Source organism: Bradyrhizobium sp. CCGUVB4N (assembly GCF_024199945.1).
Taxonomy (GTDB): domain Bacteria; phylum Pseudomonadota; class Alphaproteobacteria; order Rhizobiales; family Xanthobacteraceae; genus Bradyrhizobium.
On record NZ_JANADP010000001.1, the window covers coordinates 3251354 to 3309024 of the forward strand.

52 protein-coding genes (1 of these 52 cut by a window edge) are annotated in these 57671 nt (G+C 64.6%); 33 read left to right on the forward strand and 19 right to left on the reverse strand.

All coding sequences use genetic code 11. The annotated features are described in order from the left end of the window. Positions 1-35: 35 nt before the first annotated feature. From NLM31_RS14680 to ppc, 3 genes are all read left to right on the forward strand, one after another. Positions 36-1121, forward strand: a complete 1086-nt coding sequence (locus tag NLM31_RS14680) for a rhomboid family intramembrane serine protease (protein ID WP_254130047.1) — start codon at positions 36-38, stop codon at positions 1119-1121. Between the two features lie 63 nt (positions 1122-1184). Then, positions 1185-1589, forward strand: coding sequence for a YccF domain-containing protein (locus tag NLM31_RS14685; protein ID WP_254130048.1), 405 nt, complete (start codon positions 1185-1187; stop codon positions 1587-1589). Positions 1590-1700: 111 nt separating this feature from the next. Continuing rightward, positions 1701-4490: a phosphoenolpyruvate carboxylase gene (gene ppc / locus NLM31_RS14690; RefSeq protein WP_254130049.1), complete on the forward strand. Its 2790-nt coding sequence runs from the start codon at positions 1701-1703 to the stop codon at positions 4488-4490. 59 nt (positions 4491-4549) lie between these two features. On the opposite strand, the gene NLM31_RS14695 is transcribed toward ppc, so the two are convergent. The 4 genes from NLM31_RS14695 to NLM31_RS14710 all read right to left on the reverse strand — a co-directional run bounded on the left by NLM31_RS14695 (position 4550) and on the right by NLM31_RS14710 (position 8261). After that, positions 4550-5668, reverse strand: a complete 1119-nt coding sequence (locus tag NLM31_RS14695) for an SMP-30/gluconolactonase/LRE family protein (protein WP_254130050.1) — start codon at positions 5666-5668, stop codon at positions 4550-4552. A 116-nt stretch (positions 5669-5784) separates the two neighbouring features. Next, positions 5785-6699, reverse strand: coding sequence for an SDR family oxidoreductase (locus NLM31_RS14700; protein ID WP_063691128.1), 915 nt, complete (start codon positions 6697-6699; stop codon positions 5785-5787). Beyond that, the gene (locus tag NLM31_RS14705) at positions 6696-7844 is read right to left on the reverse strand and encodes a thiolase (protein ID WP_254192687.1); all 1149 of its coding nucleotides are present in this window, start codon (positions 7842-7844) and stop codon (positions 6696-6698) included. Before NLM31_RS14705 ends, NLM31_RS14700 begins: the two co-directional genes overlap by 4 nt. 3 nt (positions 7845-7847) lie before the next feature. Further along, positions 7848-8261, reverse strand: coding sequence for a Zn-ribbon domain-containing OB-fold protein (locus NLM31_RS14710; protein ID WP_254130052.1), 414 nt, complete (start codon positions 8259-8261; stop codon positions 7848-7850). Positions 8262-8452: 191 nt separating this feature from the next. Here NLM31_RS14710 and NLM31_RS14715 point away from each other — a divergent pair, with 191 nt between their 5' ends. Further along, a complete protein-coding gene (locus NLM31_RS14715) occupies positions 8453-9802 on the forward strand; it encodes an amidase (protein WP_254192688.1) in 1350 nt (449 codons plus the stop codon). Continuing rightward, the gene (locus NLM31_RS14720) at positions 9795-10481 is read left to right on the forward strand and encodes a DUF2848 domain-containing protein (protein WP_254130054.1); all 687 of its coding nucleotides are present in this window, start codon (positions 9795-9797) and stop codon (positions 10479-10481) included. Before NLM31_RS14715 ends, NLM31_RS14720 begins: the two co-directional genes overlap by 8 nt. A 9-nt stretch (positions 10482-10490) precedes the next feature. Here NLM31_RS14720 and NLM31_RS14725 read toward each other — a convergent pair whose 3' ends face one another. Further along, on the reverse strand, positions 10491-11249 hold the full coding sequence (locus tag NLM31_RS14725) for a transglycosylase domain-containing protein (RefSeq protein ID WP_254130055.1): 759 nt from the start codon (positions 11247-11249) through the stop codon (positions 10491-10493). 122 nt (positions 11250-11371) lie between these two features. Between NLM31_RS14725 and NLM31_RS14730 the strand changes: the two genes are divergently transcribed. Continuing rightward, the gene (locus NLM31_RS14730) at positions 11372-12112 is read left to right on the forward strand and encodes a 2OG-Fe(II) oxygenase (RefSeq protein WP_254192689.1); all 741 of its coding nucleotides are present in this window, start codon (positions 11372-11374) and stop codon (positions 12110-12112) included. 9 nt (positions 12113-12121) lie between these two features. Further along, entirely contained in the window at positions 12122-12775 is a 654-nt protein-coding gene (gene alkB / locus NLM31_RS14735) for a DNA oxidative demethylase AlkB (RefSeq protein WP_254130057.1), read from the forward strand. Between the two features lie 3 nt (positions 12776-12778). On the opposite strand, the gene NLM31_RS14740 is transcribed toward alkB, so the two are convergent. Genes NLM31_RS14740 through hpaH form a run of 6 tightly spaced genes read right to left on the reverse strand, consistent with a single transcriptional unit; the run spans position 12779 to position 19083 of the window. Then, on the reverse strand, positions 12779-14404 hold the full coding sequence (locus NLM31_RS14740; RefSeq protein ID WP_254130058.1) for a thiamine pyrophosphate-dependent enzyme: 1626 nt from the start codon (positions 14402-14404) through the stop codon (positions 12779-12781). A gap of 25 nt (positions 14405-14429) precedes the next feature. Then, positions 14430-15299, reverse strand: coding sequence for a fumarylacetoacetate hydrolase family protein (locus NLM31_RS14745; protein WP_254130059.1), 870 nt, complete (start codon positions 15297-15299; stop codon positions 14430-14432). Positions 15300-15302: 3 nt separating this feature from the next. Continuing rightward, positions 15303-16286, reverse strand: coding sequence for a 3,4-dihydroxyphenylacetate 2,3-dioxygenase (hpaD, locus tag NLM31_RS14750; protein ID WP_254192690.1), 984 nt, complete (start codon positions 16284-16286; stop codon positions 15303-15305). A 26-nt stretch (positions 16287-16312) separates the two neighbouring features. Further along, the gene (gene hpaE, locus NLM31_RS14755) at positions 16313-17851 is read right to left on the reverse strand and encodes a 5-carboxymethyl-2-hydroxymuconate semialdehyde dehydrogenase (protein ID WP_254192691.1); all 1539 of its coding nucleotides are present in this window, start codon (positions 17849-17851) and stop codon (positions 16313-16315) included. After that, positions 17844-18242, reverse strand: coding sequence for a 5-carboxymethyl-2-hydroxymuconate Delta-isomerase (locus NLM31_RS14760; protein ID WP_254130062.1), 399 nt, complete (start codon positions 18240-18242; stop codon positions 17844-17846). Before NLM31_RS14760 ends, hpaE begins: the two co-directional genes overlap by 8 nt. A 34-nt stretch (positions 18243-18276) precedes the next feature. After that, positions 18277-19083 carry a 2-oxo-hept-4-ene-1,7-dioate hydratase gene (hpaH, locus tag NLM31_RS14765; protein WP_254130063.1) on the reverse strand — a complete coding sequence of 269 codons (807 nt, stop codon included), beginning with the start codon at positions 19081-19083 and terminating at the stop codon, positions 18277-18279. 139 nt (positions 19084-19222) lie between these two features. Between hpaH and hpaR the strand changes: the two genes are divergently transcribed. From hpaR to NLM31_RS14830, 13 genes are all read left to right on the forward strand, one after another. Next, positions 19223-19741, forward strand: a complete 519-nt coding sequence (hpaR, locus tag NLM31_RS14770; protein ID WP_254196186.1) for a homoprotocatechuate degradation operon regulator HpaR — start codon at positions 19223-19225, stop codon at positions 19739-19741. Between the two features lie 289 nt (positions 19742-20030). Then, positions 20031-21176, forward strand: a complete 1146-nt coding sequence (locus NLM31_RS14775; protein ID WP_254130064.1) for an ABC transporter substrate-binding protein — start codon at positions 20031-20033, stop codon at positions 21174-21176. A gap of 83 nt (positions 21177-21259) precedes the next feature. Then, on the forward strand, positions 21260-22132 hold the full coding sequence (locus tag NLM31_RS14780) for a branched-chain amino acid ABC transporter permease (RefSeq protein WP_254130065.1): 873 nt from the start codon (positions 21260-21262) through the stop codon (positions 22130-22132). Continuing rightward, complete coding sequence (locus tag NLM31_RS14785; protein WP_254192692.1) at positions 22129-23907, forward strand: ATP-binding cassette domain-containing protein; 1779 nt, start codon at positions 22129-22131, stop codon at positions 23905-23907. Before NLM31_RS14780 ends, NLM31_RS14785 begins: the two co-directional genes overlap by 4 nt. After that, on the forward strand, positions 23907-24635 hold the full coding sequence (locus NLM31_RS14790; protein WP_254130067.1) for an ABC transporter ATP-binding protein: 729 nt from the start codon (positions 23907-23909) through the stop codon (positions 24633-24635). Before NLM31_RS14785 ends, NLM31_RS14790 begins: the two co-directional genes overlap by 1 nt. A gap of 268 nt (positions 24636-24903) precedes the next feature. Then, positions 24904-25680 carry an HpcH/HpaI aldolase/citrate lyase family protein gene (locus NLM31_RS14795; RefSeq protein ID WP_254192693.1) on the forward strand — a complete coding sequence of 259 codons (777 nt, stop codon included), beginning with the start codon at positions 24904-24906 and terminating at the stop codon, positions 25678-25680. Positions 25681-25861: 181 nt separating this feature from the next. Beyond that, positions 25862-27385: a UxaA family hydrolase gene (locus NLM31_RS14800; protein ID WP_254130069.1), complete on the forward strand. Its 1524-nt coding sequence runs from the start codon at positions 25862-25864 to the stop codon at positions 27383-27385. A gap of 104 nt (positions 27386-27489) precedes the next feature. Beyond that, a complete protein-coding gene (locus NLM31_RS14805) occupies positions 27490-30759 on the forward strand; it encodes a DUF2126 domain-containing protein (protein WP_254192694.1) in 3270 nt (1089 codons plus the stop codon). 27 nt (positions 30760-30786) lie between these two features. After that, complete coding sequence (locus NLM31_RS14810) at positions 30787-33333, forward strand: circularly permuted type 2 ATP-grasp protein (protein WP_254192695.1); 2547 nt, start codon at positions 30787-30789, stop codon at positions 33331-33333. Beyond that, the gene (locus NLM31_RS14815; RefSeq protein WP_254192696.1) at positions 33330-34208 is read left to right on the forward strand and encodes a transglutaminase family protein; all 879 of its coding nucleotides are present in this window, start codon (positions 33330-33332) and stop codon (positions 34206-34208) included. The genes NLM31_RS14810 and NLM31_RS14815 overlap by 4 nt, the downstream gene beginning before the upstream one ends. A 160-nt stretch (positions 34209-34368) precedes the next feature. Then, a complete protein-coding gene (locus tag NLM31_RS14820) occupies positions 34369-35043 on the forward strand; it encodes a formyltransferase family protein (protein ID WP_254192697.1) in 675 nt (224 codons plus the stop codon). Continuing rightward, on the forward strand, positions 35040-36674 hold the full coding sequence (locus tag NLM31_RS14825) for a tetratricopeptide repeat protein (RefSeq protein WP_254192698.1): 1635 nt from the start codon (positions 35040-35042) through the stop codon (positions 36672-36674). Before NLM31_RS14820 ends, NLM31_RS14825 begins: the two co-directional genes overlap by 4 nt. A gap of 316 nt (positions 36675-36990) precedes the next feature. Further along, a complete protein-coding gene (locus NLM31_RS14830; RefSeq protein ID WP_254130075.1) occupies positions 36991-37818 on the forward strand; it encodes an HD domain-containing protein in 828 nt (275 codons plus the stop codon). Positions 37819-37831: 13 nt separating this feature from the next. Here NLM31_RS14830 and NLM31_RS14835 read toward each other — a convergent pair whose 3' ends face one another. The 3 genes from NLM31_RS14835 to NLM31_RS14845 form a co-directional block, all read right to left on the reverse strand. After that, positions 37832-38431 carry an RNA polymerase sigma factor gene (locus NLM31_RS14835; protein WP_254192699.1) on the reverse strand — a complete coding sequence of 200 codons (600 nt, stop codon included), beginning with the start codon at positions 38429-38431 and terminating at the stop codon, positions 37832-37834. 68 nt (positions 38432-38499) lie between these two features. Beyond that, positions 38500-39147, reverse strand: a complete 648-nt coding sequence (locus NLM31_RS14840; RefSeq protein ID WP_254192700.1) for a ChrR family anti-sigma-E factor — start codon at positions 39145-39147, stop codon at positions 38500-38502. 1 nt (position 39148) lies between these two features. Next, the gene (locus NLM31_RS14845) at positions 39149-39688 is read right to left on the reverse strand and encodes a sigma-70 family RNA polymerase sigma factor (RefSeq protein ID WP_254192701.1); all 540 of its coding nucleotides are present in this window, start codon (positions 39686-39688) and stop codon (positions 39149-39151) included. Positions 39689-40032: 344 nt separating this feature from the next. On the opposite strand from NLM31_RS14845, the gene NLM31_RS14850 reads away from it, so the two are divergent. The 8 genes from NLM31_RS14850 to NLM31_RS14885 all read left to right on the forward strand — a co-directional run bounded on the left by NLM31_RS14850 (position 40033) and on the right by NLM31_RS14885 (position 48201). After that, positions 40033-40929: an alpha/beta fold hydrolase gene (locus NLM31_RS14850; protein WP_254192702.1), complete on the forward strand. Its 897-nt coding sequence runs from the start codon at positions 40033-40035 to the stop codon at positions 40927-40929. Between the two features lie 78 nt (positions 40930-41007). Beyond that, positions 41008-42531 carry an FAD-dependent oxidoreductase gene (locus tag NLM31_RS14855; RefSeq protein ID WP_254192703.1) on the forward strand — a complete coding sequence of 508 codons (1524 nt, stop codon included), beginning with the start codon at positions 41008-41010 and terminating at the stop codon, positions 42529-42531. Between the two features lie 109 nt (positions 42532-42640). Continuing rightward, positions 42641-43216, forward strand: coding sequence for an HdeD family acid-resistance protein (locus NLM31_RS14860; protein ID WP_254130080.1), 576 nt, complete (start codon positions 42641-42643; stop codon positions 43214-43216). 117 nt (positions 43217-43333) lie between these two features. Then, the gene (locus NLM31_RS14865) at positions 43334-44545 is read left to right on the forward strand and encodes an ABC transporter substrate-binding protein (protein WP_254192704.1); all 1212 of its coding nucleotides are present in this window, start codon (positions 43334-43336) and stop codon (positions 44543-44545) included. Between the two features lie 221 nt (positions 44546-44766). Then, a complete protein-coding gene (locus NLM31_RS14870) occupies positions 44767-45981 on the forward strand; it encodes an acyl-CoA dehydrogenase family protein (protein WP_254130082.1) in 1215 nt (404 codons plus the stop codon). Positions 45982-46397: 416 nt separating this feature from the next. Beyond that, positions 46398-46889 carry a septal ring lytic transglycosylase RlpA family protein gene (locus NLM31_RS14875; RefSeq protein ID WP_254130083.1) on the forward strand — a complete coding sequence of 164 codons (492 nt, stop codon included), beginning with the start codon at positions 46398-46400 and terminating at the stop codon, positions 46887-46889. 89 nt (positions 46890-46978) lie between these two features. Further along, positions 46979-47242, forward strand: a complete 264-nt coding sequence (locus NLM31_RS14880) for a hypothetical protein (protein WP_254130084.1) — start codon at positions 46979-46981, stop codon at positions 47240-47242. A gap of 434 nt (positions 47243-47676) precedes the next feature. Further along, positions 47677-48201 carry an AAA family ATPase gene (locus NLM31_RS14885; protein ID WP_254192705.1) on the forward strand — a complete coding sequence of 175 codons (525 nt, stop codon included), beginning with the start codon at positions 47677-47679 and terminating at the stop codon, positions 48199-48201. A 170-nt stretch (positions 48202-48371) separates the two neighbouring features. Here NLM31_RS14885 and NLM31_RS14890 read toward each other — a convergent pair whose 3' ends face one another. Next, a complete protein-coding gene (locus NLM31_RS14890; protein ID WP_254192706.1) occupies positions 48372-49280 on the reverse strand; it encodes a LysR family transcriptional regulator in 909 nt (302 codons plus the stop codon). 127 nt (positions 49281-49407) lie between these two features. Between NLM31_RS14890 and NLM31_RS14895 the strand changes: the two genes are divergently transcribed. The 3 genes from NLM31_RS14895 to NLM31_RS14905 are packed head-to-tail and all read left to right on the forward strand — an operon-like array spanning position 49408 to position 52094. Beyond that, positions 49408-50637: an MFS transporter gene (locus NLM31_RS14895; RefSeq protein ID WP_254192707.1), complete on the forward strand. Its 1230-nt coding sequence runs from the start codon at positions 49408-49410 to the stop codon at positions 50635-50637. A gap of 24 nt (positions 50638-50661) precedes the next feature. Beyond that, positions 50662-51078: a cupin domain-containing protein gene (locus NLM31_RS14900; RefSeq protein WP_254192708.1), complete on the forward strand. Its 417-nt coding sequence runs from the start codon at positions 50662-50664 to the stop codon at positions 51076-51078. Then, complete coding sequence (locus NLM31_RS14905) at positions 51078-52094, forward strand: zinc-dependent alcohol dehydrogenase family protein (RefSeq protein WP_254192709.1); 1017 nt, start codon at positions 51078-51080, stop codon at positions 52092-52094. Before NLM31_RS14900 ends, NLM31_RS14905 begins: the two co-directional genes overlap by 1 nt. A gap of 30 nt (positions 52095-52124) precedes the next feature. Here NLM31_RS14905 and NLM31_RS14910 read toward each other — a convergent pair whose 3' ends face one another. The 3 genes from NLM31_RS14910 to NLM31_RS14920 form a co-directional block, all read right to left on the reverse strand. Further along, on the reverse strand, positions 52125-53642 hold the full coding sequence (locus NLM31_RS14910; RefSeq protein WP_254192710.1) for a M81 family metallopeptidase: 1518 nt from the start codon (positions 53640-53642) through the stop codon (positions 52125-52127). Positions 53643-53783: 141 nt separating this feature from the next. After that, a complete protein-coding gene (locus tag NLM31_RS14915) occupies positions 53784-54269 on the reverse strand; it encodes a low molecular weight phosphatase family protein (protein ID WP_254192711.1) in 486 nt (161 codons plus the stop codon). Between the two features lie 78 nt (positions 54270-54347). Next, positions 54348-54845, reverse strand: a complete 498-nt coding sequence (locus NLM31_RS14920; RefSeq protein WP_254192712.1) for a DUF417 family protein — start codon at positions 54843-54845, stop codon at positions 54348-54350. A gap of 210 nt (positions 54846-55055) precedes the next feature. On the opposite strand from NLM31_RS14920, the gene NLM31_RS14925 reads away from it, so the two are divergent. Further along, on the forward strand, positions 55056-55373 hold the full coding sequence (locus NLM31_RS14925) for an antibiotic biosynthesis monooxygenase (RefSeq protein ID WP_309143729.1): 318 nt from the start codon (positions 55056-55058) through the stop codon (positions 55371-55373). A 226-nt stretch (positions 55374-55599) separates the two neighbouring features. Here NLM31_RS14925 and NLM31_RS14930 read toward each other — a convergent pair whose 3' ends face one another. After that, complete coding sequence (locus tag NLM31_RS14930; RefSeq protein WP_254192714.1) at positions 55600-57330, reverse strand: methyl-accepting chemotaxis protein; 1731 nt, start codon at positions 57328-57330, stop codon at positions 55600-55602. Between the two features lie 220 nt (positions 57331-57550). On the opposite strand from NLM31_RS14930, the gene NLM31_RS14935 reads away from it, so the two are divergent. Further along, a protein-coding gene (locus NLM31_RS14935) for an ethanolamine ammonia-lyase subunit EutB (protein WP_254192715.1) crosses the window boundary here: on the forward strand, positions 57551-57671 show its beginning. 1262 nt of this gene lie beyond the right edge of the window; the window shows 121 of its 1383 coding nt (coding positions 1-121); the start codon lies at positions 57551-57553; the stop codon falls past the right edge of the window.

Sequence of the window (57671 nt, forward strand, 5' to 3'; positions counted from 1 at the left end):
GTTGGCGCTGCCACGCCAACCGCTTGCGATCGCCGATGCCTTCATACCGCGCCAGCTTCTTCGAAGTCCCCCACGCCGCCGTCTACGCGCTGATGACCGTGACGGTCCTGGCATCAGGGTTTTGCTTGATCCAGGCCGGCGGTCCGGCGGCGCCCGCCGAGTTGCTGTATCGCTACGGCGGCATGTATGCGGGCGCGATCGCGCGGCATGAGTACTGGCGCCTCATCGCCTATGGCTTCCTGCACGTCAATTTCGTCCACCTCACGATGAACATGTTGTGCCTCGTGCTGTGGGGCGGACATCTCGAGCGGCGGGTGGGGCCGGCTTATTTCCTCGTCATCTATCTCTGTGCGATGGTGTTCGGCGCCGTCATCGGCAACGGCATCCATTCCACGCCCTATCTGACGGTCGGCGCGTCCGGCGCCACGTCGGGCATTTTGGGCGCGCTGCTCTGCCTGTGGATCCTCGGCAAGCTCGACGTCAGGTTCGACTTCTTCGCCATCAACATCGGATTGAACATCGCGTTTGCACTCGGCAATTCGCGGATCGACTGGGGCGTCCATCTCGGTGGCTTTGCGGCCGGGTTGATCGCCTGCGCATTGCTGGACCTGATCGAAAAGGTGAATCCTTACGCGCTTCGCTGCAAGTTTCCCGAAGCCGTGAAGGTCAATCTCACCCTGTTGGCCTGTGTCGCGGCCGTGTGGGCCTGGAGCGGTCAGGCCCAGGCCATCGCCGCCGGAATTTCCGGATGGGGCCTTGCCGTCGTCGTCCTGGTCGCATGCTGTGCCATCGTGAAGCTGGTTGATCTCGCCCTCTCCATGAAGAAGGGCCTTGCGATCGTCGTGATCGCCCTTGCCGGGGCGAACGCCGTCACCATCCTGCTTTGCGGTTTGGCGTTGGCATCGTCTTGCAGTCCGCGCTGGCCAACCGGGTCGGTTCCGCTTGATAATCTCCTTGTCATGGTCTGTCCCAATCCTGTTCTCATCGCGGGGCTGGCTGCGATCGGCGCCGCCGCGGTGACGCTGTGGCTCTGCGCGAAGGAAATTTCGCGCGGAATCGAGGATGTTGGATTTGTCGCCACATCGCTGCGTGCCGAACGCAACCGGCGTCATGGACTATGACCGCCGAGGTCGTGCTATAAGAGGGCTCACTGACCGCCGGATGATCCCAAGGTTCTTGAATTCATGTCCCCAGTTTCCATTCTGCTCAATCTGATCTGGATTCTCATCGGCGGCGCCTGGATGGCATTCGGCTGGCTGGTGGCCTCGGTCATCATGGCCATCACCATCATCGGCCTGCCCTGGGCGCGGGCTGCGTTCAACATCGCTATTTACACGCTGCTGCCGTTCGGCTCACGCGCGGTCAATCGCGACGAGGTCACCGGCATGAGCGATATCGGCACCGGCGCCCTCGGGGTGATCGGCAACATCATCTGGCTCGTGCTGGCCGGCTGGTGGCTGGCGCTCGGTCACCTCCTGACGGCCGTGCTCTTTGCGATCACCATCATCGGCCTTCCCTTCGCATGGGCCCATCTGAAGCTCGCCGGCATCGCGCTCTGGCCGATCGGCAAGGTGATCGTGCCGGCCTAGCTCTGCCCTCTATGTGCGCCGCCCCCAAGTTCATCTTGCACTGCGGTAGAAAAATATCGCACACTCCTCCGGACCAAGGAGCCATTGGGAGCTCTAAAAGGGGAGCGAGCCATGTCCCTCCAATCAGTACCATCCGACGCCGCCGATCTTCGTCAGAACCGCCCTGAGGACGTCCAGGCGCTGGAGGCGGATGCGCGGCTGCGCGACGATATCCGCCTGCTCGGACGCATCCTGGGCGACACCGTGCGCGACCAGGAGGGCGCGGATGTGTTCGACCTGGTCGAGCGTATCCGGCAGACCTCGATCCGGTTCCACCGCGACGAGGACCGGCTTGCCCGCCGCGAGCTCGAGCAGATCCTCGACAGCATGTCGACCTCGGAGACGGTGCGGATCGTTCGCGCCTTCAGCTATTTCTCCCACCTCGCCAACATCGCCGAGGACCAGAACAACATCCGCCAGATGCGCGCCGGCAAGAACGGCGGCTCCGGCGTGCTGGCGGAGACGCTCGCCAAGGCCAAGGGCGCGGGGATCGGCACCGACACGCTGCGCAGCTTCTTCAAGAGCGCGCAGGTCAGCCCGGTGCTGACCGCGCATCCGACCGAAGTCCGCCGCAAGAGCACCATGGATCGCGAGATGGAGGTCGCGGCGCTGCTCGACCGCCGCGAGCGGGTTGCCTTGACCGAAGACGAGGCCGCCGCCAGCGACGAGCAGTTGCGCCGCGAGGTGCTGACGCTGTGGCAGACCAATCTGCTCCGCCGCACCAAGCTCACCGTGCTCGACGAGGTCGCCAACGGCCTGTCGTTCTACGATTACACGTTCCTTCGTGAAGTGCCGCGGCTGGTCAACACGCTGGAGGACCGGCTGGAGGAGGGTGGCGAGCAGGCCGCCGGCGAGCTCGCCTCGTTCCTGCGTATGGGCAGCTGGATCGGCGGTGACCGCGACGGCAATCCCTTCGTGACCGCCGACGTGATGCGCGGCACGCTGCGGCTGCAATCGAGCCGGGTGATGCAGTTCTATCTGAACGAGCTGCACGTGCTCGGCTCCGAACTGTCGATCGCAGCGCATCTCGCCGACGTCTCCGGGGAGCTGCGCACGCTGGCGGAGCGTTCGCCCGACACCTCGCCGCACCGGAGCGGCGAGCCTTATCGCCTCGCGGTCTCCGGCATCTATGCGCGCCTGACCGCCACGGCCGAAAAGCTCGAGGTCGAGATCACCCGCCGTCCCGTCGGCAAGGGCGCTCCTTACGACAGTGTCAAGGAGCTGCAGGCCGATCTCGACGTGCTGCACCGCTCGCTGATCTCCAACAACGCCCGCGTCATTGCCCGTGGCCGGCTGCGGCTGCTCCGGCGCGCGGTGGACTGCTTCGGCTTCCATCTGGCGCGGCTCGATATCCGCCAGAACTCGGCGGTGCATGAGCGTACCATCGCGGAGCTGATGGATGCCGCGAACCCCGGCATGTCCTATCTCGCGCTCGGCGAGGACGCGCGCATCTCGCTCCTCACCAATGAGTTGCGCTCGACGCGCGCGCTGGTGTCGCCGTTCGTCAAGTACAGCGACGAGACCATGGGCGAGCTCAACGTCTTCCATGCCGCGGCGGAAGCGCATGCGAAGTTCGGCTCGGATGCCATTCCCCAATGCATCATCTCGATGTGCAAGGGCATGTCCGACATGCTCGAGGTCGCGGTGCTGTTGAAGGAGGTCGGCCTGGTCCATCCCTCCGGGCGCAGCGCCATCAACATCGTGCCGCTGTTCGAGACCATCGAGGATCTGCAGGCATCATCAGGCATCATGGATCGCATGCTGTCGCTGCACGATTACCGCCGTCTCGTCGACAGCCGCGGCAGCGTCCAGGAGGTCATGCTCGGCTATTCCGACTCGAACAAGGATGGCGGCTTCGTCACCTCGGGCTGGGAGCTCTATAAGGCCGAGATCGGCCTCGTCGACGTGTTCGAGCGCCATGGCGTCCGCCTGCGCCTGTTCCACGGCCGCGGCGGCTCCGTCGGCCGCGGCGGCGGACCGAGCTACGACGCCATCGTCGCGCAGCCGGGCGGGGCCGTGAACGGCCAGATCCGCATCACCGAGCAGGGCGAGATCATCTCGTCGAAATATTCCAACGCGGAGGTCGGCCGCAACAATCTCGAGATCCTGGCGGCGGCAACGCTGGATGCCAGCCTGTTGCAGCCGAGCCAGAGCGCGCCCCGCCGCGAATATCTCACTGCGATGGATGAGCTTTCGAATCTCGCCTTCAAGGCCTATCGCGGCCTCGTCTACGAGACCGACGGCTTCGTCGAATATTTCTGGTCCTCGACCGTGATCAACGAGATCGCGACCTTGAACATCGGCAGCCGTCCGGCCTCGCGCAAGAAGACCCGCGCGATCGAGGACCTTCGCGCGATTCCCTGGGTGTTCTCCTGGGCGCAGTGCCGCCTGATGCTGCCGGGCTGGTACGGCTTTGGCAGCGCGGTCGAGCAATGGATCGCCGAGCATCCGGATAAGGGCATGCCGTTCCTGAAAGAGCTCTACAAGGAATGGCCGTTCTTCCGCATGCTGCTGTCGAACATGGACATGGTGCTGGCGAAAAGCTCGATCGCGATTGCCTCGCGCTATGCCGAGCTGGTGCCGGACGAAGCCCTGCGCGAAAAGATTTTTGGCCGCATCCGCCGCGAATGGCATTCCTGCATCGAGACCCTGCTCGACATCATGGGGCAGGACCGGCTGCTGCAAGGCAATCCGCTGCTGGAGCGCTCCGTGCGTCATCGCTTCCCCTATCTCGATCCGCTCAACCACGTTCAGGTCGAGCTCCTGAGGGAGCATCGCGCGCAGAACCCGGATGAGCAGGTGCTGCGCGGGATTCAGCTGACGATCAACGGCATCTCGGCGGGCTTGAGGAATACTGGCTAGATGCGAATGGCGAATAGCGGATGGATTCCACTCGCTATTCGCCACTCACTATTCGCTTCTCAACAGAAATGCGCCCCCTGCGTCTCCACATAGACCGAATACAGCGACTGGCTCGCGGTCATGAACAGGCGGTTGCGTTTCTTGCCGCCGAAGCAGAGATTGGCGCAGGTCTCCGGCAACATGATCTGGCCGATGCGCGCGCCGTCGGTCGACGCGAACACCTGCACGCCGTCATAACCCGGACCGACCCAACCGGCGCCGACCCAGATGTTGCCTTCGGTATCGACGCGCAGTCCGTCAGGGAAGCCGGACTTGCCGTCGAGCTTCATGTCGATCAGCCGCTTCGGGTTCGATAGTTTCTGACCGTCGAGGTCGTAGGACCACACCACGTTTTCCGCCTGCGGATAATGCGTGATCCCGGTGTCGCAGACATAGACCTTCTTGTAGTCGTGGGAGAAGGCGATGCCGTTCGGCTTGAACGGCTCGTCCGCGACCTTGGTCAACTGGCCGGACTGCGCGTCGAGGCGATAGACCGCTTCCTTCTGATAGGGTTGCAGCGAGCCGGTATTGGCGAGCTTGCCCTCGTAGATGCTGATCGCGCCGTAACCGGGATCGGTGAACCAGATCGACTTGTCGTTGGGATGCACGACCATGTCGTTCGGGCCGTTGAGCGGCTTGCCGTTGGCCTGCTCGGCCAGCGAGGTGACCGAGCCGTCGTGCTCGTAGCGGACGAGGCGTGTGCGCTCGGCGGTGATCTGGCGTCCCTCGGTGTCGAATGAATTGCCGTTGCCTTCGTTCGAGGGCTTGTGGAACTGCTCGGAGATATGGCCGTCGTCGTCGAGGTAGCGAAGCTGCCGGTTGGCGGGAATGTCGCTCCAGACGAGGTATTGTCCCTGCGCATTCCACGCAGGTCCTTCCGCCCACAGGCAGCCGGTATAGAGCCGCTTGATCGAGGTGTTGCCCACCTTGGCCTTGAAGCGCTTCGGATCGATGGCGACGATGTCGGGGTCAGGATAGCGCTGCGGCTCGGCATTGGCGCCGTAGTTGCGGGCGTCGGCCTTGGAGGCGAGCACAGTGGACGCGGCGAGCACGGCCGCGCCTCTTAAAATATCGCGGCGGCCGAGGCCGCCGGGTTCCGTTGCAGAGGTGTCGTTGGGGTTGGTCAGTATTCTTGTCATGGTTTCCTCCCAAAGTTGTGTTGGGAGGCCACCATTCGCCCGCATTCAGGCATAAAGCGGGGCGATCTCTGGACGAGACAACCAGAGATCGCGGCGCAGGAATGCCAAAAATATGGCTAGACAGGATCCCACGGGAAGATGTCGGCGGAGCGGTCGAGCTTGTAGAAGGAGCCCTTCAGCGCCGGCATGCCATGTTCCGCAATCGACTGCGGCGTCCAGCCTTCGCTGCGATGCACGGAGCGCAGCGGACGGTTCTGGCTGAACAGGAACAGCTCGTTCATGCGCGCACCAAAAATCTGACCGCTGACGTCCTTGGCTGCGTCGGAGAGCAGATACGCGCAGATCGGGGCGATCTTCTCCGGGCCCATCTGCTTGATCTTCTCGACGCGCGCCTTCTCGGCTTCGGTCTCGGTCGGGATGGTGCCGATCATGCGGGTCCAGGCGAACGGCGAGACGCAGTTCGAGCGGACGTTGAAGCGGCCCATGTCGAGTGCGATCGACTTGGACAGGCCGATGATGCCGAGCTTGGCGGCGGCGTAGTTGGCCTGGCCGAAATTGCCGATCAGGCCCGAGGTCGAGGTGAAGTGCACGAAGGAGCCGGACTCCTGCTCGCGGAAGATGCGCGCGGCGGCGTGGCTGACATAGAACGAGCCCATCAAATGCACCTTGATGACGGCCTCGAACGCTTCCACGCTCATCTTGTGGAAGATCATGTCGCGCAAGATGCCGGCATTGTTGACGACGCCGTCGAGCCGGCCGAAATGATCGGTCGCGGTCTTCACGATCTTGCTCGCCGGAACGGCTTCCGCCACCGATTCGAAGTTGGGGACGGCGATGCCGCCGCGCTTCTTGATCTCCTCGACCACCTCCTCGGCGGGCGTCGCGCTCGAACCGGCGCCGTCGGCGGCTCCGCCGGGATCGTTGACGACGACCTTGGCGCCCTCGGCCGCGCAGAGCAGCGCGATCTCGCGCCCGATGCCGCGGCCCGCGCCGGTGACGATGATGACCTTGTCCTGCAGTGATTTGCTCATGTGGATGACCTCTCGTTCGTAAACACGATCGTGCCGCTGGCGGCGAACATGCCGCCGACGCCGTGGCACACTGAAATCTTCGCATTCGGCACCTGGGCCGGCGCGATGCCGCGCATCTGGCGCACGCTCTCCTGGAGCGCGTACATGCCGTACATGCCCGAATGCATGTAGCTCAAGCCGCCGCCATTGGTGTTGAGCGGAAGCTTGCCGCCGGGGCGCGTGTTGCCGTCGGCGATGAATTTGCCCGTTTCCTCATGCGGCATGAAGCCGAGATCGCCGAGGCCGAACAGCGGCAGATGCGCGAAGGCGTCGTAAATCATGAGATGATCGACGTCCTTGTGGGCGATACCGGCCTCCTTGAACGCTAGCGGTCCCGCCGTCTTGAATGCCCGCGACGAGTTGAATGTCTCCATCTGGCTGACCATCAGCGTCTCGACGCTCTCGCCGGTGCCCATGATGTAAACCGGCTTGCGCGGAAAGTCCTTGGCGTGGTCGGCCGAGGTCAGGATCAGCGCGCCGCCGCCGTCGGTGACGAGGCAGCACTGCAAGAGCCGGAACGGATAGGCGATCATGCGCGAGTTGAGGACGTCGGCGACCGTGATCGGATCCTTCATCATCGCCCGCGGATTCTTCGCCGCCCATTCGCGCTGCACCACCGCGACCGAGGCGAGCTGCTCATGCGTGATGCCGTAAGTCTTCATGAAACGCAGCACGGGGATCGGGAACATGCTGGGCGGGCCGTAGACGCCGTAGGGCGCTTCGAACTGGCCCTGCAAACTGTCGGCCGGGATCGAGCGCGGCGCCTTGCCGATCATCGACTTGCCGCTCTCGGCATGCGTGATGAGCACGGTCTTGCACAGCCCGGCCTCGATCGCCGCCGCTGCGTGGCGGACATGCAGCATGAACGAGCAGCCGCCGACGGAGGTGCCGTCGACCCAGGTCGGCTTGATGCCGAGATAGTGACAGACCTGCTGCGGTGTCTCGACCGCGGTGGCAAAGCCGTCGATATCCGAGAGTTTCAACCCGGCATCCGCAATGGCATTGAGCGCCGCGTCCGCGTGAAGCTGGAGCTGCGACATGTTGGGGACGACCCCGAGCTCGGTGGTCTCGGCCGCGCCGACGACGGCAACCTGGTTCTTGCGCATGGTTTACCCCTTCGCCGGACGGAACACGGGGAGGGTGATCTTGTCGTCGAGCACCTCGAACGCGACCTCGAGCTTCATGTCGAGTTCGAGCGCCTCCGGTGTCTGCGGGCAGTCGATGATGTTGCTCATCATCCGCGGTCCCTCGGCAAGTTCGACCACCGCAATCGCATAAGGCGGCGTGAAACCGGGCGCGGCGGGGCGGTGGTTGATCACGTAACTGTAGAGAAAGCCCTTGCCGCTCGCCTTGAACACGGAGACCTTGCGCGAGGCGCAGGACGGGCAGAATGGGCGCGGCGGGAAGTAGACATGCGCGCAGGCATCGCAACGTTGCAGGCGCAGTTCGCCTGCTTTCGCGCCGTCCCAGAAATGCTGGGTTTCCGGCGTCGGTTTCGGTCGCGCGCGCTGCGGTTCGGCCATCTCGGAACGCCCTCCCAAAGGCAAATCTTGAATAGGCAGGCTTGACGCCCGCCTGTTTCGATCTTGATGCGACAATCGGCTATCGTGCGTCAACGGTCCAGCAGGCAGCATGCATGCCATCATGCGCACAATGCTTGTGTCGAACTGAGCCGGCGCTATAGATTGCGCGCGCAATATTCCGTGAGACAGACATGCCCGATTTTCCGACACTGGCGAAGCTCGCCGACGACCTCGAAAGCGGCTGCACCACCTCCCGAAAACTGGTCGAGGCGTGCATCGCCAGGATCGCCGATCCCTCAGGCGAGGGGCAGCGCACCTTCATCCATGTCGACAAGGACGCCGCGCTTGCGGCGGCGGATGCGATGGACGGCTTGCGCAAGGCCAAGGCGGAGCCGTCGCGCTATGCCGGTATCCCCATCTCGATCAAGGATCTGTTCGACATCAAGGGCCAGGTGACGCGCGCCGGCTCCCGTGCGCTCGACGATTCCCCGCCGGCCGAGCATGATGCGGCGACGGTGGCGCGGCTGCGCAAGGCCGGCTTCGTCGTGATCGGGCGGACCAACATGACCGAGTTCGCCTATTCCGGCATCGGCATCAATCCGCACTATGGCACGCCCAAGGGCGCCTGGAACCGTGCCGAGGGCCACGTGCCGGGCGGTTCGTCCTCGGGTGCCGCGGTCTCGGTGCTCGACGGCATGGCGCATGGCGCGCTCGGCACCGACACCGGTGGCTCCTGCCGCATTCCGGCGGCCTATAACGGCATCGTCGGCTACAAGCCGACGCAGCGCCGGGTGCCGCTGGATGGCGCGGTGCCGCTGTCGTTCTCGCTCGACAGCATCGGTCCCTTGGCGCGATCGGTCAGCTGCTGTGCCATTCTCGACGCCGTGCTCGCGAACGAGCCGATCGTTCCGCTGAAGCCGCGGTCCGTGAAGGGCATGCGGCTCGCAGTGCCGACCACGATCGCGCTGGACGATCTCGACGCAGCCGTGTCCGAAACGTTCGAGCGCGCGCTGAAATCGCTGGCCGATCACGGCACCATCATCGAGCGGATCGAGATGGCCGAGTTCCACGACATCGGCCCGATGAACGCCAAGGGCGGCTTTGCCGCGTCGGAAAGCTACGCCTGGCATCGCTATCTCATCACGTCCAAGGGCGACGTTTACGATCCCCGCGTGTCCGTCCGCATCATGCGCGGCGAGGCGCAGAGCGCGGCCGACTACATCGATCTCCTCAACGAGCGCCGCTCGCTGATCGCCCGCGTCAATGCGCGCATCGCGCCCTATGACGCGCTGGTGCTGCCGACCACCGCCAATACGCCGCCGAAGATCGCGGATCTCGCCGACGACAAGGCGTTCACCGCGCAAAACCTGCGCGCGCTGCGCAATTGCACCCTGATCAACATGATCGACGGCTGCGCCATCTCGCTGCCGGCGCATCGCGAAGGCGATGTCCCGATCGGCCTGATGCTTGCAGGGGCGGGCGGATCCGATCGTCGTATCTTCGAACTTGCTGCCGGCATGGAGGCCGTCATTCGTGTTTGACCTGACTTTCACCGTTGATGCCCAGGACGCCACCACACCGCTGACCTTGGCGATCGACCAGATGGTCATCGCCGGCTGGACCGGCCGTGATCCCGTCGCGCGCGACAAGCACATCAAAGAGCTGCAGGAGATGGGCATCGCCCCGCCGGCGTCGACGCCGATTTACTATCGCGGCGCGGCACGGCGGCTGACCCAGGAAGACAGCATCGAATGCTGCGGTGGCGATTCCTCCGGCGAGGTCGAGTTCGTGCTGATCGGCTGGCAGGGCCGCATCTTCGTCGGCTGCGGTTCCGACCACACCGACCGCAAGGTCGAGGCCTACAACGTCACCGTCTCCAAGCAGATGTGCGACAAGCCGATCGCCTCGACGCTGTGGGAGCTCGAAGAAGTCATCGGCCATTGGGACAGGATGATCCTGCGCTCCTGGGCCACCATCAAGGGCGAGCGCGTGCTCTACCAGGAGGGCACGCTGGACGCGATGCTGCCGGTCGCCGATTTGATCGCGCGCGGCTTCGAAGGCGCAAAATTCCCCGACGGCTGCGCCATGTTCGGCGGCACCTTCGCCGCCAAGGGCGGCATTCGCCCCGCCGACCGCTTCGATTTCGAGCTCGAGGACCCCGTGCTGAAGCGGACGATCAAGCATGGATATGATGTGGTGACGCTGCCGGTGCGGGGCTGACCGGCGTGGTCATTGATTGATCGGCTGGGCCTGAGCGCCCGGAATGTCCATGCGAGGTAGCGGCCGGTTCTTGGCCGCTGTCGCCTGCGCCTCGCTGATCAAGCTGGCTGTCTGCATCCGATCAATGACGTAATCTCGATTGCGGGCCTCGAAAGATCGGCTTGGGTAAGGTTGTCGCGCTCGCATCATGAGGAACGCGATTTCGTCGATCTGAAGATCCGGCAGCCGCTTCCCAAAATAGATCTCCGCTGCGGTCACCACGCCATATGCGCCGCGACCCAGATAGTTCTCGTTAAGATAGATCTCGAAGATCCTGTCCCGGGACAGACTGCGGATGACGCGCTGCATGAAGATGATCGAGGCAATAGGATCGATCTGCCGGCGAGTCTCCGGGGACAGCAACAGCAGGCAGCGTGACACAGATTGCGTCACGCCGGCTGGCCCGGGACTGCTGCCCGTGCTCATCGCAACTGCAATCTCAACGAGAGGATTCAACGACCAGGCTTCGTAGAAGTCTGGTTGCTCAAGAGCGATTGCGGTGTCTCGTAGCAGAGGCGGAACATCGGCAAGGAGAATGTAGTTACGCTTTGGATCGGTGCTGCATGCCGGGCCTGTCGGCGCAATCGCCGCGAGCTGGGCTTTGGTCGGAAGTCCAACGCCGTATTCATAGTGCCAGACCAGCCAACCCACGAAGGTGAGCAGCCCCACGGTCGCGAGCGAGAGTGCGATCAGCACCGTCTTGGCAGCAATGATGAGAACTTTGCGCATCGGACGCGGGCTGAAGGAGCGGAACGGGTCCAAACTCGCGTTGGAACCGGACGGAATTGGGGCGGTTGGGCCTCACGGAAATCGGGTGGTGCGCCCGTGCGGGGTCTGCAAAGCTATCGGCCATGAAAACAGCCGCAAAACTTGCCATGCCTGCTCCGGACCCCGCCGCCCGCGTCGATGCGCTCCGATGGCCTGAGATCACCGCCGAGCTCGACTCCCAGGGTTGCGCCGTCCTGAAAGGCCTGCTGACGCCGGACCAATGCCGGGCCGTCGCCGCGCTCTATCCTGACGACGCGCACTTCCGCAGCCGAATCGTGATGGGCCGCCACGGCTTTGGCCGCGGCGAGTACAAATATTTCTCCTACCCGCTGCCCGATCTGATCGCGCAGCTGCGTCCGGCGCTTTATGCGCATCTGCAGGGCGTTGCTAACAGCTGGAACGAGGCGATGGGGATCGACATCCGCTATCCCACCTCCCATGCCGCCTTCCTCAAGCGCTGCCACGAGGCGGGGCAGGCGCGGCCGACGCCCTTGCTGCTGCAATATGAGGCCGGCGATTTCAATTGCCTGCATCAGGATCTCTATGGCGAGCACGTGTTCCCGCTCCAGGTCGCGATCCTGCTGTCCGAGCCCGGTCGCGATTTCAGCGGCGGCGAGTTCGTGCTGACGGAACAACGTCCGCGCATGCAGTCCCGTGCCGAGGTGGTGCCGCTGGCGCAGGGCGATGCGGTGGCCTTTGCCGTGCATCACCGCCCGGTGCAGGGGACACGCGGCACGTACCGCGTTAACCTGCGCCATGGCGTCAGCCGGATTCGCTCCGGACAGCGCCACACCGTCGGTGTGATCTTTCATGATGCCAAATGAGCGCAACGATTGACGGCTGATTTGTTCGACAGCGTCGCTGAAGCACAGCCATCGCGCGAAAAAATCGCGGACGGCGCCGTGCTGCTGCGCGGATTCGTCAAGCCGATCGAGCGCGAGTTGATCGAAGCCGTGCGCGCCATCGTGGCGCAGTCGCCGTTCCGTCGCATGACCACGCCCGGCGGTCATCTGATGTCGGTCGCCATGACCAATTGCGGCGAGCGCGGCTGGATCACCGATCACACCGGCTATCGCTATGATCCCATCGATCCCAAGACCGAGGCGCCGTGGCCGGCAATGCCGCCGGCGCTCCGCGATCTCGCCCGCGGCGCCGCGGAGCAGGGCGGCTTCCAGAACTTTGCGCCCGATGCCTGTCTCGTCAACTGCTACGAGCCCGGCACGCGGCTGTCGCTGCATCAGGACAAGGACGAGCTGGATTATTCGGCGCCCATCGTCTCGGTCTCGCTTGGGCTACCCGCGATCTTCCTGTTCGGCGGCCTGGCGCGCGCCGACAAGCCGCGCCGCTTCCGGCTGGTCCATGGCGACGTCGTGGTCTGGGGCGGCCCGTCAAGGCTCGCCTATCACGGCGTGGCGCCGCTCGCGGAAGGCGAACACGCGCTGCTCGGCCGGAAGCGGATCAATCTGACCTTTCGCCGGACGCGTTGACGTTTACGGCTTCGGCGGATGAATGAACGCCCACGGGCTGACTTCCGAATCCCGGGTCACCTCGACCGAGATCAGATACGGCCCGCCATGCGCGAGCGCCTTCTCCATGGCCGCCTTGAACTGGTCCGGTGCGGTGACGCGCGCGGACGCGACGCCGAAGGATTCAGCGAGCTTGACGAAATCCGGATTGACGAGATCGGAGGCCACCACGCGGCCGTCGAACCGTTCGCGCTGGTCGCGGCGGACATTGCCGTAGGCGTTGTTGTTGAACACCAGTGTCACGACGCCGATGTTGAACTGCACGGCGGTGGCAAGCTCCTGCACGCCGAACATGAAGCCGCCGTCGCCGGTGATCGCCACCACTGGCTTGTCGGGGTTGGCGACCTTGGCGCCGAGCGCAGTCGGGAAGCCCGAGCCCAGCGTGCCCTGATAGCCCGAGGTGATGAAGGTGCGCGGCTCGTAGATCGGAAAGCCGTACCAGGAGGCGAAGCCGAATTGCGACAGCTCGTCGGTCACGATCGCATTCGCCGGCAGCACCTCGCGCAGGATGTTCAGATACGCCATCTGCGGCTGGATGCGCTGGATGTCTTGTTGTGCAGTCGCGGTGGCCTCCCGGATCGCGGCGCGGCGGCCGGCGGTCTTGCTGTAGCCCGCCTTGCTGACGGCAGCGGCGAGATCCGCGGTCGCGGCCTTCGCATCGGCGACGATGGCGGTGTCGGAGATGAAGCGCCGCATCTCGACGGGATCGATGTCGATGCGGATGCTCTTCAACCCGTCCGGGCGATAGGGCCAGCGCGACATGGTCGGCAGTTCCAGCCGCGTGCCGATGCCGATCATCAGATCGGTCTTCGCCCATAGCTTGTAGGCGGCGGCCATGGTCAGGCCGAGCTCATGCGCGTTGGAGACGATGCCGCGGCCGCTGCGGAAGGCGACCACAGGCGCATCGATCATCTCGGCGAGCTCGAGGATCTCCTCGCGTGCGTCGATTGCGCCGCTGCCGACGAAGATCATCGGCGCCTTGCTGGTCCTGATCAGCGCTGCGGCCTGCTTGATCATGTCGGGATCGGGCTGCGGCGCGGGCAGGGGCTCCAGCACCTGCGCTGCGGCCGTGTCGGCGCGCTGGGTAAAGATGTCCCAGGGCATCTCGACCGAGGCGGGGCCGCGCCGTCCCGATGTCATCTCCTGGAAAGCACGCGCCACGGTCGTCGGCGCATTGCCGGGATGTTCGATGCGATCGGCCCATTTCACATAGGTGCGCAAGGTCGCGAGCTGGTCCGGCATCTCATGCAGATGGCCGCGGCCCTTGCCGAGAAACTGCGTCGGCACCTGGCCCGTCACGCACAGCACCGGCTCGTTGCAGCCATAGGCGGTGAGCAGCGCCGCGCTGGCGTTGAGGACGCCGGGGCCGGGCACCACGCTGAACACGCCGGGCCTGCCGCTCGCGCGCGCATAGCCGAACGCCATGTAGCCACAGGCCTGCTCATGCCGCGCGCCGATCACCTTGAGCTGGGCCTGGTGGAAGGCGTCGAACAGGCCATAGACCTGCGCGCCGGGAAGGCCGAATACGGTATCGACGCCATGGGCGACGAGCCCGCTTACGATTGCTTCGCCGCCGGTGAGGGTGGTCATTGCATCATTCCATTCGAGTTGTTGGTCAGGCTTCGTCGACGACGCCGTTGCGTAAGGATCCGATGCCCTCGGCCGCGACCTCGATGATGTCGCCGGGCTTCAGGTATCGCGGCGGATCGAACCGCGCGCCGGCGCCGGTCGGCGTGCCCGTGACGATGATATCGCCGGGGACCAGCGTCGCGAAGGTCGAGATATAGCTGATGAGGTAGCGGAACGGGAACATCAGGCGGCTGGTGCGGTCGTCTTGCCGCAGCTCTCCGTTGACATGCGTGGTGAGACGAATGTCGGCAATCTGTGCTTCCCGGGTGTAGGGCACGAGCCACGGTCCGAGGCTGCCGCTGGAATCGAAATTCTTGCCCTGTGTGACGTTGAACTTGGCGTGGCGCAGCCAGTCGCGCACCGAGCCCTCGTTGCAGAGCGTCAGCGCGGCAATGTGATCGAGTGCAGCGCTCTCCTTGATGTGCCGCCCGGGCTTGCCGATCACCAGCACGATCTCGCCTTCGTAGTCGAGCTGCGCGGATGCGCGCGGGCGCACCAGCGGCGTGTCGTGGCCCACGAAGGAGCGGGGCGAGCGCATGAACATGCTCGGATATTTCGGCGCCTCCTGGCCGTCCTTGTACTCGGCATTGCGGTCGGGATAGTTGACGCCGATGCAGATGATTTTCTCCGGCGCGGGCACCGGCGGCAGCCATGTGATCTCGCCGAGTGCGTGAATCGGCGTGCGGCCCGCGGCCTCTTCGGCAAGGCTCACGAGCTTGCCGGCTGCGATGACCTCACGCAACGTCGGATAGTCTTTTGCGTAGCGCGCGGAGAGATCGACGATGCCGCCCTCGAGGACAGCGCCGTAGCGGCTTTCACCCTTGACGGAATAGGTGGCGAGGCGAGGGAGTTTCATGACTTAATCCGCCACCAGCACGTCGGCCACGAACTTCGGCTCACGCACGGCCTGCCCCGAGAACGGCGAGCCCTGCTCGAACCAGGAGCGCGGCGCGGGCGCGCCCCATAATGTCTGGCGGCGCGGATCGCGCAGCGACCAGCGTAGCGGCTCGTGGTCGTGATCGCCCGTAAAATAGTCGCTGGTGTAGAGCTCCAGCCGATGGCCGTCGGGGTCGCGCACGTAGAGGAAGAACGCGTTCGAGATGCCGTGGCGGCCGGGGCCGCGCTCGATGTTCTTCACGAAGCCCGCGGAGGCCATGACGTCGCAGAGATGGATGATGTTCATCGCTGTCGGCGTCCAGTAGGCGAAGTGGTGAAGGCGAGGGCCCTTGCCGTTGGTGATCGCGAAATCGTGGACATTGCCCTTGCGATGCATCCAGGCGGCCGCGATGCGCCCCTGCGGACCGTCCTCCTCGGCGTATTCGGTGAGACGGAAGCCGAGCCGCGCGTAGAAGTCGACGGTGTCCTGCACTTCGGCGGCGAAGACGTTGAAATGATCGAGCCGCTGCGGATGGCAACCCTTGTAGAGATCGAAACGGCGCAAGAGATGCGGCCGCCGGTCCATCGACGCATAGAGCTCGATCTGGAAGCCGAAGGGATCGGTGAATTGCAGCGTGCGGCCCTGGAACGGCTGATCGGCGAAGGCGTAGGCGAGGCCGTTCTCGGACAGGAACTTGGCAGCCTTGTCGAGATCGCCGTCATTGCCGACCTTGAAGCCGAGCCTGTTACAGGCGGGCACGGCGGCTTTGCGCAGCACCAGCGAGTGATGCTGATGCTCTTCGGCGGCGCGCAGGTAAACAACCTTGTCGTCGGCGTCCTCGACATGCAGGCCGACAACGGTCTCGTAGAACGCGCGGCTCAGCTTCAGATCGGTCACGTCGAGCACGACGTGGCTGGAGCGGATGATGTTGAACGGCGGCTCGAAGATGTGTTGCGGTACGGGCATTGCGTTTCCCCTCGGAACGACGAACGTCAAATTCCCAGTTTCTGAATCTTGTGCGTGCCCCGCGCCAGCGAGACGTGCTTGGTTTCCATGTAGAAGTCGAACGAATAATCGCCGCCGTCGCGGCCGATGCCCGAGGCCTTCATGCCGCCGAACGGCGTCGGCAGATGGCGGACGTTTTCCGAGTTCAGCCAGATCATGCCGGCCTCCAGCGCATCGGCGACGCGCAGCGCACGGCCGACATCGTTGGTCCAGACATAGCCGGTGAGGCCATAGCGGATGTCGTTGGCGATCTCGATCGCGTCCGCCTCGTCCTTGAAAGGCAGCACGGTGAGGAAGGGACCGAACACCTCTTCCTGCGCCACCCGCATCTTGCCGCTGGCGCCGGTCACCAGCGTCGGCTCGACATAATGTCCGCCGCCCGGGCCGTCATAGGCCTTGCCGCCGACCGCGATGGTCGCGCCGTCCTGCCGTGCGACGTCGAAGTACGAGCAGACCTTTGCCAGATGCCGCTCGTGGATCAGCGGTCCGATCTCGGTGGCGGGATCGAGGGGATGGCCGACCTTGAGCGCTTTGACGCGCGCCGTCAGCTTTTCGATGAACTTGTCCGCGATGTTCTGCTGGATCAGCAGGCGGCTCGAGGACGTGCAGCGCTCGCCATTGAGCGAGTAGATCATGAACACGACCGCATCGAGCGCACGGTCGAGATCGGCGTCGTCGAACACGATCACGGGGTTCTTGCCGCCGAGCTCGAAATGCACGCGCTTCAGCGTCGGTGCGCCCTGAACCATGATCGCCGATCCCGTCGCGCTTTCGCCGACGAAGCCGATCGCCTTGATTGCGGGATGCTCGGTCAGCGCCTTGCCGGCCTCTTCGCCAAAGCCATGGACGGTGTTGAGCACGCCGTCGGGCACGCCGGCTTCCTTGACCAGCCGCGCCAGAATGGACGCCGTCACCGGCGACCATTCGGCCGGCTTGTGCACGACGGTGCAGCCCGCCGCCAGCGCAGGCGCGATCTTCCAGGTCGAGAGCATGAACGGCGTGTTCCACGGCGTGATCACGCCGACGGGGCCGATCGGCACGCGCGTCGAGATGTTCCAGTGCTCATCGCTCGGCGTGTTGAGGCCGTCGCGCGCCTCGGCGCATTTGTCGGCGAAGAAGCGGAAGTTCTCGGCGGCACGGATCGCGGCCTTGGCCATGAAGCGATAGGCCTGGCCGGTGTCGATGCATTCGAGCACGGCGATGTCTTCGGCGTTGTCCTCGATCGCATCGGCAACACGATGCAATAGCTTCTTCCGCATCGCGGGGCCCATGTCGCGCCAGGACTTGAAGGCGAGCGCAGCGGCGGTCGCGGCGGCGTCGATGTCCTCGGCATTGCCGCGCGCGACGCTTGCGAGCGTGGCGCCATCGACCGGCGACTTCGTCTCAAACCTCTCGCCGGAAATCGAGGGCACGATCTTGCCGTCGATCATGTGGCCGATGCCGTCGGCGCCGAGCTTCTTCAGCAGCGGCGCGACGCGCTCGCGGTTGGCCTGGAAGACGTCGGCTTTTGGTGTGGGCTTATCCATGGGCGGCCACCACTTTCAATGCGTCGTGGATGTTGTTGCGCTTCCAGCTGGTGTCCTTGTCGTTGATCTGCATGTCGAACGACAAAGCGAACTTGCTGGCGGCGAAGACGGGATCGAGATGTTTTGAAAGCGCCTGGAAAACGTGCTCGCCGGCCTTTTGCCGTGTGGCGAGGTCGCGGCCTTCGCCGATGCGCAGCAGCATGTCGAGGAAGCCGTAATCGTGCTTGTTATCCGCGACTGCGTAATGCTCGCAGCGGATGGCGCGGACGCGGATGCCGCCGAGCGGGAAGATGCCGGTTTCGACCGCGGCCTTGCGCACCACTTCACAGACGGCGCCGATGTCGAGACGGCTGTCGAGATTGGCCGAATATTCGATCGTGAAATGCGGCATGGCGGTTTCACTCCCTGTGTATTCTTGTTGCTTTCTAGGCGAAGTAGCAGCTGACCGAGCCGTAGGCGCCATAATCGGCTTGAATTGTGTCGCCCTTGCGGGTCTCGATCGGACGGATGAAGGAGCCGGCGAGCACGACCTGGCCGGGCTCCAGCGCGAGCCCCAGCGGCGCGATCTTGTTCGCGAGCCACGCAACCGCGGTCGCGGGATGATTGAGCACGCCGGCGGCAAGGCCGGTCTCTTCGAGCTGACCGTTCTTGAAGCACAGCGCGCCGATCCAGCGCAGGTCCGCGTCGAGCGGGCGGATCGGCCGGCCGCCGAGCACGATGCCGGCATTCGCTGCATTGTCGGCGATGGTGTCGTAGATTTTTCGCGTGGCCTTGGTCTTGGGATCGACGCGCTCGATCCGCGTGTCCAGAATCTCCAGCGCCGGCACGACGAAGTCGGTGGCGTTGAGCACGTCGAACATCGTGCAGTCGGGGCCTTCGAGCCGCTTGCTCATGACGAAGGCAAGCTCGGCCTCGACGCGCGTCGCGATGAAGCGCTCGGTCGGGACGATCCCGCCATCGGCGAAGAACATGTCGTCGAGCAGCACGCCGGAATCCGGCTCGTCGATGTTGAGCGCGCTCTGCATCGCCTTCGAGGTCAGGCCGATCTTGTGGCCTTTGACGAGGCGTCCTTCGGCGATCTTGATGTCGACCCACGCCTTCTGAATCGCGTAGGCATGGGCGATGGTGATGTCGGGGAAGTCCTGCGAGAGCTGCCGGATCTGCACGCGGGTTTTCTCCGCCTGGTGCAGACGGTTCGCGCAAGCAAGGATATCGTCGTTGGAAAGCGCCATTGGTGATCGACCAAAATTGTGGTGCCCGGAAATACTTAACATGTTAAGTGAATGCGTCAAACAGAATCTGCCTTGCTGCACTGCAAACGTTTTTCGGTCTGAAGGGGCGGCTTTGAAAGGGCGACGTTGAAAGGTCATGATGGCGAAGAGACCGGCTGATCCTACCAACGGAAGTGCGACTGCCGCGCGCCAGGTGCCGATGCGCGACTTCTCGCGCTCGCTGCCGATGTCGCTGCTGCGGGCACGCGAGGCGGTGATGCGGCAATTTCGCCCATCGCTGCGCGAGCATGGCCTGACCGAGCAGCAATGGCGCATCCTGCGCGCGCTGGCGTCGATCGAGGCCGCTGAGGTCACGGAACTCGCCCGCACAGCATTTCTCCTCGGACCGAGCCTGTCGCGCATCCTGCGCGATCTCGAGGCGCGCCATTTGATCGAGCGCAAGACGGCGAAGACGGACCAGCGCCGCAGCATGGTCTCGATTTCGAAAGAGGGCGTGAAGCTGATGGCCTCCGTCGCGCCGTCGTCGGAAGCGATCTATGCCGAGATCACGCAACGCTTCGGCGCGCGCAAGCTCGCCGAGTTGCAGGAGATGCTCGGCGAGTTGGAATCGTGCCTCGCTTCCGCGGATGCGCGTGACGAGATCACGGACGATGCGTGACGGCAAATTTGCATGATGACGTTCCCGTCACGCATGACTGTCATCATTGCATAAGTCGTGGGCAGTGCTCGCGACGCGAATTGCGTGAAAAGCCCGGAAAAAGCAGCTGAGAATAGATCGCCGCCGCAGGTGTTCATCACCATCGGGGCGTGAACTCTCCGTACTTAGTCGATGACGTCTCAATATCAATTTACTCACGCCGGCAGAATCCGTAAGTAGCATCCGGCTCTGTATTCAGAAGCCAAACAAAGAAGGGCCGACAAGGATGCCCGGCCCCAGGGAGGAATGTATGAGACTGACGAGACGCGACTTCGCTGCCGGAATTGCTGCCGGCATTGCCGCGCCATACCTCATCAAGAGCGCAAATGCGCAGGGCGCCACCATCAAGATCGGCATGTGCGCGCCCGTCACCGGTCCGGCCGCTGAATCCGGCGGGTACGCCATCAAGGGCGCCAAGCTCGCGCTCGAAGCCGTCAACAAGGCCGGCGGTATCCTGGGAAAGCAGGGCGAGCTGATCGTCGAGGACGACCAGACCACCAATCCCGGCATCGTGCTCGCGTTCTCGAAACTCGCCGCGCAGTCCGATATCGTCGGCTTCCTCGGCTCGATCCGTTCGACCCAGGTGCATGCGATGGCGCCCGACGTCATCAAGCTCGGCAAGCCCGTGATGATCGGGGGCACCGATCCAAACCTCACCCATATGGGCAATCAGTGGCTGTTCCGCTGCCGTCCCAATGACAGCTATTCCGGCCGCGTCATCGCAGAATACGGCGTCAACACGCTCGGCAAGAAAAAATGGGCCGTGCTGCACTCGACCGACGCCTTCGGCACGGCCGGCGGCAAGGCGCTGACGGCCGCGCTGGAAAAGCTCGGGGCCCCCTCGGTGCTCGATCAGGGCTACGCCAACCAGAGCCAGGACTTCACGCCGGTCGTGCTCGCGATCAAGCAATCGGGCGCCGAGATTCTCGGTTCCTACTTCACCTTCGAGAACGACCTCGGCATCTTCGCCCGCCAGCTCCGTCAGCTCGGCGTGAACATCCCGTGGGTCGGCTCGCCCTCGATCGTCAACATCACCGCGCTGAAGCTGGCCGGTCCCGCGCTCTACAACACCTATGGCGTGGCCGACTATGCCGAGGATTCCAGCGAGGGTTCGAAGGCGTTCGGCAAGATCTACCGCGACGCGGTCAAGGTCGCGCCGGACAACCAGAGCTCCTGGACGTTCGATGCGGTCAACGTCTTGGCTGCGGCGATCAACAAGGCCGGCTCAACCGATCCCGGCAAGATCCGCGAAGCCATCCTGGCGACCAAAAAGTTCGCCGGCGCCGAAGGCGAATACAATTTCGACCAGAACGGCGATGGTCTCCACGGCTACAACATCGTGAAGAACGACAAGGGCAATATCGTCTTCGACAAGCACATCGAGTTCAACGACTGACGTTCTCGCGACCTCCCCGATTCCGGTCGGGGAGGTCGATACGTCATTCGGTGGACTACTCTGACCTCCAACAGAAGCTTGTCATGGATCTCGCCCTCCAATTGCTCTTTACCGGCATCGGTATCGGCGCCGTCTACGCGCTGGTCGCGCTCGGCTTCGTGCTGATCTTCCGTGCCACCAATGTGGTGAATTTCGCCCAAGGCGAGTTCTCCATGGTCGCGGCCTATCTGATGGTCGTCGCGGTCGAAGCCGGTCTGCCCTATTGGGCGGCCTTCATCGTCGCGCTGCTCGGCATGGCGCTGCTCGGTGTCGTCTTCAATCTCGGCGTCTATTATCCGCTGCGCCACCGCACCTATCTGCCCGTGATCATCGCCACCATCGGCGCCTCGATCCTGCTGGCGAATTCCGTGCTCGCGATCTACGGCCCGCAGCCGCAGGTGCTGCAGGGCTGGTTCGACACGCCCGGCATCCAGCTCGGCCCGGTCTATCTCGACAGCCAGTATCTGCTGATCATCGGCGTCACGATCTGCCTCGTGATCTTCAACTTCTGGTTCTTCGAGAAGACGCTGCTCGGCAAGAAGCTGCAGGCGACCTCGCAGGACAAGGAGATGGCCTCGCTGCTCGGCATTTCCGTCTCGACCATGATCATGATCACCTTCATCTATTCGGCGGTGCTCGGTGGTCTCGCCGGCATCCTGGTCGCGCCCGTGTTGTTCGTCTCGATCCAGATGGGTTCGACCATCGCGCTGAAGGCATTTGCTGCCACGATTATTGGTGGGTTCGGCGACGTCGCCGGCGCCATCATCGGCGGGCTCGCGCTCGGCGTGATCGAGACCTTTGGCGCGGCCTATGTCTCGGTGCCGTACAAGGACGGCTTCGCCTTCCTGGTGCTGATCGCTTTCCTGATCTTCCGGCCGCAGGGCATCTTCGGCGAACGCGTGGCGGAAAAAGCATGAGCGCCCCCAGCGACAACATGCCGATTCCGGCGCCCGCCATCCACTCGAAGCCGCTGCTGCTCCGGCACCTGCCGTATTTCATCGGCGCGGCGATCCTGGTCACACTCGCCGCGACCATGCGCTTCGACGGATACGTCCATAACATCCTGCTGCAGGCCACGACATTCGCGATCGCGGTGTTCGGCCTCTCCGTCGTGCTCGGCCTGTGCGGCCAGATCAACCTGGCGCAGGCCGCGTTCTTCGGGCTCGGCGCTTACGCGGTCGGCATCGGCACGACGGACCTCGGGGTCAGCTTCTGGCTGTGCCTCGTCGGCGGCTGCCTGATCTCGCTGCTCGCCGGCGCTTTGCTCGGCATGTCGACCTTGCGGCTCGGCGGCCATTACCTCGCGATGGTGACGATCTCGTTCCAGCAGATCGTCACGCTGGTCATGATCAACGCGATCTGGCTGACGCATGGACCCGACGGCGTCCCCAACATCAAGCGTCCGGAGCTGTTCCAGTCGTCGCAGAGCTATCTCGCCTTCTGCGTCGCGATGCTCGCGATCGTCGGCTACCTGGTCTGGCATCTCGCCGATACCAAGCTCGGCCGCGCCATGCGCGCGGTGCGCGACAACGAGCTGGCGGCCGGCGTCAACGGCATCGACGTCTTCCGCACCAAGATCTACGCCTTTGCGCTCTGTGCACTGCTCGGCGGTCTCGCGGGTGGATTGTTCGCCGGCGGCTTCGCCTATGTCAGCCCCGATCAGTTCTCGTTCGCGGAATCGATCGTGTTCCTGACCATGTCGCTGCTCGGCGGCGTGGCCTCGCCGATCGGCTCTGCGATCGGTACGGGCCTGCTGATCCTGATCCCGGAATGGCTGCGCTTCCTCAAGAGCGTGCCGGGCCTGTACCTCGCCATCTACGGCCTGTTCGTGATCCTGATCATCCGCTTCATGCCCGACGGCATCTGGGGCTTTGTCGCCGACGCCTTCACGCGCTGGCGTGCCAAGATCAAGGCCACGCCGGCTGCCGCTGCTTTGCAGCTGAAGCCGGCCAGCGTCGGCGGGGACATCGTGCTGGAAGTCACCGGCCTGTCGAAGCATTTCGGTGGTCTCAAGGCCGTCGACGGCGTCGACATCGCCGTGAAGCGCGGCGGCGTGCATGCGCTGATCGGGCCGAACGGCTCCGGCAAGACCACGACGCTGAACGTGCTATCGGGTCTCTATGTGGCGACCGCGGGCAAGATCGTGCTCGACGGCACCGACATCACCCACATGCCGCCGCATCAGCGCACGGCATCGGGTCTCGGCCGCACTTTCCAGAACATCCGCCTGTTCCGTTCGATGACGGCGCTGGAGAATGTCGAGATCGGCGCGGAACGGCCCGGCAACACCATGGTCGGGAAGGGCGACGACGCGCTCACCGAACGCGCGATGGAGGCGCTCACCTTCGTTGGCCTCGGCAACCGCGCCAACGAGCTGATCTCGAGCTTCTCCTACGGCCATCAGCGCCTGATCGAGATCGCGCGTGCGCTGGCGTCGAACCCGACTTTGCTGCTGCTCGACGAGCCCGCGGCCGGTCTGAACTCGACCGAGAAGCTCGAGCTGCATGAGCTGCTCAAGCGTATCGCCGCGCAAGGGCTCACCATCCTGATCATCGATCACGACATGACGTTGGTCTCGGAAGCCGCCCAGCACATTACCGTGCTCAACTTCGGACGCCGTATCGCGGACGGCGAATCCATGGCCGTGCTGCGTCATCCCGACGTCGTCTCCGCCTATCTCGGGAGCGAATGATGCCGTTGCTCGAAATCCGCAACCTTGTGGTGCGCTACGGCGAGATCGAAGCGCTGCGCGGCGTGACCTGCGCCGTAGAGCAGGGCCAGGTGGTGACGCTGCTGGGCGCCAACGGCGCCGGCAAATCGACGACCCTGCGCGCCATCTCCGGCCTTGCAAAACCGACCTCCGGCGACATCCTGTTCGACGGCAAGTCGATCGCGGGCCTCGGCCCGGAAGCGATCGTCCGCATGGGCATCAGCCACGTGCCGGAGGGACGCCGTGTGTTTCCGGGTCTGACGGTGAAGGAGAACATCATGCTCGGCGCGTCCAATCGCCGGGCCGCGACCTCCGAGATCTCGCGCGAGGCGGATGCGATGTTCGATCTGTTCCCGGATATCCGCAAGTTCAGCAACGCACTCGGCTGGACGCTGTCCGGCGGCCAGTTGCAGATGGTGGCGGTTGCGCGCGGGCTGATGGCCAAGCCGCGGCTGTTGCTGCTGGACGAGCCCTCGCTTGGGCTGGCGCCCGTCATCGTGCAGGCCGTGTTCAAGATCATCTCCGAGATCCGGCGCAATACGACCGTGCTGCTGGTCGAGCAGAACGCGCGCATGGGCCTGTCGGTGGCCGATTACGGCTATGTGCTGGAGACCGGGCGTATCGTGCTTGGCGGTAAGCCGGACGAACTCTGGGGCAACGAGGCGATCCGCGCGGCCTATCTCGGCGGGCATGCCAAGGCGAGCGCCTAGACCGAGGGTTCCGTTCCGGGACACGACCCGGGCGGCTTCCCCTTGCGGGATGACACCCGGGCGGCGATAGTGGCGCCGCCCGCGAGGCCCGCCCCAGTAGGCGAGCGCATAGGTCTTGCGTCATTGCGAGCGTAGCGCGGCGACCCGGTTCGCGGTAACAGCGAGGGTGTGCTGTCGCAGCGCCCGGCGTGGTGACGGCGGTGCAAACAGCGCGGTCCAAAAACACGGTCCAAAAAACACGGTCCAAACAACGAAGAAGGAAGGCAACGTGGCGAACAAGGTCAAGGAAATCTGGAAGTCGGGCAAGGCCGTGGTCAACGCGTGGCTCGCTATTCCCTCCGGCTTCTCGGCTGAGATGATCGCGCAATGCGGCTTCGACAGCGTCACCGTCGACATGCAGCACGGCGTGCAGGATTACCTCTCGATGGTGCAGTGCTTCCAGGCCATGGACAAGCATCCGGTCACCCCGATGGTCCGCGTGCCCTGGAACGAGCCCGGCATCATCGGCAAGGTGCTCGACGGCGGCGCCTATGGCGTGATCTGCCCGATGGTCAACACGCCCCAGGAAGCCAAGAACCTCGTTTCCTATTCGAAATATCCGCCGAAGGGCGTCCGCTCCAACGGTCCGATCCGCGCCGGCATGTACGGCACCGCGGGCTCCTATCAGAAGACGGCCAACGACGACATCGTGCTGCTGCCGATGATGGAGACCAAGACCGCGGTCGAGAACATGGAAGCGATCCTCGACGTCGAAGGCCTCAATGGCGTCTATATCGGGCCGTCCGATCTCGGCTTCTCCTACGGCCTCGAGCCGAAGCTCGACCGTACCGAACCGGAGATTCTCGCGATCTACGACAAGATCATCAAGGAATGCGACAAGCGCGGGCTGTTCCCGGGCATCCACTGCAGCGGCGCTGAGGGTGCCACGCGCGCCATCAACATGGGCTTCAAGCTGGTGACCCTCTCGAACGAGGTCGGCATGATGACCACCTACGCCAAGATGCAGGTCAACGCGACCCGCAAGGATTCGGGCGGCAAGGCCTGATCGCTCTCTCTCTTCCCTCTCCCCGTTCTTACGGGGAGAGGGTTAGGGTGAGGGGCCTCTCTCAACACGTACCAGTCTAACGATCGAGCGCGCGGCTTGCCCCTCACTCGGATCGCTGCGCGATCCGACCTCTCCCCGTAAGAACGGGGAGAGGTGAAGTAAGAGACCCAAGGAGACTCCCATGACCATCAGCCCCGTCATCCGCCTGCATCCCGCTGATGGCGTGCTGATCGCGCGCGCGAGCCTGCCGCCGGGGACCGTGGTCGCCGACGGCGTCACCACCGTCGAGCGCATTCCCTCCGGCCACAAGGTCGCGATCAAGCCGATCGCGGTGGGCGAGCCCGTGATCCGCTACGGCCAGATCATCGGCTTTGCCACCCAAGCCATCGCGCCGGGCCAGCACGTGCACGTCCAGAACATCGGCATGGGCGATTTCGCCAAGGACTACGCCTATTGCGCCGACGTCAAGCCGACGCCGAACTTCGACCTGCCGGCGACCTTCGAGGGCATCCGCCGCCCGGACGGCCGCGTCGCCACGCGCAACTATATCGGCATTCTCACTTCGGTGAATTGCAGCGCGCATGTCGCGGGTCTCGTCGCCGACGTCTTCAAGAAGAATCCCTTCACCGGCGACAATCCGCTGGCTGAATTCCCCAATGTCGATGGTGTCGTCGCGCTGACCCACAAGACCGGCTGCGGCATGACCCAGAACGAGCCGCTCGCGCTGCTCCGCCGCACGCTCGGCGGCTATGCGCGGCACGTCAACTTCTCCCACGTCATCGTGCTCGGCCTCGGTTGCGAGGTGAACCAGATCGGCGGTTTGATGGAAGAGCAGAAGCTCGCCGGTCGCCTGCGCGCGATGGACATCCAGGAAGTCGGCGGCACCCGCAAGACCGTGGAAGCCGGCATTGCCTTCGTGCGCGAGGCGCTCGCCGATTCCAACAAGGTCAAGCGCGAGTCCGTGCCGGTGAGCGAGCTCACCGTGGCGCTGCAATGCGGCGGCTCGGACGGTTATTCCGGCGTGTCGGCGAACCCGGCGCTCGGTGCGGCCAGCGATCTCATCGTGCGTCACGGCGGCACCGTCATCCTGTCGGAGACGCCCGAGACCTACGGCGCCGAGCATCTCTTGACGCGCCGCGCGGTCAGCCGCGAGGTCGGCGAGAAGCTGGTCGATCTGATGCGCTGGTGGGACGAGTACACCGAGCGCGAAGGCGCCGAGATGAACGCCAATCCCAGCCCCGGCAACAAGGCCGGCGGTCTCACCACCATCCTGGAGAAATCACTCGGCGCGATGGCCAAGGCCGGTACCACCAATCTGGTCGACGTGCTGCGCTACGCGGAGCCCGTGACCAAGCGCGGCTTCGTGTTCATGGATACGCCCGGCTACGATCCGGTCGCCGCTACCGGCCAGGTCGCCGGCGGTGCCAATCTCGTCTGCTTCACCACCGGCCGCGGAAGCGTGTTCGGCTGCAAGCCCGCGCCCTCGATCAAGCTCGCGACCAACACGCCCATGTACAAGCGCATGGAAGAGGACATGGACGTCAATTGCGGCACTATCCTCGAAGGCGAGGAGAGCGTGCAGGAGTGCGGCCAGCGCATCTTCGATCTCATCCTCAAGACCGCGTCCGGCCAGCCGACCAAGAGCGAAAGCTTCGATTTCGGCGGCGCCGAGTTCGCGCCCTGGGTGCTTGGCGCGACGATGTAATGCGCGAGCAGCCCGTGCCGTAGGCACGGTCTGCCCGTTGTTAATGCTTGATCGAGGTCACCAGCGGTGTTCTGCTCAAAAAAGCTGCTGGAGCACCGTACCCCGTGTCGATCTACGTCGCATTACACCACGTCACGCACTACAAATACGACCGCCCGATCGATCTGGGACCGCAGACCATCCGCCTGCGGCCGGCGCCGCATACGCGCACGCCGATCCTGAGCTATTCGCTCAAGGTCACCCCCGCCAATCACTTCGTCAACTGGCAGCAGGACCCGCAGGGCAACTGGCTCGCGCGCTACGTCTTTCCGGAGAAGACCACCGAGCTGAAATTCGAGGTCGACTTCACGACGCAGATGACCGTGGTCAACCCGTTCGACTTCTTCGTCGAGCCCTACGCCGACAGCTTTCCGTTCGAATATCCGAAGGATCTCAAGACCGAGCTGGCGCCGTATCTCGAGACCATCAAGCCCGAGCCCGCTTTCGCAAAATATCTCGCCTCGATCCCGCGCGAAGCCCCGAACACGGTCAACTTCCTGGTCGACCTGAACAGGGCGCTGCAACAGAAGATCAACTACGTCATCCGCATGGAGCCCGGCGTGCAGACGCCGGAGGAGACGCTCACCTCCTGCGCCGGCTCGTGCCGCGACTCCGCCTGGCTGTTGATCCAGACCTTCCGCCATCTCGGCCTCGCCGCGCGCTTCGTCTCCGGCTATCTGATCCAGATCCGTCCCGACATCGATCCGATCGAGGGCCCGCCGGAAGTGGAGAACGACTTCACCGATCTGCACGCCTGGGCCGAGGTCTATCTACCGGGTGCGGGCTGGATCGGTTTTGACGCGACCTCGGGCATGCTCGCAGGCGAGGGGCACATCCCCGTCGCCGCCACGCCGCATTATCGTTCGGCAGCTCCAATCTCCGGCGGTGCCGGCTTTGCCGAGGTCGAATTCGCCTTCGACATGAGCGTCCGCCGTATCCGCGAAGCGCCGCGCATTACAAAACCGTTCTCCGACGAATCCTGGACGCGGCTCAACGATCTCGGCGAGCAGGTCGACGGCGATCTTGCTGCCCAGGACGTGCGCCTCACCATGGGCGGCGAGCCGACCTTCGTGTCCGTGGATGATCTCGAAGCGGCGGAGTGGAATACGGAAGCGGTGGGCCCGACCAAGCGCGCGCTCGGCGACGATTTGATCCGCCGCCTGCGCACGCGCTTCGCGCCCGGCGGCCTGCTGCATTACGGCCAGGGCAAATGGTATCCGGGCGAGAGTCTGCCGCGCTGGGCCTTTGGCCTGTACTGGCGCAAGGACGGCGTGCCGATCTGGAAGAATGGCGACCTCATCGCCAGGATCGAGAATCCCAAGCGCGCCATGACCGAGGACGCCGAAGACTTCATGGAGGGCACGGCGGCGCGGCTCGGGCTCGATCCCGGCTACATCATTCCGGCCTATGAGGACACCGCCTACTGGCTGCTGAAAGAGGCCGAGCTTCCCGTCAACGTCGATCCCTCCGACTCCAAATTGTCCAATCCGGAGGACCGCGCGCGCATGGCGCGGGTGTTCAATGAGGGCCTCCGCAAGCCACGCGGCTACGTGCTGCCGGTGCAGCGCTGGAACGCGCCGCCGCGCTGGCGCAGCGAGCGCTGGCAACTCCGGCGCAATCATCTGTTCCTGATGCCGGGTGATTCCCCTCTCGGTCTACGCCTGCCGATCGGCTCGCTCGGCTATGTGCCGCCCGGCGAATATCCCTACATCGTCGAGCAGGATCCGATGGAGGCGCGCGGCAAGCTGCCGGTGTTCACGCTCCCGGAGCGCCCGAAATCGCCACCGCGGGTCGCGCCGGAGAAGCTCAACACGTCCGTCCCCGTCCGCACGGCGTTGTCGATCGAGGTCCGTGATGGCGTGATCTGCGCTTTCATGCCGCCGGTCGAGCGCATCGAGGATTATCTCGAAATGATCGCGGCGGTCGAAGCCACCGCCGAGGAGATGCAGCTTCAGGTCCATGTCGAAGGCTATGCGCCGCCGTTCGATCCGCGCATCGAGGTGATCAAGGTGACGCCTGACCCCGGCGTGATCGAGGTCAACGTTCAGCCGGCCAGGAATTGGCGCGAGGCGGTCGACATCACCGTCGGGCTCTATGAGGATGCCGGCAAGATACGTCTCGGCGCCAACCGCTTCCTGGTCGACGGCCGCCACACCGGCACCGGCGGCGGCAATCACGTCGTCGTCGGCGGCTCGAGCCCACAGGATTCGCCGTTCCTGCGCCGGCCCGATCTGTTGAAGAGCCTGGTGCTGTACTGGCAGCGGCATCCGTCGCTGTCCTATTTCTTCTCCGGCCTCTTCATCGGTCCGACCAGCCAGGCGCCGCGCATCGACGAGGCCCGTCACGACAGCATCTACGAGCTCGAGATCGCGCTCTCGCACGTCCCGCCGCCGGGCTACCAGACGCCGCTGTGGCTGGTCGATCGTCTGTTCCGGCATCTGCTCGTCGACATCACCGGCAACACCCATCGTGCCGAGATCTGCATCGACAAGCTCTATTCGCCCGATGGTCCGACCGGCCGGCTCGGCCTCGTCGAATTCCGCGCGCTCGAAATGCCGCCGGATCCGCGGATGTCGCTGGCACAGCAGCTCCTGATCCGCGCGCTGATCGCAAAATTCTGGCGCGAGCCGCAACAGGGCAAGTTCGTGCGCTGGGGCACCGCGCTGCATGACCGCTTCATGCTGCCGCATTTCATCTGGGAAGACTTTCAGGACGTGCTCTCAGAGCTCAAGAGCTCCGGCTATCCATTTGAGCCGGAATGGTATCTGGCCCAGCTCGAATTCCGCTTCCCCGCCTTCGGTCGCGTCCACCATGGCGGCGTCACGATGGAGCTGAGGCAGGCGCTGGAGCCCTGGCACGTGCTGGGCGAGGAGGGCTCGGCCGGCGGCACCGTGCGCTATGTCGATAGCTCGGTCGAACGGCTCCAGGTCAAGGCCGAGGGCTTCGTCGAGGGCCGCCATATCATCACCTGCAATGGCCGCCGCCTGCCGATGACCTCGACCGGCCGCTCGGGCGAGGCCGTGGCCGGCGTCCGCTTCAAGGCCTGGCAGCCGGCCTCCGGCCTGCACCCGACCATCCCGGTCCACGCGCCGCTGACCTTCGACCTGATCGACACCTGGAACGGCCGCTCGCTCGGCGGCTGCGTCTATCACGTCGCCCATCCCGGCGGCCGCAACTACGACACCAAGCCCGTCAACACCTACGAGGCCGAGGCGCGGCGGCTGGCGCGCTTCCAGGATCACGGTCACACGCCCGGGCCGATGCAGGCACCGCCCGAGGAACGCACAAATGAATTTCCGCTGACCCTCGACTTGCGGACCCCGCTTCTGCAATGAGTATGATGGAGGGGCAGGGAGAGGCGCATGGGCGAGGGCGCGGCACAGGACGACAAGGCGGGTAAGGCGCCAGGACAGCGCGAAGGACAGCGCGAGAGCCAGCGCGACGGCCAGCGCCGCCTCGCGCAATGGGTCCGCGACTATCGCCGCCTGCCCGGCATTCCCGACGAATTCCTGGGGGCCGACGGGGCCCCGCGCCCGGTCTGGGGCCGCTTCTTCGATGCCTTCGGCGGACTCGCGCCCGACGAGGTCGAGCGGCGCTTCGGCATGGCCGACCGCCATCTGCGCGAGGCCGGCGTCACCTACCGTGCCCCCGGCGAAACCGCCGACCGGCCCTGGTCGATCAGCCATCTGCCGCTGCTGATCGACGAGGCCGACTGGAAGCAGCTCTCCGCCGGCATCACCCAGCGCGCCGAGCTCTTGGAGCTCGTGCTGCGCGACATCTATGGCGAGGGCCGGCTGGTTGCGGAAGGTGCGCTGCCCGCCGGCGCCATCGCCGGCAGCCCCGAATATCTCCGCCCCGTCTGTGGCGTGCCGCCGCCGGGCGGGCGCTACCTCTCGCTCTATGCCGCCGATGTCGGTCGCGGGCCCGACGGCCGCTGGTGGGTGCTCGGCGATCGGACGCAGGCGCCGTCAGGCGCGGGCTATGCGCTCGAGAATCGTCTGGTGCTCTCGCGCGCCTTCTCCGATCTCTACAAGTCGATGAACGTGCCGCGCGTCGCACCGTTCTTCGAGGCGTTCCGCGACTCGCTTCGCGCGCGCGCCGATCGCGACGAACCGCGCATCGGCGTGCTCACGCCCGGCAGTTTCAGCGAGACCTATTTCGAGCACGCGACGCTGGCGCGCTATCTCGGCTTCCTGCTGGTCGAGGGCGACGATCTCGCCGTCAGCGACAATCGCATCCACATCCGGACCGTCGCGGGGCTGAAGCGGCTCGACGTGCTGCTGCGCCGCGTCGATTCCAACTCGCTCGATCCGCTCGAGCTCGACGCCTCCTCGCATCTCGGCGTGCCCGGCCTGATCGACGTGCTGCGCAAGGACGGCGTCGTCGTCGCCAACATGCCGGGCTCCGGCGTGCTGGAGGCGAGGGCACTGCTCGGCTTCCTGCCGGCCCTGAGCCGTCGCCTGCTCGGCGAAGAGCTGAAGATGCCGCATATCGCCACCTGGTGGTGCGGGCAGAAGTCGGCGCGCGACGAGGTGTTGTCGCGGCTCGACGAGGTTGCGATCGAAGGTGCCTACCGGCGCGGCGTGCCCGGCTTCGACAGCAATGGCCCGGTGCTCGCAAGTGAGCTCGATGCCGCGGGCCATCAGCGCCTGGTCGACGCCATCAATGCGCGCGGCATGGACTATGTCGGCCAGGAGGTGGTGCGTCTCTCGACCATGCCGGTGTGGGAGCAGGGGCAGCTCACGCCGCGTCCCTTCGTGCTGCGCGTGTTTGCAGCCGCAACGCCCGACGGCTGGGCCATCATGCCGGGCGGCTTCTGCCGGATCGCCGAGCAGCAGGACGCGCGCGCGGTGTCGATGGGTGACGGCGCCCGCGCGGCCGACGTCTGGGTGGTTTCGGAGAAGAAGGTCTCGACCGCGTCGCTGCTGCCGGCGACCGACAAGGTCCGGATCCGCCGCATCGCCGGCGTGCTGCCGAGCCGTGCCGCCGACAATCTGTTCTGGCTCGGCCGCTATCTCGAACGCGCCGAAGCGACGCTGCGGCTGGTGCGTGCGCTGGGCTCGCCGAGCGGACCCAACAAGGGCACCGCGGCCTCGCTGCAATCGGCCGAACGGATCCAGCGCCTGCTGGTGACCTGGGGCGCCATCTCGCAGACCTCGCGCGCGGCGCCTGGGCGCATCGTCGCCGAAGCGTTGCAGAGCCCTGAGCGTTTCGGCTCGGCGCTGTCGCTGGTGCGTTCGGCGCTGCGCACGGCGACCTCGTTGCGCGAGCGGCTGTCGCCCGATGCCTGGCAGGTCATCACCGAGATGGCCGATCGGCTCTCCTACGAGGTCGAGGACGACGACAGCGTGCTGAGCGCGGCCGAACTGACCTTGCAGGAGCTTGCGAGCTTCGCGGGCCTTGCGCAGGAGAACATGAACCGCGCCGCCGGCTGGCGCTTCCTCGATATCGGCCGCCGCACCGAGCGCGCCATCAACACCGCGCGCTTCGCGCGGCAGTTTGCCTATGACGAGGCCGGCGACGAGGACCTCGACATCCTGCTGACGCTGGTGGATTCCCAGATCACCTATCGCTCGCGCTATCTGCTGGCGCCGATCCTCGCACCGGTGCGCGACCTCGCTGTGCTCGACTGCTACAATCCACGTTCGGTCGCGTTCCAGGTAATGACCCTGAACGAGCATATCGCGGCACTGCCAAGCCTGAAGGAGCATGGCCTGATCGAGCAACCGCAGCGGCTTGCGGTGGCCGTGCAGTCGATGCTCGCCACGGCCGAGGCCGAGAAGCTCGAGGTCAAAACCCTGTTCGCGCTGGAGCAGGATCTGCTCAGCCTCGCCGAAGCGATCGGGCTGCATTATTTCCCGCACGGCCCCAACGCAAGCCGGCCGGAAAAGCTGACGGGGCTGGCGTGATCTACGACATAAGGCACGTCACCACCTACGAGTATGAGAACCCGGTCAGCTTCGCCCGCTGCACGCTGCGGCTCGAGCCAAAGAGCGGGAACGGCCAGGAGCTGATCTCGCACAAGGTCGAGATCCGTCCGCGTCCGTCCGAGCGTCACGTCCGCCGCGACTTCTTCGGCACGCTGACCGAGAGCATCGTGATCGAGGCCGCGCATCGCAATTTGCGCATCGACTCGCGCTCGCGCATCTCCGTCGAGCGGAAGCCGCCGGCGCGCGATGCCGCGAGCCCATCGTGGGAGAGCATCCGCGACATCGCGTTCGAGGCGACGAGCCTCGGGCCGTCCTCACCGGTCGGTTATGTCTTTGCGAGCCCGCTGGTGCCGGTGCTGCGTCCGGTCAGTGCCTATGCGGCCGAGAGCTTTGCGTCGGGCGCGGGCATTCTCGCCGGTGCGGTCGATCTCATGCATCGCATCCGCACCGAGTTTCGCTACGACCCCAAGGCCACCGTGATTTCGACGCCGCTCAACGAAGTCTTCGACAAGCGTCACGGCGTCTGCCAGGACTTTGCCCATGTGATGATCGCAGGGCTGCGCGGGCTTGGCTTGCCGGCCGCCTATGTCAGCGGTTACTTGCGCACCATTCCGCCGGCGGGCCAGCCGCGCCTGCAGGGCGCGGACGCGACGCATGCCTGGGTGTCGCTGTGGTGCGGGGCGGAGCTCGGCTGGATCGACTTCGATCCGACCAACGATCTCCTGGTCGCCAACGATCACATCGTCCTGGCGGTCGCTCGCGACTTCTCCGATGTGTCCCCCGTCGACGGCATCATCGTCGGCTCGCCGAAGCAGAAGCTCGGCGTTGCCGTGGACGTGCTGCTGGTGGAGTGACCGTAGTTTCACCGATTCCCTTTTGTGACCGAATGCGTCCAAGTGCAGGAAATTTGTTTCATCGTGTTTCCTGGATGTGACGAACGGCTGTTCATTAACACGCTGTTAACGCTACCCCGCGACATATTGGCTCACTTTTAACGCTGCTGAAGCCGAGCCGATGGTCGAGGGACTTGCATTGCTGACGGACGCTGCCGAACAGGTGGCACTGTCGCGGATCCTGCGAAGTTTCAGGCCGGACCTGACGATCTGGCCGGTGTCTGATATCGCCGGGCTTCGCAAGCTCGAGCCCACTTCGCTCCGCAAGGCCCGGCTTGTCGCCTTCGCGTCGGGCGTCATCGTGCCGGCCGACCTGCTCGCGCGCTTCGGCCACGGCGCCTACAATTTTCATCCGGGGCCGCCGAACTATCCGGGCTGGGCTCCGGCCCATTTCGCGCTCTATGACCGCGCAGATAGCTTTGGTGTGACCTTTCATGCCATGGCCGAACGGGTCGATTCCGGTGCGATCCTCGACGTCGTGTCGTTCCCGATTCCGCTTGCCTGCACCCTCATGGGGCTCGGCGAGCTCGCCTATGCGCATTTGCTGCAATTGTTCGAAGTGTGGGCGGAGCCTTTGGCGCGCGAGACGTCGCTGACGCCGCGGTGTGCGCTGTCCTGGAGCGGCCGCACCAATACGCGCCGCAGCTATCGGCAGGTCTGTGACATCCCGCTCGACATTTCCAGGGACGAGCTGTGGCGCCGCATGCGCGCCTTCGGCGGCAATCACTACGGCATCGCGCCGGCGATCAATTTGCATGGTGTCACCTTCACGGCGTCACCTCCGGAGAGCACATGACGTCACCTTCGATGGCTCTCGCAGCGCCTGCCACCGGCACGCCTGATGTTTCCGACATGCTGCGCGCCGGACGCGAGCACTACCGGCGTGGCGAGATCAGGCATGCGATCGCCGTCTTTCAGGTCGGGCTCGCGCGTGCGGCCACGGCGTCGATCGGCGTGGCCGTCGATTGTGTTGCGGATCTTCACGCCGCCCTCGCCAATGCCTTCATGCTCTGCGACGATATCGCGTCTGCGGGGGAGCACTACAAGGCGGCCTTGCGTATCGCGCCGCATCTCGTCGCCTGCTGGTGCAATCTCGGCATCGTGCATCAGCGCCGCGGGCAGACACAGGATGCGATCGCGCTTTACCTCGAGGCGCTCCGGCGCAACCCGGGCCACCGGCCGTCGCGCACGAATCTGGTCCAGGCGCTGGTGACGACGCGGCAATTCGCGATCGCGAGGACGCTGCTGCTCGAATTGCTCGGGGAGACACCGGAGGATGCCGACCTCCGCAGCCAGCTTGGCAAGGTCTGCTTCGAGCTTGGCGAGACGGAGGACGCCGTGGCGCAGTTCGAGCGGGCCGTGGCGCTCGCGCCCGGACAGGCGGAGAATTTCTACTGGGTCGGGGCGATCCGTCAGGCGCGGGGCGAGCAGGCCGCGGCGCAGGCTGCCTACGCCCTTGCCGCGCAAGTGCATCCGATCCTGCGCAGGCCCGCCACCACATCGCCGCCGGCGTTTCGGGCGCTGGCGCTGTTTGCGCCCTTCGTCGGCAACACGCCGGTCGAATTCCTCTTCAAGGACTGCGCCTACCAGACCAGCATCCTGTCGCTGCTGCCCGGCAGCCAGCCTGATCTTGCGCTGCTCGCGCGCGAGGCTGACGTCGTGGTCAACCTCGTCTCCGACGCCGACCAGGGCGCGGAGGTGCTTCCGCTCGCCACCGCGATTGCACGCAGCCTTGGCAAGCCGATCGTCAACGATCCCGCAAAGATCCAGAACACCACGCGAGATGCCACCGCGCTGGCACTCACCGACGTCGAGGGCTGCCGGGTGCCGCGCACGATCCGCATTGCGGCCGGCGAGGGGCTTCCCGACGGCCTCGCGCTTGTCTTTCCGCTGCTGGCGCGCCAGGCCGGCATGCATGGCGGCGACGTCTTCGAGAAGCTCGAGGACGCCGCGGCGCTGGCCGCGTTCCTTGCGGCCCATGCCGATCATGACCGCTACGTGATCGATTATATCGACTATCGCTCCGCCGACGGCTTCTTTCGCAAATACCGGTTCTTGTTCATCGGCGAGGAGATCCTGCCTTATCATCTGGCGATCGGAGACGACTGGAAGCTCCATCGCGATGCCACCGACATGGGGTATCACGCCTGGATGCAGGACGAGGAGGAGCTTTTCCTGCGCGCGCCCGGGCAGGTCTTCGGCGCGGCCCATTATCAGGCGTTGCGAGTCATTCGCGATCGCATCGGTCTCGACTATTTCGGCATCGATTGCGGTCTCGACCGGGACGGTGATCTCGTCGTGTTCGAGGTCAATGCCTCCATGCTGGTGCACGACCAGAATCCGGAATTTCCTTACAAGGACCCGTACATCCGCAGCATCAAGGTCGCGTTCGACGGGATGCTCGCGCGCTTTGCACGAGGAAATTGACGCCGCTGTCCGCAACGCGGTGCAGGCGCCTTAGCCCGATCGCGACGGGGACCCACCTCGCGTTCAGTCATTCCTCACAAGATGAACGGTCGGCCATTGGCCGGGCTGACGAGCCGCCGCACGGCCTCGCCGCCGGGTGCATCGACCCGTGACCGCAACCATGATACTGCGCGGCGGCACAATATCATATTTACGTATTTTTGGTCCCGGATTTGGCCAGCCGCCCCAGATTGGGCTATGCTGAACCTGCGTCGAGGGGCGAGTATGAGGCGTCAGGAGCTAGCGTGGGACACCACCGACAGACGGGGCTGCATCCATGATGACGTTACCGCGACTGGCGGCTGAGTCCCTGGAGAAGCTGCTGGGCACCTTCATGCGTCGCAGGTTCGGCGACGTCGCGGCGAACATTATCGAGAGTGCCACCCGCACCACGATGGAATGTATTGGCAATAGCGACGCGCTCTATCACAACATCGAGCACACGATGCTGGTGACCTTGGCGGGTCATTCCATCCTCAGTGGCCGATATCTCCACACCCATTTGGACGCTGAGGACTACATTCACGTCCTGATCGCTTGTCTTGCTCATGACATCGGCTATGTGCGCGGCCTGTTCGAGGAGGATGATGAAGACGGCTTCGTCATCGACGCGGCCGGCACCAAGGTCTCGCTGCCGCGCGGCGCATCCGACGCCAGCTTGATGGTGTATCACGTTGACCGGTCGAAACTTTATGTAAAGAAGCGGTTGCGGCATATTCCGGGGCTCGATCCCGAACGCATTGCGCGTGCGATCGAGGGCACGCGGTTTCCAGCCCAGCAAGGCCAGGAATATGACGACGATTCCGCGACCCTGCGCGCCGCGGACTTCATCGGGCAGCTCGGCGATCCCAATTATCTGCGCAAGGCCAATGCGCTCTATTACGAGTTCGAGGAGGTCGGCATGAACCGCCAACTCGGCTACGACTCGCCCGCCGACATCGTGAACCGCTATCCACAATTCTATTGGAATAGCGTCGCACCGCACATCCAGACCGAGATCGGCTATCTCAACAAGACCGAGATCGGCCGGCAGTGGATCGCCAATCTCTACAGCAACGTCTTCCGCGCCGAGCGCGATATTTCGCTGTCGGGGCCGCAGAAATAGCCGAGAGCGCGGCTCAGCCGGTCTGCGCCACTGGACCGCTGGCCTCGCCGGCGACGCAATCGCGCCGAACGGAGTCCAGGGTCCGCCGCAGCCAGGTTTTGATCGTGCCGACCGGCACCCCAAAGCGCTGCGCCAACATCAGCCTGCTTTCACCGTCGAGATAGGCCAGCGACAGCAATTGCCGGCGTTGATCCGGGAGCCGTTGGATGGCGCGGATCGCGATGGGTTGGGCGAGGTCGTAGTCGAATGCGTCGTCGGACTCGGAAAGGTCGGGCACCGACAGGGCTTCGTCGAAATCCGCGATCGGCATTTGCTTGAGCCGCGCTGCGTCGATCGCCGTGTGGCGCATGATCGCGCACATCCAGGTGATCGGCGAGGAGCGGCCTGGATCGAAGTGAGCTGCATGCTTCCAGATCTTCAGATAGGCCTCCTGGAGGAGGTCGTCGATATCAGCGCTGGATGGCGCGATCGAGTGGGCGGTCTTGCGAAGCTTGTTGCGCGTCGCGGCAAAAAGTTCGGCGAAGGCCCGCTGGTCGCCGCGCCCGACCCGGGCGAGAAGATGGCTCAAGCGCTCGATCGTCGGATCCCGTGCCGTCAATCTGCCGCAGCTCATGTCCTCGTCCTCCAGCCTGATCTGCCAAGAGAACGACCGCGCAGCGCGACTGGATCACATGAGGGCGTTCAAAGCCGCACGAACGGGGAGATCAACCGGCCGAGCCAGCCGTGCATCTGCAAATCCCCGCTCATTGCGACGAGGCACAGGCACGGCATGTCGCTGCCGACGATCGGCTGATGATCGACCTCGCCGTCGCCGAAGTCGAAATCGCCGGGCCGATATTCGCCGCCCTGATGGCTGAAGCTGCCTTTGAGCACCAGCGTCAGCTCCGTCCCGGTGTGCGTGTGCTCCAGCATGCGCGTGCCGGGTGCCGACCACAGCAGAAACGCGCGCGATTTGTCCGCGCCGGGCAGGATGATCGGCTGCATCTTGACCCCAGGCGCGACGCGCCGGCTCTTGCCGAACCGGCAACGCAGCAGGATCTCCGGGAGGTCGTCGTCGAGCAGCTGCACCGGTTGCGAGGAGGCCGCCGCCGGCGGTGACGCCGGTTCATCGATTCTGGCCAAGAGCGTTGCGAACGCGTCGTCGGCCATTGCGACCGGGGGCGCTTGCTCGAGCGCGGCACCGGCGAGCTGCTCGATCGCGGCGATGAAGCGCTGGCACCGCGGGCATTGTGCTGCATGGACGCCGATGACAAGGCGGTCGGCCTCGTCAAGCCGGCCGGCGGCAAAATCGGCCAGCAGATCCTCGGGGGGATGATGGTTGATGGTCATGTCAATCGTCCAAGAGATCTCTAAGCCGCGCCATGGCAAGCCTGATGCGAGACTTGACCGTTCCGAGCGGAAGTCCGAGCCGTTGGGCGATCTCGCCGTGCGGCTGCTCGTCGATGAACGACATCCGGATCACCGTGGATTGCTCCTCCGATAATCGCAGCAGCGCTGCCGCCACGCGCGAGACGTCGTCGCTCCGGGTCATCATGGTCTCCGGCGATTCCGCGACCTCGGGCGTCTCATCCCGTTCTGCGCTCGCATTGGCCTTGGCCTGCCGCGCCGCCTGCCTTGCGGAATCGATGCGCAGATTGCGCGCGATCGTGAAGATCCATGCGGCCGCACCTGCGGACGCCGGATCGAACTGGGCTGCCTTCCGCCAAACCGTCAGCAGCGTATTCTGCGCGATTTCCTCCGCGGCGTCGGCGGTCATCCCGGTCTTGACCAGGAATCCCTTCACGCGCGGAGCAAAATGCTCGAACAAAAGCTTGAACGCGTCCCGATCGCCATGGGCCGCGACGCGTCCGATCAATTCAGCCCATTCCACTGTCGCCTTGGGCCTTTCGCCTATGAACCGTCGAGGCCGATCCCGCCGGGGAGCCGCCGCAAGGTGGCCGCGCCACAAGGGCCTGCTCACAGCTCGAAGACCGGCGTTCATGGAGCCTCGGTTGACATGTCGCTTCCATAACGACGGACGCGGTCATCCGGATCACCTCCAGAAGCCCTTAGTTTTAAGGGCCCGGCTCGACGACGACAAGCACCGGTCTCATTGGCCGTGGTTCGAACCGCCGGCTCGCATGTCCGGGGCAGGCATGCAGGGAACGGCATTCGATAGGAGTTGGAACACCGCGCGGCGCGCGGTAATCTGTTGCCGCGAAGCGAGGGTGCAGCATGCAACAGAAATCCGTCACGACCGACATCCTCGACATCGCCTATCTCGAATACGGCGCGCCGGATGGCTGGCCCTGCATCATGGGCCACGGCTTTCCCTACGACGTGAACGCCTATGCCGAGGCCGCGCCGCTGATCGCGCAAGCGGGCGCGCGGGTGCTGGTGCCTTATCTGCGCGGCTACGGGCCGACGCGGTTTCGCTTCCCCGAGACGCTGCGCTCCGGCGAGCAGGCGGCGCTCGGCGCCGATCTGCTCGCCTTCATGGATGCGCTCGGCATCAGCCGCGCCGTCGTCGGCGGCTATGATTGGGGCGGGCGCGCGGCCTGCGTCGTCTCGGTGCTGCATCCCGAACGCGTGGTCGGGCTGGTCACGGGCAATTCCTACAACATCCAGGATATCGCCCGCTCCATGGAGCCGGCCTCGCCGCCGCAAGAAGCCGCGCTGTGGTATCAATATCTCTTCCACAACGAACGCGGCCGCCGCGCGCTGGAGCGCAATCGCCGCGGCTTTGCCCGTCAACTCTGGGCGATGTGGTCGCCGACATGGGCCTTCGACGACGCGACCTTCGAGAAGAGCGCCGTTTCGTTCGACAATCCCGACTTTGTCGACGTCGTGATCCATTCCTATCGCCACCGCTATGCGCTGGTCGAAGGCGATCCCGCCTATGCGGCGGTCGAGGCAAAGCTTGCAGAGCAGCCGCCGGTCCGCGTTCCCACGATCGCGATCGACGGTGACAGCGATGGCGTCATTTCCGGCACCGCGCACCACGCGCGCAAGTTCGAGGGCTTTTTCAAGCGGCGCGTCTTCGCCGGTGCGGGCCACAATCTGCCGCAGGAGCGGCCGGCCGAATGGGCCCAGGCCGTGATCGACGTGCGCAAGGCGGCCGCAGGATCCTGATTTTCGCGATTCCAGGAACTTTTCGCCGTCGCCGTCGTCCAATCCTGAGCTGCGCGTCAAGCTGCCAGGGAGATGACCATGACCGAGGACAAGAAGCCGAGCGGGCCCGACTTGACCAGGGGCGTGTCGCCGAGCGAGTTCAAGGACGGCAAGCTGCTCGGCCATGTCGGCGAGGACGACGTCCTGCTGGTGCAGGCCGGCAGCGATGTCTTTGCGATCGAGCCGTCCTGCAGCCACTATCACGGCCCGCTCGCCGAAGGGCTGGTGGTGGGCGATACCATCCGCTGCCCCTGGCACCACGCCTGCTTCTCCATGCGCACAGGCGAGGCGACGCGGCCGCCGGCGTTGAGCGCCCTGGCCGTGTGGGAGGTGACGCGCGATCGCGACAAGATCATCGTTGCGCGCAAGCGCGAGGCACCAAAACCGTCGTCAGCTCATCGCAGCGCACCGACAGGCGAAAAGTTCGTCATTGTCGGCGGCGGTGCGGCCGGCTTCGCGGCGGCCGAGACGCTTCGCCGCGAAGGATTTGCCGGCGCCATCACCCTGCTCAGCAGTGACGGCGCGATGCCGGTCGATCGGCCCAACCTCTCCAAGGACTATCTCGCCGGCAATGCGCCGGAGGACTGGCTGCCGCTGCGCAGCGAGGATTTTTACCAGGACGCCGGCATCGATCTCCGGCTCAACACCAATGTCTCAGCCATCGATCCGAAGACACGCAGCGTGACGCTCGGCCATGGCGACAAGCTGCCGTTCGACCGGCTGCTGCTTGCGACCGGTGCAGAGCCCGTCAAACTCCAGATCCCCGGCGCCGACCAGCCGCATGTCCACACCTTGCGCTCGGTGGCCGACAGCCGCGCCATCATCAAGGCCGCGAGCGGCGCCAAGCGCGTGCTGGTGATCGGCGCGAGTTTCATCGGCCTCGAGGTCGCGGCGTCGCTGCGCGCGCGCAAGCTCGAGGTGCATGTGGTCGCGCCCGAGGAGCGGCCGATGCAGAAGGTGCTCGGGCCTGACATGGGCGACTTCGTTCGCACGCTGCACGAGCAGAACGGCGTCAATTTCCACCTGAAGGACACGGTCACGACGCTCGACGGCACGCGTGCGATGCTGAAGAGCGGAGCCGTGATCGATGCCGACCTTGTCGTGGTCGGCATCGGCGTCAAGCCGCGGCTTGCGCTGGCCGAGCAGGCGGGTCTTGCCATCGATCATGGCGTCAGCGTGAACGACTATCTCGAGACCAGCGCATCCGGCATCTTCGCCGCCGGCGATATCGCGCGATGGCCCGATCCGCATTCGGGGCAGAACATCCGCGTCGAGCACTGGGTGGTCGCGGAGCGGCAGGGCCAGACCGCGGCGCGCAACATGCTCGGCAAGCGCGAACGCTTCGACGCGGTGCCGTTCTTCTGGAGCCAGCATTACGACGTCCCGATCAACTATGTCGGCCATGCCGAGAGCTTCGACGACATCGCCGTCGACGGCAGTATTCCGGACAAGGACTGCCTGCTCAGGTACCGCAAGGGCGGCCGTGTGCTCGCGATTGCCTCAATTTACCGGGATCTCGACAGTCTCAAGGCCGAGCTGGAGATGGAGCGGTCGCGGCCTTGATTTGCGTCAAGGCTGGCGGCCTCCGCGGCTGCTCTGCTGGCTGTCGTCCTGGTGCCATCAGTGCTATCCTGAGATGTGCTCTGGGTCTTCACATTCAGGAGTAGCCGTCATGACAAGCGCTTCGGATACGTCTCCCAACCTCGGCCTCGGCTCGGGCCTTGCTGCGCTGCACGCCAAATGGGGCTGGATCGTCGCCCTCGGCGTCGTCTATCTCGTCACCGGCTTCATCGCGCTCGGCAGCATGGTGATGGCGACGGTGGCGAGCGTGCTGGTGGTCGGTGCGATGATGGTCGTCGCAGGGTTCACCGAGGTGATCGGCGCCTTCCAGATGAAGAGCTGGGGAAAGTTCACGCTCTGGGCCCTGCTCGGCGCGCTCTACATCGTCGCGGGCTTCCTGACCTTCGAGAACCCGCTGTTTGCAGCAGCGCTGCTGACGCTGTTCCTGGGTGCCTCGCTGCTCGCCTCCGGCGCGGTGCGGCTGTTCCTCGCTTTCAGCATGAAGCGCGAGAGCCCGTGGGTCTGGGTCGCGCTGTCCGCGATCATCACGCTGCTGCTTGGGCTGTTGATCCTGGCGCGCTGGCCGGTCAACAGTGTCTACATTCTCGGCCTGTTCCTCGGCATCGATCTGATCATGGCGGGCGCCGGCTGGATCAGCCTCGGCTTCAGCATGAAGCGGCGCGGCTGATCGATCAGCAACTCGACGCAAGACCATCTTGCGGAACTCCGCTGAGCTGACGCGCTGGCAAAAGGCAGCACGCCGCGCGGTCGCCTCGCGCGGACGATGAAGCTCCGGGGAGAAACCATGAAAGCCGCTTTGGTCCTGGCCGCAGCGCTGGCTGCCGCCTGTCTGTCCGCGCCTGCCTCCGCACAGAAATCCTACGGTCCAGGGGTCACCGACACCGAGATCAAGATCGGCAACACCATGCCCTATAGCGGGCCGGCGTCGCCGCTCGGCATCACCGGGCGGGTGCTGTCGGCCTATTTCGAAGAGATCAACGACAAGGGCGGCGTCAACGGCCGCAAGCTCAATCTGTTGTCGCTCGACGACGCCTTCTCGCCGCCGAAGACCATGGAAGCGGCGCGGCGGCTGGTCGAGGGCGACGGCGTCGCCTTCATCTTCGCGACCATGGGGACCGCGCCAAGCTCGGCGATCGCAAAATATCTCAACAGCAACAAGGTGCCGCAGCTGTTCTTGATCAGCTCGGCCTCGAAGTGGAACGATCCCGCCAACATGCCGTGGTCGATGGCGCTGCCCTGGGCGCCGAACTACACCAGCGAAGCCGCGATCGATGTGGCCTATGCCCGCGCCAAGAATCCGAACGCGCGCTTCGCCGTGCTCTACCAGAACGACGACGCCGGCAAGGAATATTTTCGCGGCGTCAAGGAAGCGCTCGGCGCTGACGCCGACAAGGCGATCGCGATGGCCTCGAGCTTCGAGGTCACCGATCCCACCGTCGATTCCCAGGTGCTGACGCTGGCCAACACCAAGGCCGACGTCTTCATGATCTACTCGGTGACGCCGCGCGCCTGCGCGCAAGCGATCCGAAAAGCGCATGAGGTCGGCTGGCAGCCGACGCGCTTCCTGGCCTCCGGCTGCGCCAACAAGGCGACCGTGATGGCGCCGGCGGGCCTCGACGCCGGCAAGGGCGTGCTGTCGCTCGGCTCGCTCAAGCCGTTCACGGCCGAGCCGAAGGACGATCCGGCGATGTCGGCCTATATCGACTTCATGAAGCGGCGCCTGCCCAATGCCGACATCAACAACGTCGCCGCGCTCTACGGCTATACGGTGGCCGAAGCGCTGGTGGTGGTGCTGAAGCAGTGCAAGGACAATCTGACGCGCGAGAACATCATGGCGCAGGCCTCGAACCTGAAGAACGTGCCGCTGTCGCTGCTGCTGCCTGGGATCACGCTCAACACCACGCCGCAGGATTTCCGTCCGATCAAGGACGGCTACATGCTGCAGTTCGACGGCAATGATTGGGTGGTTGCGAGCGAGCTGCTGAAGGGGACCTAACGTGCCGCAGAGACAGTGCACCCTCTCCCCTTGCGGGAGAGGGTGGATCGCCGCGAAGCGGCGAGACGGGTGAGGGGTATATCTCCGCGAGTCGAGTTGTCATTTGAATATATGGAGAGATACCCCTCATCCGGCGCTTCGCGCCACCTTCTCCCGCAAGGGGAGAAGGGAAGAGGCACCTTCATCAGGCGCGGCTTTCTCGACGCGAACAGGAGACCATCATGGACTTTCAACACTCCGCCCGTTCGCTCGAGCTGCAGGAGCGCGTCGGCCGGTTCATGCGGACGCATGTCGAGCCGGTCGAGGAACTCTATTACGAGCAGGTGAAGCCGGAGGCCGCGCGCTACAAGACACCGCAAGTGCTGCAGGATCTGAAGCGGCTGGCGCAGGAGCAGGGGCTCTGGAACCTGTTTCTGTCAGGTGAACACGGACCCGGCCTGACCAATCTCGAATACGCGCCCGTGAAGGAGATCATGGGCCGCATCCTCTGGGCGCCCGAAGTGTTCAATTGCTCGGCGCCCGATGTCGGCAACATGGAGGTGCTCGCCAATTACGGCACCAAGGCGCAGCAGGAGCGCTGGCTGAAGCCGCTGCTGGAAGGCCGCATCCGCTCCGGTTTCTCGATGACCGAGCCGCAGGTCGCCTCCAGCGATGCCACCAACATCCAGTGTGCGATCACGCGCGACGGCGACGACTACGTCATCAACGGGCGGAAGTGGTTCACCTCGGGCGCGATGAACGAGGATTGCGAGATCCTGATCGTGATGGGCAAGACCGCGCCCGACGATCCTGATCGTCATCGCCAGCAATCCATGATCCTGGTGCCGAGAGCGACGCCCGGCGTCCGCATCATCAGGGACATGCTCACCTATGGCTATGACGACGCGCCGGTCGGCCATCCCGAGATCGTCTACGAGAATGTCCGCGTGCCCGCCGAGAACATGCTGCTCGGCGAGGGCCGCGGCTTCGAGATCGCGCAAGGCCGGCTCGGCCCCGGCCGCATCCATCATTGCATGCGGCTGATCGGCTGCGCCCAGCGTGCCCTCGAATTGATGTGCCAGCGCTCGGTCTCCCGCGTTGCGTTCGGCAAGCCGCTCGCCGAGCAGGGCTCGGTGCGCGAGGACATTGCGCATTCCTTCTGCGAGATCGCGCAGGCGCGACTGCTCACGCTGCAGGCCGCCGACAAGATGGACCGCGAAGGCAACAAGGCTGCGCGTGACCTGATCGCCGCGGCCAAGATCGTGGTGCCCAGCATGGCCGCCCGCGTGATCGATCGCGCCATCCAGATCCATGGCGCCGCCGGCGTCTCGCAGGATACGTTCCTCGCGCGTGCCTACGTCTATGCGCGCTTCATCCGCATCGGTGATGGCCCGGATCAGGTGCATCTCGCCGCCGTCGGCAAGGAGCTGATCAAGCGCGGCGGCGTGATGGGGTAGCGAGGTTGGCGCCTCGTCGTCATCGCAATTTGAAGTCGAATCTCCGCTGCTTTCCGTGAGTTCGCAGTAGCTGCGTGAGCGCTGATCGTTGCGGAACAACGACATGCAGCGTGGCTGCAGTGTGGCGTCATTGCGGTTTTCGCGCGCGCTGCGCCATGCATCTTCGTCGCTGACCACGTAAGACTCCGGATGTCGTGATGCGCGATTCTTCGGAGTCATGTTGCTGACGCATTCCCTGTCTTAGACGTCGACAACGAAAACACTGTGCGGGACCGCTCTGGTTCCTGCGACGGTTCCGCAGCCAGGGGTTGGCGCGAATCCGCAAAAGACTGGCGCAAGTTCAAAACGCTTCCGCGTTTGCTTGACCAGGTTCTGCGGCCTCGGGAACCGGACGATCGAAAATCAAAGGAGATGTAATGGTGTTCCGCTCGAGCGCCGCAATTTGCGGCGCCCTGGCTACGCTTGCCGTTTCTGTCAGCGTTGCTCGTAGTGAAACAGTTGGGGTTCATTCAAGTGCCGTCGTCGATGCTGCCTCGGGCAAGAGGATCGTTGGCGCAGCATCCACGTATAATCCATTCAAGCCCGGCAAGGAGGAAGGCGGTCCAAAGACAGCCTCGGGCGAGCGCTATGATCCCGAGGTCTGGACGGCTGCGATCAAGACGAGCCTGCGTCAGAAATTCGGTGGGGTCCAATTCGGTGCGAGACCGAAATTCGCGCTGGTCGAGGCCATCGGCAAGAAGGTCATCGTCAAGATCAATGACGTGGGGCCGCTCAGGCCCGGCCGCATCATCGACCTCAATGAGCGGACCATGCGCCATTTCGATCCGAGCATGGAGCGCGGAGTCATTCCTGACGTGACGGTCACGCCGCTGGCCGGCGACGACTGGACTTGCGGGCCGGTTGGCTGAACGTTCGTTGATCTGGATCAACGAGGACATGCCGCGGGATGGCGCGATGCAATTGCGCCATCCCATCCGCATCGCACCGGAGCCCCGTCATGTGGGTCCTGATGTACGTGTTTTCCTATTCGATCAGTCCGGCCGCGACCAACGACCGGACCGAATGGCGGCTGCTGCCGACCGTCGTGTTTCAGGAATTCTCGACCGAGGAGCGGTGCAAGGCGGCCAAGTCGACGCTCGAGGCGAGCCTGAGTCAGGCGGGAGCCAGGTTGAAGAGCGGCCTGGAAGATCTGAAGAGCCTGGGAAAGGCCGATCCAAGTCAGATCATCATCGCCTACAACGTGGAATGCCTGCCGAAATAGGCTGAACAACTTACCTGCTTGGCCCTGCGGCGAACGAGACCTGCCGTCGCCCGTAAATCTCCCAATGGACGTTTTGGCACAAACTGCACAGGTCCTTGACTTGATCATCGGTTAAGTTCGGGCATGGGCATTGAGTTGATCGTGCGTGTGGTGACCATTGCGGCCGGTGTTTTCACCGTCGTCGCCGTGTCCGCGCTCGTATTGCTCCATTGATCTATCTCAACTGGCGACCCCGGCGCGGGTGTTTCCTGCGATCGGCAGGACATGCAAGCGGGGTGCAACGATGCGGCCGTGGGCTTTGCATTCGCTGGTTTGGGGCCTGACCGCCATCGGCCTGATCGCCATCGTCTCCATGATGCTCTGAGAATGATGCTCTGAGACGATGGGCCTGCGCGGCCCATTGCAGGCTGCAGCATGGCGATGGATGATGAGGCATGGCAGGTCAACATCCCATCCCCACCCTCATCGTCTTCGGCGGCCTTCCCGGTACCGGGAAGACCACGCTCTCGCGCGAACTGACGCGACGGTTGGCCGCGACCTATATCCGCGTCGACGCGATCGAACAGACCCTGCGCACGGCGGGCCAGGACGTCGGCCCGATGGGCTACGTCATCGCCAATGCACTGGCGGGAGAAAATCTGCGGCTCGGCCGCATGGTCGTCGCGGACTGCGTCAATCCAGTGCAGGCAAGCCGTGACGGCTGGCGGCAAACGGCCATGCAGGCATCGGCGCGCATCGCCGAGATCGAAGTGATCTGCAGCGACGTGGCTCTGCACCGGCAGCGCGCGGAAGCGCGCGCGTCGGACATCGCGGGCCTCAAACTGCCGGGCTGGCAGGACATCGTCGGCCGGCATTATGAGTCATGGGATCGCGACCGTCTGGTGCTCGATACCGCCGATGATTCGATCGATCAACTGCTCGAACGTGCCGAGAGTTATGTTCGCGACGGGATCGGGTGATCCGGTTTCACGCCCGCGCGACATTTTGTCAGCACGATCCCGTCATCATCCGTTCAAGATTCGCGGCTAATGTTTCATTCGACGGTTGGTTCGCCGGATGTACGCGGACTGGATCGCAAGCCTCGGCCTTCGTGCCGGGGCTTTTCGTTTTTGGAGCACGAAAAAGCGGGTCAGCCGCGCTTTCTTCGCGCTTCGTTGTAGCGGAGCGCGTCGACGATCACCTTGAACGCCGCCGAGTTCTGCCGTGAGGTCGGATAGTAGATGTAGTAGCCGTCGAATTTCGGCGACCAGTCGTCGAGCACGATGACGAGCTCGCCGGACCGGAGCTGCCGCGTCACCATGTCCTCGGGAAGGTAGGCGATGCCGAAGCCGTTCACGGCCGCCTCGATCATGGCGCGGGAGTCGTTGAAGGTCAGTTGCCCCTCGACCCGCACCCGGAGGTCGGGACCATTTTTGGCGAACTCCCACACATAATGGCCACCGGCCGCCGCGCGCCGCTTGATGCAGACGTGATCGAGGAGATCCTGCGGATGCTTCGGCTTCGGATGCTGTTTCAGATAGGCAGGCGAGGCGACCGCGACCAGCCGCCAATCCGGGCCGACGCGCACGGCGATCATGTCCTTCTCGGCGCTCTCGCCGAGGCGGATGCCGGCATCGAAACCGTCTTCGACGATGTTGCGAAAGGCCGTGTCGAGGCTGAACTCGACCTTGATGTCGGGATACTTTTTTAGCACCGGCGCCAGCTTCGGCCAGACCACCTTGTCCAGCGCGTGGTCCGAGAGCGTGATCCGGATGGTGCCGGACGGCGTGTCGCGCAGCGACATCAGCGCGGCGATATCGCGCTCGATCTCCTCGATGCGCGGTGCGACTGACTGCTGCAGTCGCTCGCCGGCCTCGGTCAGGCCGACACTTCGGGTCGTGCGCGTGAGAAGCCGCAGGCCCATCTGCGATTCCAGCCGCTTGATCGTATGGCTGAGCGTCGACTGCACGACGCCCAGTTTGGCGGCGGCCTTCGTGAAGCTGCGCTCGCGGGCGACCGCCACGAAAGCCAGCAGATCGTTGAAATCCTGAGCTGCCATGGCCGTTACTATTCATGGCCCACATCGATTAATGCAAGCAAATTATAGCGGCTAATCGAACGCCGCACGGGGCTCTATGTGTTGCGATGAACGGCGCCGGGCTTGGGCGCTTACATACGGAACCCCTATGGACGTCACGACAGATCAGAAGACAGTGCAGCCGATGGCCGCATGGAGTGCGGTTTTCGCCGTATCTCTTTGCGCCTCGACGCTCGTCGCAACCGAATGGATGCCGGTGAGCCTGCTCACGCCGATTGCGGACACTCTCCAACTGACGGAAGGACAGGCCGGGCAAGCGATTTCCATCTCCGGCCTGTTTGCTATTCTCACCAGTCTTTTCATCTCGGCGTCGACGCGCGGGATCGATCGTCGATCGGTGCTGCTGGGGCTCACTTGTATTACGCTGGTTTCCGGTGTCGTCGTGGCGTTCGCGCCGAACTACCCGGTCTTCATGCTCGGGCGCGCTTTGGTGGGCATGGCCGTCGGCGGCTTCTGGTCGATGTCTGCCGCAACCATGATCCGCATCGTGCCCGCGAAGGACGTGCCGCGCGCACTCTCGGTTCTTAACGGTGGGAACGCGCTGGCAACGACGATTGCCGCGCCGATGGGAAGCTTCCTCGGGCAATATATCGGCTGGCGGGGTGCGTTCTTCTGCGTCGTGCCGATCGCGGCGCTGACCCTGCTTTGGCAATTCGTCACGCTGCCGAAGATGCCGAGCCAGGAGCGCGCAGGCGCGGCGGCCGCCTTCAAGGTCCTGCGCCGACCGGAAGTGCCCTACGGCATGCTTGCAGCGGCGTTGTTCTTCCTCGGGCAGTTCTCGCTGTTCACCTACCTGCGGCCGTTCTTCGAAACGATCACGCGCATCGACGTCACGACCATTTCGGCGTTGCTGCTCGTGATGGGCGTGGCCGGTCTCATCGGCACGTCGTTGATCGGGATCGTCATCCGCGAACGGCTTTACACCTCCCTCGCTGTCATGCCGTTCGCGATGGCCCTGATTGCCATCGCGCTGACGGTCTTCGGATCCTCATTCGCCGCAACTGCTGCGCTGATATTCTTGTGGGGCTTCATTGGCACTGCTGCACCGGTCGGCTGGTGGACCTGGCTCAGCAAAGCCTTGCCGGATGACGCGGAAGCAGGCGGAGGCCTTATGGTCGCGGTGGTTCAGCTCGCGATCACGCTGGGCGCAGCAGGCGGCGGCGTGCTGTTCGACAGCAACGGCTATCGTGCCACGTTCCTGTTCAGCGGCGTTATCCTCGTTCTCTCTTCGATCGTCATTCTGATCGGAGCGCTGCGCCGCAAGGTGAAAGCGGACTCGCAGTGCGCCGCCTGCGTGCCGGCGAGCGCCACTCCATAACGCAACTCATCAAGGAGGCAACAGATGCAGATTCGACAAGCAGGCTCCCAGGCGTCGATGCGGGCTCCGGCGGAGTATTTCACCGGCACGGTCCGTATCGATCCCCTGTTTCCGGCCACAGATCCGTCGCGCGTCGCCGGCAACCACGTCACGTTCGAGCCCGGCGCGCGCACGGCGTGGCATACGCACCCGTTCGGTCAAACCCTCATCGTCACGTCCGGCCGCGGCCGCGTGCAGCGTTGGGGCGGACCGATCGAGGACATCCGGCCAGGCGACGTGGTCTCGTTCGAGCCCGGTGAGAAGCACTGGCACGGGGCGTCGCAACAGACGGCCATGAGCCATATCGCCATCCAGGAGGCGCTTAACGGCAGCCCGGTCGAATGGATGGAAAAGGTCAGCGACGAACAGTACGGCGCAGCTGCCGCCAACGGAGACCGATAATGAAAGCAACCGTCCTCCATGGGCCCGGCGATGTCCGCTATGAAACCGTCGACGATCCCAGGATCATTCACCCGACCGACGCCATCATCAAGCTGTCGGCCACCTGCATCTGCGGTTCCGACCTCTGGCCCTATCGCGGGCTACAGCCGAAGGAAGGCCCCGCTCATATGGGGCACGAATATTGCGGCGTTGTGATCGAGGTCGGCAGCGCGGTGCGGACCATCAGGCCCGGCCAGTTCGTCGTCGGCTCGTTTTGCCTTTCGGACAACACCTGCCCGCATTGCAAATTCGGTTTCCAGTCGTCGTGTGAGCAGCGGGAGTTCATGTCGGGCGCGCAGGCTCCCTACGCGCGCGTTGCGCTCGCCGATGGCACGCTGGTTGCGACCAGCGAGATGCCGGGACGCGATCTCGTCCCGCATCTGCTCGCGACCTCCGACGTGCTCGGGACCGGCTGGTACGCGGCAGACGCTGCGAACGTAAAGCAAGGCTCGGTGGTCGCGGTGGTCGGCGACGGTGCTGTCGGCCTCATGGGTGTGCTTGCAGCGAAAGAGATGGGCGCGGAGCGCATCATCGCCATGAGTCGCCACAAGACTCGGCAGGATCTGGCCCGGGAGTTCGGCGCCACCGATATCGTCGTCGAGCGTGGCGCCGAAGGCATCGCGCGCGTCAAGGAGCTGACCCGGGGCATCGGCGCCGACTCGGTGCTCGAATGCGTCGGTACGCAGGAAGCCATGTCACAGGCCATCGAGTGCACGCGTCCGGGCGGCACGATCGGCTATGTGGGCGTTCCCCATGGCGTGACTTTCGATGGCCAGGCGCTATTCTTCGGGCAGCGGCGCATGCTCGGCGGTCCCGCTCCGGTGCGGCGGTTCCTGCCCGATCTCATGGAGCGGGTGCTCAATGGACGGATTCAGCCGGGCAAGGTGTTCGATCTCACGCTGCCGATCGATCAGGTCGCCGAAGGCTACAAGGCCATGGACGAGCGCCGCGCGATCAAGACGATGCTGACGGTGTGACGGCGGGGCAGGGCGCCCGAGCGACGAGATTCAACCGGGCGGGATTTCGTCGAGCGGCCAGATGGGACGGCGGACTTTTCGGTAGGACAGCTTGCTGTGATCGTTGGTGGCAAGGCCGCCGCTGTCGGCCAGGATCACCTCCTTGGCCATAGGCCCGAAGGCAGCCCGGAAGTGGTGCGCAGACTTGACTGCGACGATCCGGAATTGAGCCGGTTCTGCTCCGAGAATTCGGAACATTTCCTGATCGTAGGTCTGCAGCGTGTTGGTCGAGATCGCGATCGAGATGCCGTTGACCTCGAGCAAGGCCGTGGGCCCGAGCGTCATGGGCTGACCGGCATTCATCGGCCCCTCGCAGACGAAGGCGCCGTCCGACAGGCCGGTCACCCGACCGGTGAGCGTGAGCGGAGGTCCGTAGCTGGCGGGATGCCGCTTGGCGCCGACCACGACATCCAGGCTGGCCCCAAGGCCCGCGGCATGGCAGCGCGCCGCGGCTTCGGGATCGCCGAGGACGCCGAACAGCACGCTTTGGATGTCGGCCTGCAGCAGAGCCTCCAGCAGGCGGACACCGTCGCCGTAGGCGCCCGAGCCCGGGTTGTCGCTGAAATCGCCGATCACCAGGGGACGGGTATCCGCGATGTCAGCTGCGGCTGCGGCGGCAAGCCTCATTGCGGTCGGCAAGTCCAGCGGTGTGACCGTGACCTCGGCGCGCCGGCGGATCATCTCGTCCTGGAGCGCAGTTGCGGCCTGCCGCGCGGCCGCTTCGGCGGCGTTGTGGGAGGCATCATAGGTGACCTGAACGCTGGGGCCGACCTCGGCAATATCAGCGCGGCTGAAGCCCGCGCAGACATCGACGGACAAAAGGCCGGGCGTTTGCGCCTGCATGTCCGCAGCGCGCACCAGCAGGTCGCTCATCACCCCGCCCTGGGTCCGCCCGTGATTGCATCCGTCGAGCAGAGGTCCCTGCAGGCGGAACACTTTCGGGCGGGTCGCGCCGTCCATCGCCGATTGCAGCAGTTCAGCGGCGCGAAACGCCGTCTCATATTGGTCGATGTGCGGGTAGGTGCGGTAGGGCAGCATGATGCTGGCCAGCCGGCCCATGCGTTCAGTGACGTTGGCATGCAGATCGAGCGTCACCGCAATCGGGATTTTTTCGCCGAGACGCTTGCGCAATCCTTCCAGCAGCGCCCCCTCGGCGTCGTCGTCGGTCTCGGTCACCATTGCGCCGTGCAATGCGAGCATGACGCCGTCGAACGGCCCCGTTTCGCAGGCATCAAAGACCAGGCGCTGCAATTCGGCCCAGCACTCGGCCGTCACCTTTCCGGATGGGGTGGCCGCGGCGGCGACCGGCTGCACTAGGGTCCAGCCGTATCGTCTGGCTGCGGCCAGATGCGCGGCGATCTCCATCCTGGTGTCGGCCAGCGCGGCGGCGATCTCGGTATCACGCAGAAACAGCCGCTTGCGATAATCCTCGAGCGTCGTCGGAACGATCGAGAAAGTGTTGGTCTCGTGGGCGACCTGTGCCGAGAGAACGCGCCGCGTCTGACTCATGGAATTTCCCTTTTTTGGTCTTGCTTCATCCAATCCGGCGAAAGCTCAGCCGCGTCGGCACACATCGATCTCCTGCCTGCCGCGATGCATCCTCGCCACGCCTTGCGTCATATGCAATAGGCTAGTGCAATAGGCTTGCCGCTATCGGTCGCGGCTCTGCAGGCTCCCGATCAGCCGCCCAACCAGCTCATCGATCTTGCCCAGCGCCGTTGGCGGATCGAGGAACTCGATATCGTCCACGTTCCAGTATTCGACGCGATGGGAAACCTCGGCAAAGCGACGCTCGATCATCGGGCGATGCTCGGCGTCCTTCAGCGCGACCACGAGCGTCGCCTCTGCGAAGTCGGCGACGGTGCAAAGTACCGGACCGCGCGCAGCGCCTCCCGGCGCGATGCCTTTGGCCTGCAAGGCGTTCAACGTGTAGGGCGACATCGGCCCCACGTTTTCAGGGAAAAGCTTGTCGGCGACGCCGCGCGAGAAGGCATGCCAACCCAGCCCTTCGCGCCCGGCCTGATGGTTGAACAGCTCTTCGGCGTAGCGGCTTCGATAGTAGTTGCCCGTGCAGAGAAACAGCACGCGATTGGTCTTGTTCATCAAAGCCGTGATTCCACCGACGATCTGCCCCATGCCAGTTGGCGGTCATGTGGTCCTGCAAGAACAAGTTAGCACGGCTCCGCGCCGAGTGACACGTGGCTCTTTGAGCCCTCAACAGCGCAGCCGCGTAACGACCTGTGGAAGCGACGCCAGCAGCAGCACGACGCAGACGCAAAGCAGCACAATGTCCTTGAACAGGAACTCGCCTGCCAGATTCCAGGCCATGGGGTCGGTCGAGATGCTCCATGTCACGACGCCCGGCGTGGTGAAAAAGAACGACCACGTGACGGCGAAAGTGACCACGCCCATCAATGATCCCAGCGCCGAGAGGATCGGGCTGAAGGCACCGGCAACCAGCAAGGCCGCAATCACGAATTCGGTGACGCCGAGAAAGTAGGCTTCGCCCCGCAATCCGAAGATCGATAGCCACGAGACAAACGGGCTGTTGCTGATGAATTGCGCGATGCCCTGGGCCGACTGCGGCGTGAATTTCTGCATACCGAACGACACGAAGATCACGACCATGACCCAGCGCAGGATCGCCAGCGGTCGATAGGAACCAGCCCCGTTTTCTGCGATGTGGAAGTTTGTTCTCACTAGTTCAGTCATTTCACCGCCTTTGATGATGCATTCATTGCTGGCGTTACGGTCGCGCCTCCGCGCTCGTTACGCGCGCTGCGCGCGTTTCAGTTCACGATTGTGTGCGTGCAGCCCTAGCGAAAATGTCAGGGAGCGCGGGAATAATTGATCTCGAAACGTAATAATGGCCGTTTGCCCCCGAACTCTCTCCTGGGCTCGAATTCAATACGGAGAACGACAATGCTTGGTGAGGTGATCGTGATCGGAGATCTCAAGCTGCGAGACGGCGCGTCGGGGGATGCGTACGATCGCCTCGGTGAGCGCATGTATGAGATCGTGAGCGGCCTTCCGGGATTTCAGTCCGTGAAATCATTCAAGGCGGATGACGGAGAGGAAATCACCGTGTTTCGCTTCGCCTCGGAACAGGCGCTCGAAGGCTGGCGGACCCATCCCGAACATATCGAAGCCATGAAGCGAGGTCATGCCGAATTCTACGCCAGTGGATTTTTGCAGATCTGCAAGGTCGTCCGCGAAGTCGGCCCGTTCGAGCACGGGTGATGCGGTCCGGCGGTGCCGGACGGTGTCTGCGGCAGGCGTGTTCAGTCGTCGCCTGAGGTTCGGGGGCACCCATGATGACATCATGCCGGTGTTTTGCCCGATGTGTCAAATTTATTTCGTAAAATCAGCAATCGTGCTGCGCGGGGCTTGCCGCGCCTACTGTGCATGGGGTTGTTTTCGCGTTTTTGGTTTGAGCGGCCTGCCCGGAGCCGGCAGACGCCCGCGATCACCCGGCCTTGGCGATGCGGCTGTCCGAGCGCAGGTTCTGGAAGAATTTTTCCACCTCGCGCGACAGCGTGTCCGCCGTCGCGGTCAGGCTGCTTGCCGCCGTCAGCACCGAGGTGGCTGCCGTGTCGGTCTCGCCGATGGCGTCGCGCAGCGAAGTGATGTTGGCGACCAGCGTCTCGTTGCCCTGGGCTGCCGATTGCGCGTTGGATGAGATCTCGCGCGTCGCCGCATCCTGTTGGCCGACGGCGCCGGCAATCGCCGATGTCACCTCGTTGATCTCGCGCACCGCGCCGCCGATCTCGCGGACGGCGTCGACCGCGTTACGGGTGGAGGACTGGATCATCGCGACGTTCTCGCTGATGTCGGCGGTCGCCTTCGCGGTCTGGCCGGCCAGTGCCTTCACTTCATGCGCGACGACGGCAAAGCCGCGGCCGGCATCGCCGGCGCGGGCGGCCTCGATGGTGGCGTTGAGCGCGAGCAGGTTGGTCTGCTCGGCGATCGTCTGGATCAGGGTCAGCACGCCGTCGATGCGCTGCGTGGCGGCTGCGAGGCTCTCGATCTCGGCGATCGATTTTTCGGTGCGCTGGCCGGTCTGCTCGACGGCGCTGGCGGACTGCCGCACCTGGCGGCCGATCTCTTCCACCGACGCCGACAGTTCCTCGGCCGCACCCGCCACCGCGGTGACGTTGTTTGAAGCCTGCTCGGTGGCGCTGGCCGCCGTGCCGGCGCGGCTGTTGGCATCCGCGGTGACGCGGGTGATGGTCTGCGCAGTCTCGCGCATGACGGAGGCGTTGTCGCTCAGCCCGCGCATGATCGCGCCGATCGCCTCGCGGAACGCGTCGACCGACTGCTCGATGTGGCGAGCGCGCTCTTCGCGTGCCGCGGAATCCCGCGAGACCTGCGAGGCGAGGTTGCGGTTGCGGCCCATCGCGTCCTGGAACACCTCGATGGCGCGGGCCAGCGCGCCGATCTCGTCGGCGCGGCCGGAGTGCGGCACCACGATGTTCTCGGCGCCGTCGGCAACCTGCTTGATGGTCGCGGTGATCGCGGCGAGTGGCCGCGCGATCGAGCGGGCGATGATGATGATGCCGATCACGACCAGCGCCAGCGCGACGCCGCCGAGGCAGGTCAGCACGAAGGACAGCGTGCGGTTGGTCTCGGTCTCGCGTGCGATCTGCCTGGCGCGCTCGGCATAGACCTTGGAGAGCGCCTCGAGATCCTTGTTCAGCGCGGAGCGCACGGCGCGGTTGGCGTCGTTGTCGCCCCATTCGCGGCCCGCGGCCGCATTGATCTCGACGCCGCGGCGCACGAGCTCCTTGCGGAAGTCGACGAACTGCTCGATGCGCTTCTTGAAGGTGGCGAACTGCTCGGAATCGTCGGCCTTGACGATGGTCTCCCAGCCTTTCACCACATTGAGGATCTGCTCGTTGAACTTGAGCAGGCCCTCGCCGTATTTCTTCACCACCGCCGGCTCGCTCGACATGTAGACGCCGCGCGACTCCATCACGACCGCATAGACCAGCGAGTTGACGCGCTCGACGTTCAGCGCCGCCGCATTGGCCGTCTCGATCGCACTGGTCAGCTCGGCACTGCGGCGGCTGTTGTAGTCGGACAGCATGGCGATCGCCGCGGTGAGCAGGGCGAACAGCGCGAAGATCGCATAGAGCTTGGTCGCCAGCGAGAAGCGGCCGGCCAGGCCGGCGGCATTCCCAGATCGGTCTGATGTCATGGTGCAGGAGTCCGAATGGCCGGGAGTGGCCGGACGCGCGGTCGTCAAAAAATGATGCAAAACTATGCAGAATGAAGATGGACGCGGCGTTAACGCGGCCCTGGGCCCCCTTCGCCCTTCGTCGAAGGAAAGGTAAGATATTTCAGCGTCTTGATCCGGGGGTATAGTCTTCGGATCGCCTTGGAGTCGGTCACTGGCCGATGAACCTGCGGAGCTGCCTTTGGTCTACCGCCATACGATCGACGCCACGACCTACACCTTCCCCGACCTGCGCGACCTCCTCGCCAAGGCGACGCCGCCGCGCTCCGGCGACCGGCTGGCCGGCATTGCCGCGGGGACCG

Coding starts and splice junctions, on each gene's coding strand:
- NLM31_RS14880 (WP_254130084.1), top strand. CDS start 46,979: ATGTGGGTCCTGATGTACGTGTTTTCCTATTCGATCAGTCCGGCCGCG.
- NLM31_RS14740 (WP_254130058.1), bottom strand. CDS start 14,404: ATGACCACCCTCACCGGCGGCGAAGCAATCGTAAGCGGGCTCGTCGCC.
- ppc (WP_254130049.1), top strand. CDS start 1,701: ATGTCCCTCCAATCAGTACCATCCGACGCCGCCGATCTTCGTCAGAAC.
- NLM31_RS14780 (WP_254130065.1), top strand. CDS start 21,260: ATGGATCTCGCCCTCCAATTGCTCTTTACCGGCATCGGTATCGGCGCC.
- NLM31_RS14730 (WP_254192689.1), top strand. CDS start 11,372: ATGAAAACAGCCGCAAAACTTGCCATGCCTGCTCCGGACCCCGCCGCC.
- NLM31_RS14685 (WP_254130048.1), top strand. CDS start 1,185: ATGTCCCCAGTTTCCATTCTGCTCAATCTGATCTGGATTCTCATCGGC.
- NLM31_RS14915 (WP_254192711.1), bottom strand. CDS start 54,269: ATGGGGCAGATCGTCGGTGGAATCACGGCTTTGATGAACAAGACCAAT.
- NLM31_RS14840 (WP_254192700.1), bottom strand. CDS start 39,147: ATGACCATCAACCATCATCCCCCCGAGGATCTGCTGGCCGATTTTGCC.
- NLM31_RS14870 (WP_254130082.1), top strand. CDS start 44,767: ATGGACTTTCAACACTCCGCCCGTTCGCTCGAGCTGCAGGAGCGCGTC.
- NLM31_RS14895 (WP_254192707.1), top strand. CDS start 49,408: ATGGACGTCACGACAGATCAGAAGACAGTGCAGCCGATGGCCGCATGG.
- NLM31_RS14920 (WP_254192712.1), bottom strand. CDS start 54,845: ATGACTGAACTAGTGAGAACAAACTTCCACATCGCAGAAAACGGGGCT.
- NLM31_RS14830 (WP_254130075.1), top strand. CDS start 36,991: ATGATGACGTTACCGCGACTGGCGGCTGAGTCCCTGGAGAAGCTGCTG.
- NLM31_RS14820 (WP_254192697.1), top strand. CDS start 34,369: ATGGTCGAGGGACTTGCATTGCTGACGGACGCTGCCGAACAGGTGGCA.
- NLM31_RS14760 (WP_254130062.1), bottom strand. CDS start 18,242: ATGCCGCATTTCACGATCGAATATTCGGCCAATCTCGACAGCCGTCTC.
- hpaE (WP_254192691.1), bottom strand. CDS start 17,851: ATGGATAAGCCCACACCAAAAGCCGACGTCTTCCAGGCCAACCGCGAG.
- NLM31_RS14710 (WP_254130052.1), bottom strand. CDS start 8,261: ATGGCCGAACCGCAGCGCGCGCGACCGAAACCGACGCCGGAAACCCAG.
- hpaR (WP_254196186.1), top strand. CDS start 19,223: ATGGCGAAGAGACCGGCTGATCCTACCAACGGAAGTGCGACTGCCGCG.
- hpaH (WP_254130063.1), bottom strand. CDS start 19,083: ATGGCGCTTTCCAACGACGATATCCTTGCTTGCGCGAACCGTCTGCAC.
- NLM31_RS14715 (WP_254192688.1), top strand. CDS start 8,453: ATGCCCGATTTTCCGACACTGGCGAAGCTCGCCGACGACCTCGAAAGC.
- NLM31_RS14680 (WP_254130047.1), top strand. CDS start 36: ATGCCTTCATACCGCGCCAGCTTCTTCGAAGTCCCCCACGCCGCCGTC.
- NLM31_RS14775 (WP_254130064.1), top strand. CDS start 20,031: ATGAGACTGACGAGACGCGACTTCGCTGCCGGAATTGCTGCCGGCATT.
- NLM31_RS14835 (WP_254192699.1), bottom strand. CDS start 38,431: ATGAGCTGCGGCAGATTGACGGCACGGGATCCGACGATCGAGCGCTTG.
- NLM31_RS14800 (WP_254130069.1), top strand. CDS start 25,862: ATGACCATCAGCCCCGTCATCCGCCTGCATCCCGCTGATGGCGTGCTG.
- NLM31_RS14810 (WP_254192695.1), top strand. CDS start 30,787: ATGGGCGAGGGCGCGGCACAGGACGACAAGGCGGGTAAGGCGCCAGGA.
- NLM31_RS14930 (WP_254192714.1), bottom strand. CDS start 57,330: ATGACATCAGACCGATCTGGGAATGCCGCCGGCCTGGCCGGCCGCTTC.
- NLM31_RS14905 (WP_254192709.1), top strand. CDS start 51,078: ATGAAAGCAACCGTCCTCCATGGGCCCGGCGATGTCCGCTATGAAACC.
- hpaD (WP_254192690.1), bottom strand. CDS start 16,286: ATGCCCGTACCGCAACACATCTTCGAGCCGCCGTTCAACATCATCCGC.
- NLM31_RS14700 (WP_063691128.1), bottom strand. CDS start 6,699: ATGAGCAAATCACTGCAGGACAAGGTCATCATCGTCACCGGCGCGGGC.
- NLM31_RS14790 (WP_254130067.1), top strand. CDS start 23,907: ATGCCGTTGCTCGAAATCCGCAACCTTGTGGTGCGCTACGGCGAGATC.
- NLM31_RS14695 (WP_254130050.1), bottom strand. CDS start 5,668: ATGACAAGAATACTGACCAACCCCAACGACACCTCTGCAACGGAACCC.
- NLM31_RS14865 (WP_254192704.1), top strand. CDS start 43,334: ATGAAAGCCGCTTTGGTCCTGGCCGCAGCGCTGGCTGCCGCCTGTCTG.
- NLM31_RS14745 (WP_254130059.1), bottom strand. CDS start 15,299: ATGAAACTCCCTCGCCTCGCCACCTATTCCGTCAAGGGTGAAAGCCGC.
- NLM31_RS14725 (WP_254130055.1), bottom strand. CDS start 11,249: ATGCGCAAAGTTCTCATCATTGCTGCCAAGACGGTGCTGATCGCACTC.
- NLM31_RS14855 (WP_254192703.1), top strand. CDS start 41,008: ATGACCGAGGACAAGAAGCCGAGCGGGCCCGACTTGACCAGGGGCGTG.
- NLM31_RS14705 (WP_254192687.1), bottom strand. CDS start 7,844: ATGCGCAAGAACCAGGTTGCCGTCGTCGGCGCGGCCGAGACCACCGAG.
- NLM31_RS14860 (WP_254130080.1), top strand. CDS start 42,641: ATGACAAGCGCTTCGGATACGTCTCCCAACCTCGGCCTCGGCTCGGGC.
- NLM31_RS14910 (WP_254192710.1), bottom strand. CDS start 53,642: ATGAGTCAGACGCGGCGCGTTCTCTCGGCACAGGTCGCCCACGAGACC.
- NLM31_RS14890 (WP_254192706.1), bottom strand. CDS start 49,280: ATGGCAGCTCAGGATTTCAACGATCTGCTGGCTTTCGTGGCGGTCGCC.
- NLM31_RS14900 (WP_254192708.1), top strand. CDS start 50,662: ATGCAGATTCGACAAGCAGGCTCCCAGGCGTCGATGCGGGCTCCGGCG.
- NLM31_RS14785 (WP_254192692.1), top strand. CDS start 22,129: ATGAGCGCCCCCAGCGACAACATGCCGATTCCGGCGCCCGCCATCCAC.
- NLM31_RS14850 (WP_254192702.1), top strand. CDS start 40,033: ATGCAACAGAAATCCGTCACGACCGACATCCTCGACATCGCCTATCTC.
- NLM31_RS14825 (WP_254192698.1), top strand. CDS start 35,040: ATGACGTCACCTTCGATGGCTCTCGCAGCGCCTGCCACCGGCACGCCT.
- NLM31_RS14875 (WP_254130083.1), top strand. CDS start 46,398: ATGGTGTTCCGCTCGAGCGCCGCAATTTGCGGCGCCCTGGCTACGCTT.
- NLM31_RS14925 (WP_309143729.1), top strand. CDS start 55,056: ATGCTTGGTGAGGTGATCGTGATCGGAGATCTCAAGCTGCGAGACGGC.
- NLM31_RS14885 (WP_254192705.1), top strand. CDS start 47,677: ATGGCAGGTCAACATCCCATCCCCACCCTCATCGTCTTCGGCGGCCTT.